The 57,671-nt window shown below is 54.9% G+C and carries 54 protein-coding genes, 4 tRNA genes and 1 pseudogene (1 of these 59 running past the window's edge); 11 read left to right on the top strand and 48 right to left on the bottom strand.

Annotation, left to right across the window (positions count from 1 at the left end):
- Positions 1-558, bottom strand: partial view of a hypothetical protein gene (locus FD19_RS00290; protein WP_056968847.1) — the beginning only. 693 nt of this gene lie to the left of the window's left edge; only the first 558 of its 1,251 coding nucleotides appear in the window; the start codon lies at positions 556-558; the stop codon falls past the left edge of the window.
- The gene (locus tag FD19_RS00285) at positions 558-1,742 is read right to left on the bottom strand and encodes a thiolase family protein (protein ID WP_056968846.1); all 1,185 of its coding nucleotides are present in this window, start codon (positions 1,740-1,742) and stop codon (positions 558-560) included. The genes FD19_RS00290 and FD19_RS00285 overlap by 1 nt, the downstream gene beginning before the upstream one ends.
- 128 nt (positions 1,743-1,870) lie before the next feature.
- Between FD19_RS00285 and FD19_RS00280 the strand changes: the two genes are divergently transcribed.
- Positions 1,871-2,170, top strand: a complete 300-nt coding sequence (locus FD19_RS00280; RefSeq protein WP_056968845.1) for a hypothetical protein — start codon at positions 1,871-1,873, stop codon at positions 2,168-2,170.
- Here FD19_RS00280 and FD19_RS00275 read toward each other — a convergent pair.
- The 3 genes from FD19_RS00275 to FD19_RS00265 form a co-directional block, all read right to left on the bottom strand.
- A complete protein-coding gene (locus FD19_RS00275) occupies positions 2,167-2,742 on the bottom strand; it encodes a restriction endonuclease (RefSeq protein ID WP_056968844.1) in 576 nt (191 codons plus the stop codon). The genes FD19_RS00280 and FD19_RS00275 overlap by 4 nt on opposite strands.
- 322 nt (positions 2,743-3,064) lie before the next feature.
- A complete protein-coding gene (galU, locus tag FD19_RS00270; protein ID WP_054749168.1) occupies positions 3,065-3,979 on the bottom strand; it encodes a UTP--glucose-1-phosphate uridylyltransferase GalU in 915 nt (304 codons plus the stop codon).
- A gap of 275 nt (positions 3,980-4,254) precedes the next feature.
- Positions 4,255-5,361, bottom strand: a complete 1,107-nt coding sequence (locus FD19_RS00265; protein WP_054749167.1) for a phosphomevalonate kinase — start codon at positions 5,359-5,361, stop codon at positions 4,255-4,257.
- 287 nt (positions 5,362-5,648) lie between these two features.
- Here FD19_RS00265 and FD19_RS00260 point away from each other — a divergent pair, with 287 nt between their 5' ends.
- Positions 5,649-5,912 (top strand): hypothetical protein, encoded by a 264-nt coding sequence (locus tag FD19_RS00260; RefSeq protein WP_054749166.1) that lies wholly within the window; start codon positions 5,649-5,651, stop codon positions 5,910-5,912.
- A 15-nt stretch (positions 5,913-5,927) separates the two neighbouring features.
- Entirely contained in the window at positions 5,928-6,158 is a 231-nt protein-coding gene (locus FD19_RS00255) for a DUF2922 domain-containing protein (RefSeq protein ID WP_054749165.1), read from the top strand.
- Between the two features lie 69 nt (positions 6,159-6,227).
- Here FD19_RS00255 and FD19_RS00250 read toward each other — a convergent pair whose 3' ends face one another.
- From FD19_RS00250 to FD19_RS00215, 8 genes are all read right to left on the bottom strand, one after another.
- Positions 6,228-6,932: a GntR family transcriptional regulator gene (locus FD19_RS00250; RefSeq protein WP_056968843.1), complete on the bottom strand. Its 705-nt coding sequence runs from the start codon at positions 6,930-6,932 to the stop codon at positions 6,228-6,230.
- Positions 6,933-6,943: 11 nt separating this feature from the next.
- A complete protein-coding gene (proC, locus tag FD19_RS00245) occupies positions 6,944-7,744 on the bottom strand; it encodes a pyrroline-5-carboxylate reductase (RefSeq protein WP_056968842.1) in 801 nt (266 codons plus the stop codon).
- Between the two features lie 197 nt (positions 7,745-7,941).
- On the bottom strand, positions 7,942-9,180 hold the full coding sequence (locus FD19_RS00240) for a C40 family peptidase (protein ID WP_056968841.1): 1,239 nt from the start codon (positions 9,178-9,180) through the stop codon (positions 7,942-7,944).
- Positions 9,181-9,442: 262 nt separating this feature from the next.
- Positions 9,443-9,523, bottom strand: a tRNA-Tyr gene (locus FD19_RS00235).
- Positions 9,524-9,651: 128 nt separating this feature from the next.
- Complete coding sequence (locus tag FD19_RS00230; RefSeq protein ID WP_056968840.1) at positions 9,652-10,479, bottom strand: metallophosphoesterase; 828 nt, start codon at positions 10,477-10,479, stop codon at positions 9,652-9,654.
- 291 nt (positions 10,480-10,770) lie between these two features.
- Positions 10,771-12,246 (bottom strand): peptide MFS transporter, encoded by a 1,476-nt coding sequence (locus FD19_RS00225; protein ID WP_054749160.1) that lies wholly within the window; start codon positions 12,244-12,246, stop codon positions 10,771-10,773.
- A gap of 699 nt (positions 12,247-12,945) precedes the next feature.
- Positions 12,946-13,018, bottom strand: a tRNA-Thr gene (locus tag FD19_RS00220).
- Positions 13,019-13,022: 4 nt separating this feature from the next.
- Positions 13,023-13,094, bottom strand: a tRNA-Glu gene (locus FD19_RS00215).
- Between the two features lie 100 nt (positions 13,095-13,194).
- Here FD19_RS00215 and FD19_RS00210 point away from each other — a divergent pair.
- The gene (locus FD19_RS00210; RefSeq protein ID WP_056968839.1) at positions 13,195-13,842 is read left to right on the top strand and encodes an NAD(P)H-binding protein; all 648 of its coding nucleotides are present in this window, start codon (positions 13,195-13,197) and stop codon (positions 13,840-13,842) included.
- Between the two features lie 88 nt (positions 13,843-13,930).
- On the top strand, positions 13,931-14,302 hold the full coding sequence (locus tag FD19_RS00205) for a CvfD/Ygs/GSP13 family RNA-binding post-transcriptional regulator (protein ID WP_056968838.1): 372 nt from the start codon (positions 13,931-13,933) through the stop codon (positions 14,300-14,302).
- A 69-nt stretch (positions 14,303-14,371) separates the two neighbouring features.
- On the opposite strand, the gene FD19_RS00200 is transcribed toward FD19_RS00205, so the two are convergent.
- Positions 14,372-14,965 (bottom strand): peptidylprolyl isomerase, encoded by a 594-nt coding sequence (locus tag FD19_RS00200; RefSeq protein ID WP_056968837.1) that lies wholly within the window; start codon positions 14,963-14,965, stop codon positions 14,372-14,374.
- Between the two features lie 228 nt (positions 14,966-15,193).
- Here FD19_RS00200 and FD19_RS00195 point away from each other — a divergent pair, with 228 nt between their 5' ends.
- Complete coding sequence (locus tag FD19_RS00195) at positions 15,194-16,249, top strand: NAD(P)/FAD-dependent oxidoreductase (protein ID WP_056968836.1); 1,056 nt, start codon at positions 15,194-15,196, stop codon at positions 16,247-16,249.
- A gap of 113 nt (positions 16,250-16,362) precedes the next feature.
- On the top strand, positions 16,363-17,010 hold the full coding sequence (locus FD19_RS00190; RefSeq protein WP_054749158.1) for a VTT domain-containing protein: 648 nt from the start codon (positions 16,363-16,365) through the stop codon (positions 17,008-17,010).
- Between the two features lie 66 nt (positions 17,011-17,076).
- Here FD19_RS00190 and FD19_RS00185 read toward each other — a convergent pair whose 3' ends face one another.
- From FD19_RS00185 to FD19_RS00125, 13 genes are all read right to left on the bottom strand, one after another.
- Entirely contained in the window at positions 17,077-17,343 is a 267-nt protein-coding gene (locus FD19_RS00185; RefSeq protein WP_054749157.1) for a hypothetical protein, read from the bottom strand.
- Between the two features lie 18 nt (positions 17,344-17,361).
- A complete protein-coding gene (locus FD19_RS00180) occupies positions 17,362-18,516 on the bottom strand; it encodes a DUF4097 family beta strand repeat-containing protein (RefSeq protein ID WP_054749156.1) in 1,155 nt (384 codons plus the stop codon).
- A 277-nt stretch (positions 18,517-18,793) separates the two neighbouring features.
- Positions 18,794-20,365, bottom strand: a complete 1,572-nt coding sequence (gene rny, locus FD19_RS00175; protein WP_056968835.1) for a ribonuclease Y — start codon at positions 20,363-20,365, stop codon at positions 18,794-18,796.
- Positions 20,366-20,672: 307 nt separating this feature from the next.
- The gene (recA, locus tag FD19_RS00170; protein WP_054749155.1) at positions 20,673-21,776 is read right to left on the bottom strand and encodes a recombinase RecA; all 1,104 of its coding nucleotides are present in this window, start codon (positions 21,774-21,776) and stop codon (positions 20,673-20,675) included.
- A gap of 101 nt (positions 21,777-21,877) precedes the next feature.
- A complete protein-coding gene (locus FD19_RS00165; protein ID WP_056968834.1) occupies positions 21,878-23,107 on the bottom strand; it encodes a competence/damage-inducible protein A in 1,230 nt (409 codons plus the stop codon).
- Between the two features lie 149 nt (positions 23,108-23,256).
- A complete protein-coding gene (pgsA, locus tag FD19_RS00160) occupies positions 23,257-23,835 on the bottom strand; it encodes a CDP-diacylglycerol--glycerol-3-phosphate 3-phosphatidyltransferase (RefSeq protein WP_056968833.1) in 579 nt (192 codons plus the stop codon).
- 111 nt (positions 23,836-23,946) lie between these two features.
- Positions 23,947-24,894: a helix-turn-helix domain-containing protein gene (locus tag FD19_RS00155; protein ID WP_054749154.1), complete on the bottom strand. Its 948-nt coding sequence runs from the start codon at positions 24,892-24,894 to the stop codon at positions 23,947-23,949.
- 96 nt (positions 24,895-24,990) lie between these two features.
- Positions 24,991-25,716: an elongation factor P 5-aminopentanone reductase gene (gene ymfI / locus FD19_RS00150; RefSeq protein WP_054749153.1), complete on the bottom strand. Its 726-nt coding sequence runs from the start codon at positions 25,714-25,716 to the stop codon at positions 24,991-24,993.
- Positions 25,713-27,020, bottom strand: coding sequence for an EF-P 5-aminopentanol modification-associated protein YfmH (gene yfmH / locus FD19_RS00145; RefSeq protein ID WP_056968831.1), 1,308 nt, complete (start codon positions 27,018-27,020; stop codon positions 25,713-25,715). Before yfmH ends, ymfI begins: the two co-directional genes overlap by 4 nt.
- Complete coding sequence (yfmF, locus tag FD19_RS00140; protein WP_054749152.1) at positions 27,020-28,273, bottom strand: EF-P 5-aminopentanol modification-associated protein YfmF; 1,254 nt, start codon at positions 28,271-28,273, stop codon at positions 27,020-27,022. The genes yfmH and yfmF overlap by 1 nt, the downstream gene beginning before the upstream one ends.
- A 23-nt stretch (positions 28,274-28,296) precedes the next feature.
- A complete protein-coding gene (locus FD19_RS00135) occupies positions 28,297-30,711 on the bottom strand; it encodes an FtsK/SpoIIIE family DNA translocase (protein WP_054749151.1) in 2,415 nt (804 codons plus the stop codon).
- A 243-nt stretch (positions 30,712-30,954) separates the two neighbouring features.
- Positions 30,955-31,464, bottom strand: a complete 510-nt coding sequence (locus FD19_RS00130) for a tRNA (cytidine(34)-2'-O)-methyltransferase (RefSeq protein WP_056968829.1) — start codon at positions 31,462-31,464, stop codon at positions 30,955-30,957.
- A gap of 53 nt (positions 31,465-31,517) precedes the next feature.
- On the bottom strand, positions 31,518-32,462 hold the full coding sequence (locus tag FD19_RS00125) for a magnesium transporter CorA family protein (RefSeq protein WP_056968827.1): 945 nt from the start codon (positions 32,460-32,462) through the stop codon (positions 31,518-31,520).
- A gap of 574 nt (positions 32,463-33,036) precedes the next feature.
- Between FD19_RS00125 and rpsN the strand changes: the two genes are divergently transcribed.
- Complete coding sequence (gene rpsN / locus FD19_RS00120; protein ID WP_054749150.1) at positions 33,037-33,306, top strand: 30S ribosomal protein S14; 270 nt, start codon at positions 33,037-33,039, stop codon at positions 33,304-33,306.
- Between the two features lie 72 nt (positions 33,307-33,378).
- Here rpsN and FD19_RS00115 read toward each other — a convergent pair whose 3' ends face one another.
- The 4 genes from FD19_RS00115 to FD19_RS00100 all read right to left on the bottom strand — a co-directional run bounded on the left by FD19_RS00115 (position 33,379) and on the right by FD19_RS00100 (position 37,607).
- A complete protein-coding gene (locus FD19_RS00115; RefSeq protein WP_056968825.1) occupies positions 33,379-34,692 on the bottom strand; it encodes an ammonium transporter in 1,314 nt (437 codons plus the stop codon).
- Positions 34,693-34,920: 228 nt separating this feature from the next.
- Positions 34,921-35,592 (bottom strand): copper homeostasis protein CutC, encoded by a 672-nt coding sequence (locus tag FD19_RS00110; protein ID WP_054749149.1) that lies wholly within the window; start codon positions 35,590-35,592, stop codon positions 34,921-34,923.
- Positions 35,593-35,698: 106 nt separating this feature from the next.
- Entirely contained in the window at positions 35,699-36,520 is an 822-nt protein-coding gene (locus FD19_RS00105; RefSeq protein ID WP_054749148.1) for an undecaprenyl-diphosphate phosphatase, read from the bottom strand.
- A gap of 67 nt (positions 36,521-36,587) precedes the next feature.
- Positions 36,588-37,607, bottom strand: a complete 1,020-nt coding sequence (locus FD19_RS00100; RefSeq protein ID WP_054749147.1) for a lactonase family protein — start codon at positions 37,605-37,607, stop codon at positions 36,588-36,590.
- Positions 37,608-37,728: 121 nt separating this feature from the next.
- On the opposite strand from FD19_RS00100, the gene FD19_RS00095 reads away from it, so the two are divergent.
- Complete coding sequence (locus tag FD19_RS00095) at positions 37,729-38,103, top strand: PTS glucitol/sorbitol transporter subunit IIA (RefSeq protein ID WP_054749146.1); 375 nt, start codon at positions 37,729-37,731, stop codon at positions 38,101-38,103.
- Between the two features lie 80 nt (positions 38,104-38,183).
- Here FD19_RS00095 and FD19_RS00090 read toward each other — a convergent pair whose 3' ends face one another.
- From FD19_RS00090 to FD19_RS00030, 14 genes are all read right to left on the bottom strand, one after another.
- Positions 38,184-39,083, bottom strand: a complete 900-nt coding sequence (locus FD19_RS00090) for an RluA family pseudouridine synthase (protein WP_054749650.1) — start codon at positions 39,081-39,083, stop codon at positions 38,184-38,186.
- Positions 39,083-39,880, bottom strand: a complete 798-nt coding sequence (locus tag FD19_RS00085) for an NAD kinase (protein WP_056968823.1) — start codon at positions 39,878-39,880, stop codon at positions 39,083-39,085. The genes FD19_RS00090 and FD19_RS00085 overlap by 1 nt, the downstream gene beginning before the upstream one ends.
- A 2-nt stretch (positions 39,881-39,882) precedes the next feature.
- Positions 39,883-40,563 carry a GTP diphosphokinase gene (yjbM, locus tag FD19_RS00080; RefSeq protein WP_054749145.1) on the bottom strand — a complete coding sequence of 227 codons (681 nt, stop codon included), beginning with the start codon at positions 40,561-40,563 and terminating at the stop codon, positions 39,883-39,885.
- Between the two features lie 93 nt (positions 40,564-40,656).
- Entirely contained in the window at positions 40,657-41,724 is a 1,068-nt protein-coding gene (locus tag FD19_RS00075; protein WP_156321776.1) for a competence protein CoiA, read from the bottom strand.
- A 117-nt stretch (positions 41,725-41,841) separates the two neighbouring features.
- The gene (locus tag FD19_RS00070) at positions 41,842-43,185 is read right to left on the bottom strand and encodes a PFL family protein (protein WP_056968821.1); all 1,344 of its coding nucleotides are present in this window, start codon (positions 43,183-43,185) and stop codon (positions 41,842-41,844) included.
- A 9-nt stretch (positions 43,186-43,194) separates the two neighbouring features.
- Positions 43,195-43,461: an ACT domain-containing protein gene (locus tag FD19_RS00065; RefSeq protein ID WP_054749143.1), complete on the bottom strand. Its 267-nt coding sequence runs from the start codon at positions 43,459-43,461 to the stop codon at positions 43,195-43,197.
- Between the two features lie 167 nt (positions 43,462-43,628).
- On the bottom strand, positions 43,629-44,102 hold the full coding sequence (locus FD19_RS00060; RefSeq protein WP_054749142.1) for a nucleoside 2-deoxyribosyltransferase: 474 nt from the start codon (positions 44,100-44,102) through the stop codon (positions 43,629-43,631).
- A 140-nt stretch (positions 44,103-44,242) separates the two neighbouring features.
- Entirely contained in the window at positions 44,243-45,388 is a 1,146-nt protein-coding gene (locus tag FD19_RS00055; protein ID WP_056968819.1) for an ArgE/DapE family deacylase, read from the bottom strand.
- A 338-nt stretch (positions 45,389-45,726) separates the two neighbouring features.
- A complete protein-coding gene (locus tag FD19_RS09915; RefSeq protein ID WP_263848826.1) occupies positions 45,727-45,849 on the bottom strand; it encodes a hypothetical protein in 123 nt (40 codons plus the stop codon).
- A 73-nt stretch (positions 45,850-45,922) separates the two neighbouring features.
- A complete protein-coding gene (locus FD19_RS00050) occupies positions 45,923-47,746 on the bottom strand; it encodes an ABC transporter ATP-binding protein (protein WP_156321840.1) in 1,824 nt (607 codons plus the stop codon).
- Positions 47,739-49,478: an ABC transporter ATP-binding protein gene (locus FD19_RS00045; protein WP_054749139.1), complete on the bottom strand. Its 1,740-nt coding sequence runs from the start codon at positions 49,476-49,478 to the stop codon at positions 47,739-47,741. Before FD19_RS00045 ends, FD19_RS00050 begins: the two co-directional genes overlap by 8 nt.
- A gap of 179 nt (positions 49,479-49,657) precedes the next feature.
- Positions 49,658-50,479 (bottom strand): sugar phosphate isomerase/epimerase family protein, encoded by an 822-nt coding sequence (locus FD19_RS00040; RefSeq protein WP_056968816.1) that lies wholly within the window; start codon positions 50,477-50,479, stop codon positions 49,658-49,660.
- 11 nt (positions 50,480-50,490) lie between these two features.
- The gene (locus tag FD19_RS00035; protein ID WP_054749138.1) at positions 50,491-51,693 is read right to left on the bottom strand and encodes a MalY/PatB family protein; all 1,203 of its coding nucleotides are present in this window, start codon (positions 51,691-51,693) and stop codon (positions 50,491-50,493) included.
- Between the two features lie 87 nt (positions 51,694-51,780).
- Entirely contained in the window at positions 51,781-52,404 is a 624-nt protein-coding gene (locus FD19_RS00030) for an endonuclease III domain-containing protein (protein WP_054749137.1), read from the bottom strand.
- Positions 52,405-52,651: 247 nt separating this feature from the next.
- Here FD19_RS00030 and FD19_RS00025 point away from each other — a divergent pair, with 247 nt between their 5' ends.
- Entirely contained in the window at positions 52,652-53,509 is an 858-nt protein-coding gene (locus FD19_RS00025; RefSeq protein ID WP_225353383.1) for a metallophosphoesterase family protein, read from the top strand.
- A 68-nt stretch (positions 53,510-53,577) separates the two neighbouring features.
- Here the strand turns inward: FD19_RS00025 and FD19_RS00020 are convergent, their stop codons facing one another.
- From FD19_RS00020 to FD19_RS00010, 3 genes are all read right to left on the bottom strand, one after another.
- Positions 53,578-54,777, bottom strand: coding sequence for an MFS transporter (locus FD19_RS00020; RefSeq protein ID WP_235804131.1), 1,200 nt, complete (start codon positions 54,775-54,777; stop codon positions 53,578-53,580).
- A gap of 278 nt (positions 54,778-55,055) precedes the next feature.
- Positions 55,056-55,128, bottom strand: a tRNA-Thr gene (locus FD19_RS00015).
- A gap of 160 nt (positions 55,129-55,288) precedes the next feature.
- Positions 55,289-56,113: a matrixin family metalloprotease gene (locus FD19_RS00010; protein WP_225353382.1), complete on the bottom strand. Its 825-nt coding sequence runs from the start codon at positions 56,111-56,113 to the stop codon at positions 55,289-55,291.
- Positions 56,114-56,319: 206 nt separating this feature from the next.
- On the opposite strand from FD19_RS00010, the pseudogene FD19_RS00005 reads away from it, so the two are divergent.
- A pseudogene (locus FD19_RS00005) lies at positions 56,320-57,607 on the top strand (replication-associated recombination protein A).
- Positions 57,608-57,671: the final 64 nt, after the last annotated feature.

Below are 57,671 nucleotides of genomic sequence, written 5' to 3'. Positions count from 1 at the left end.
GACCCGCTCTGCAATCGTATTAACAATGTTAGCGCCCATGGCTTGCTGAGGATCGACTACCAACGTTACCTTGACGAACTGTTGGCGCTGCTGTACGTGCACAGCCTGCAAGCCACCACCCCGCCGGACAATGGACGGATGGGCCGCAGCCGCTGCAGCCTTGATATCTGCGACCTGCGCCTCAATGAGCCGCACCGCCGCTTCAGGCTCGGCCAGATCCGCAAAGACCACCTCAGCCGCCACGCGGTGCGGTGGTACCTGCACCGTCACACCACCACCAGCCCGGGCCATGCGGGCCCCGTTGTTCGCGGCCGCCACAACGCTCGGCTCCTCGCCGACGAGGGCAACGTCGTGCGTCAACCCGTTGACGCGTAGCCCGCGCACTAACCCCATGGGCAGAGGAAACTGCCCAATCTGGTTTTCAGTCAGGTGTTCAGCCGTTGCCTGGGGTAACGGCGCATCCGCCAATAATAAGTGTGCGTCTGCGGTACTCAATAGTCCCGCGTCAACCAATGCCTGGACCCGTTCTGCACGGGTCAACTGATAGAACTTCCGCATTAGTCAACCTCACGGTGCAGGCGCAAGCCCAGGCCGAGGCCGCCGCCAATACAGAGCGCCGCAATACCCGTAGTCTTAGTAGCCTGCTGCAACGCGTAAATAAGGGTTGTGACGATGCGGGCTCCTGAGTCGCCCAGCGGGTGGCCGAGCGCCACCGCGCCACCATTCACGTTGACCCGATCAGCATCCACGCCCAAATCGCGCACCACAGCCACGCTCTGGGCCGCAAAGGCTTCGTTAATTTCGTAGCGGTCAATGTCGTTCACCGCCACACCTGCACGCTGCACCAGCTGTTCCACCACGTACTTTGGCGCGTAACCCATTAGTTGTGGGTCCACACCGACTTCGGCAAAGTCATCAATAATCGCCTGATAAGCAACACCTAGGCGTTGCGCCGTCGCTTTGCTCATCAACAACATGGCCGAGGCCCCGTCATTCAAGCCACTAGCATTACCCGCTGTTACGGTACCGCCCTGCTTGAATGCTGGACGCAGGTGGGCTAACTTCGCTAGACTGGTGTCAGGCCGTGGTGCCTGGTCCTGGGCCACCACCACGTCACCCTGCTTCTGGTGCACGGTCACGGGAATAATCTCAGCATCAAAGCGACCCGCGGCTTGTGCGGCCACCGCCTTTTGATGTGATTTGAGGGCGAACTCGTCCTGTTGCTCACGACTGACGTGGTACTGAGCGGCGACGTTCTCCGCGGTGATGCCCATATGCTGACCGGAAAAGGCGTCCAACAGGCCGTCTTTGAGTAACCCGTCCGTCAGTTGGCCATCACCCAACACATGACCCCAGCGCATTTGCGGCAGGTAAAACGGGACGTTACTCATGCTTTCGGTGCCACCAACTAATACAACGTCCGCCTCGCCCATCTGGATCGCCGCAAAGCCGAGATGAATTGCCTGCAGACCCGACCCACACACTTCGTTAACGGTCATGGCAGTACTCCGCTCGGGCAGCCCGCTGTTTAATGCAATCTGGCGAGCCACGTTTTGACCACCATTGGCCTGGTACACGTTACCGAAAATGGCCCGCTGGACCTGTTCCGGTTGCACGCCGGCCCGTTGCATCGCTGCCTGGGCCGCAATCACGCCTAACTCAACGGCGCTCTTGCTGGCCAGGGCCCCACCAATTTTACCAATGGGCGTACGCACCGCGCCCGCAATTACAACTTCTGTCATTGTCTCCCACCATTCACTCTTATTCGTTTTTACTTATAATATTGACGTGCATACCATTTTAGCAAACAATGAACCCTACAGGCTGCACCTTAGCAAAGCCTTAAGGTTCTACTCAGGAGGAAACCACCATGCGAGTCATCGACTTATTAGCCCTCATGGCCGACGTCGACAAAAATAGCCCCGTTTGGTTACGCACTGACGATCAGCCCCTGCGCGTGACCGGCGTCGCCCCAATTGACCCCGACCAACCGGACCGCATCGTCTTAACGACCGCGCCTGCACCTGCTCACGCACTCAAACGCTGGGAACTCATTATGTTAACCCACGACCCCGCAATGCGGCGCCGGATGGTGTACGCACAACAAGGGGACCAGACCGTACCAGTATTCGGCTTTGCCTTTGCCGACCACGCCATCGTCTTACACTAGCTGGGCAGGCGTTTCATCATTTTACGTAAACCTTCACGATCAATTAGGGTCACACCGAGCTGGGTCGCCAAGTCGTTGGCCGCGTCAGAGAACGTGCTGTTCGTTAGGACCACTGCCTGGTCCAACTGGTAGTACTCCTTGCCGCTCCAAACCTCCTGTACGGCGTGATTACCAACAAAGCCGTTGTACCGTTTGCACTGCACCCCAAACTTGATGCCCTTCTTGGTAGCAATGACGTCCACCCCCTGGTCACCACTGCTCTTGGTTTGCTGAATGCGACTGTAGCCGTTACGCTTCAATAGGTACGCACAAAAATTTTCGAATTCCAGGCCGTCCATGGCGTCAACCCGCGCCATGGTGATGTCCCGGAAGCGAAAATGGTGCCAGAAGATCCAGACCCCAACGCTGACCGTAAATAAACAGATCACCACAAACGCGACCGGGTCGCAAAATCCGTGCCAGGCTTTCGGCACCACGTCCCGAGCCCACAGGCTATACACCAGCGCCACAACCATGAGCACCCATAACAATTGGACTAAACGGCGGTAGAGCCGTTTGAAAAATCCTACCATCGTCCTTACCTCGTTTCCTGTATAAGGTTAGCAGAATGCGGGCCGCACGACCATGGACACACGTGAATTTAACGGTTTCACTAACCAAATCGGGGCCGCTGAGCACAGTTGCTGAGCCCTAACCGCAGGATGCCACCTTTCTTCGTCGCGCTGTACGCAACAAAAGTATCGCTGTCACCAATTGCTCTTACGCAGCCAAGCACAGCCTGCACTGCTGATATCCGTTACCCACCAATTTCTGAACGCCTGGGCATACAAAAAGCCGCACCGCCTTTCACCCAAAAGAGTGCAGGACGTTGCGGCTTTTAACTTATCATCAAACTTACTTCTTAGTACCCTTGTTGCCCTGGTCTTCAGCTACCAGCCGCTTGCCCAGCGCTTCCAGGTAAGGACGCAGTTTGTCCTTCACTTCGGGGTGGGTCAAACCGTACTCAATGGTCGTCTGGACGAAACCAAACTTGTTACCCACATCGTACCGGTCACCGGTAAATTCGTGGGCAAAGACCCGCTGTGTCTCGTTCAGCTTGTCGATGGCATCAGTCAGCTGAATTTCGCCACCCTTACCAGGCTTGAGGTTGTCCAGGATGCCAAAAATTTCTGGTGTCAGTAGGTAACGACCAATAATGGCCAAGTCACTCGGTGCATCCTCAACGGCCGGCTTCTCCACGAACCGGCTGACATTGAACAGCCCCGGCTTGACTTCATCACTCGGGTCGATCACACCATAGGCAGAAACCTCTTCGTGCGGCACCCGCTTAACGGCCAGAATGGAACTGTGGGTGGTTTCGTACTCGTTGATCAACTGCTTGGTCAACGGCACCTTGTCGTCCATCAGGTCATCACCGAGCATAACGACAAAGGGTTCATCCGCAACAAAGGACTTGGCCAAACGCACAGCGTCACCCAAGCCGTTCGGGTAAGGCTGACGGACAAAGAACAAGTTAACCCCAATGTCCGTGGTGGACTTCACCATCTCCAGCAGACGATCCTTGTGCTTAGCAGCCAAGTTCTGTTCCAGTTCTGGAGCGGAGTCGAAGTGGTCTTCAATGGACCGCTTCTGCTTGCCTTCAACAATCAGAATATCCTCAATACCAGAAGCCTTAGCCTCTTCGACGATAAACTGAATGGTTGGCTTGTCCACAATGGGCAGCATTTCCTTGGCTAATGCCTTGGTTGCCGGCAGAAACCGTGTGCCCAGACCCGCTGCCGGAATAATTGCTTTACGAACTTTTTGCATGTCTACTCTCCTTATGTACGCCATGATGAAAACGATTTGATAATTTAATCATACTCGATTGACCCAGATGAAAACAAGGTCCTTCAACAAATCATCACCACCACGACCTAGGTTTCATGGCTTTCATCCCACATGTAGGCCCCGCCATACAGCCAGCAACGCATAGATGGTGCGCCATCACGTCCATCGCCCCTCGCCTTGATTGACGTAGGAATTTATGGTGGATTCAGAAAAAAAGTCGCGCTCCTGATGAGCACGACTAACCAAATATCACCTTAACGCACACTGTGTTGCGCAACTTGGTGCGGATCTGATTCGTGGACCGACAACGGCAAGGGTTCAATGCCCACAGCCGTCCAGGCCGCTAACAGCGGCTTTACGTCCGCAGCGCGGTCAATTAACGCAATTCCGCAATCACCACCACCAGCACCGGAGGACTTTGCTGCCCCCCCGTACTGCTCAGCAATTTTGCGCAGCTGTAGTAACGCCGGCGTCTCAATTTCGACCCCAGAGAACTGGGTCAGGTAGTTCAACGCATCCTGATTATCACGGATACCCTGCTGAATTGCTTCCAAATCACCAGCACGAAAACCCGCAATAATCCGTTCCAGAATGGCATCACTTTGATGCAAGAAATTTTGGTAATCCGTTTCCTTATTGGTCGTGGTCTGCGAGTCCGCGATGCGGTCAACCAGGTGGGCCGTCGAGGCGGGCGAACCCGTCCAGCCAATCAACAGCTCCATGTTCGCTGGCGCCGTCAACAACTCAATATCCAGCTGCGGCCAATCCCGATTCAACAACTCCGTGATTGTGTGCTGCCTACGCGCGGCAGCCAGCCACTGCTTATCGAAAGAACGGTACGCAACCCAGCCACCATACACGGAGGCAGCGATGTCGCCTAGTGACCCGTTACCCTGCACATCCAGGTGCGCAATGGCTGAGAGCTTGTATAACTGATCTGCCGTCATATGCAAGCCGTAAAACTCGTTCAACGCCTTCACGGTTGCCACGGTCACGGCCGCAGAGCTACCCAAACCATACTTTTTGCCGTCCTCAGAATCAAGGTCCGAATCAACTTTCAGGTCGTACAGCGCCAACGGGTGCCCCATCTCGCGGGCGTATTTTTCCGTCAACCGAATGGCCGACAGGATGTAATGGAACGGGTTATCACGGTCATCGAAGACGATTTCGTCGCCAACCCGCTGCCAATAAATTGAATTTTCTTGGTACTGTTTCGATACGATACTCCCGTAACCCGTAGTCGCGCTAACTGACACGGTTACAAACTGGTTAATGGCTACGACGATGGCCGGATGACCCGTTTCCACCACTGCGTATTCCCCCGCAATGTACAGCTTACCCGGCGCCTTTGCTTCAATCACTACCAGTTACCCCCACAAATATCAGATATGTACTCACGGTCGCCAGTATAGACCACTCGTGGCACTTTGGAATTCACACTGCCTTGATTTATCAATTCCTTAAAGACAGACATACTGCACTATTCTAACATGGAGTACTTTTTTTGCAACGCGCACACTTCCGGCGGCCTCGACATTTATAGTGGCGTAAGGAGCTGGCCAGCGCTTACAAAAAAATCACGGGATTAGCAACCACCCCGAAATGGCAGTGGTTAGCCCCCGTTACTAACAACAAAGGAGTACCAAACATGCCACAAACTTTTAGTAATGCGAGCGTGACTTTCACGTTCACCAACCCCCAGGACGCTGAAGCCAAACCCATTAGCCATCGTATCGACTACCTGGCCGAGAACGCCGACACGGCTGCACTCAGCACGCTAGGCACCGCCTTTGCCACGCTGTACCCCGACCTGGATTTAACCGATATCAGCACCACCGTCGAATCCGCCATTACCGCGGACGCCCCTGCCACCCAAGGCGATGACCAAACCACCGACCAGCCCACCCAATAACAGGAGGAATAATGCATGCGTAGTCTATCGTTAACCTTTAAAACCGCGGCCAACAAGACCAAGACGTTGCGGTTGTCCGCTTACTCCGGTGACCTCACCCCGGACGTTGCCCAGAAGTTCATGACCGCCCTGATTGACGCCGATCAGTTTTACCGGGACGGGGTCAAGCAGTATGCCACCCCCGTCTCCGCCCGCATGATTGACACCACCAGTCAGGATATCTGGACTGCTGACGCTACTGCCTAACCGGTCACGCACCAAATAGAACAGGAACGCCCTGACCAACTGGTCAGGGCGTTTTTGGCGTTTGCTGTATTACTTACGGTCCAAAACGAACTCAAACCGACTGCCAACATACTGGGTCCGCACGTATTCAAACGGGCGCCCATCCGCCAGAAATGATACCTGGCGTAAACGCAGGATAGCATCCCCACGCTTAACGTCTAGATACTTAGCAATGCGCTCGCTAGCGACAACCGCGGACACTTTCTGTTGGGCCCCGCCCAACTTGTAGCCGCCTTTGGCTTCTAAGACGTGGTATAAAGACCGCGTAATTTCCGATTTGTTGAAGTTCTGCACCAGGTCGACCGGCACGGCCGCGACCTCAAAACAAATGGGGACCTCGTCGCCGTACCGTACCCGTTCCATACGGAGAACTTGCTGCCCATCCTGTAGGTGTAACTGTTCAACTTCCGACAGTGACGGGTTAGTGATGTGATAACTGACCGTCCGGCTGGAGGGACGCTTGCCCTGGGCCAACATAATGTCAGTAAATCCGGTGACACCGCTCATCCGCTCCTGCACCTTCTGACTGGCAACAAACGTGCCCGCCCCCACACGCCGCTCGAGGATACCCTCGTCGACTAGGGTCTGCACGGCCTGTCGCAAAGTCATCCGGGAAACCGAAAACGTGACGGCTAATTCCCGCTCGGCGGGAATCCGGTCGCCAACCTGCCAACGACCATTTTCAATGTCTTTTTTGATCCGGTTATGAATCTGAATATAAACTGGTGACTGCATTACCTAAACTCCTATTCGCCTTTGTCCATCGCAATCGTTGCATCCAAACCCGCCACAACGGCGTTCTGGAAGCCCGCTGCCTGCATGGCCAGCATGCCGCGAATAGTGGTGCCGCCAGGGCTGGCTACCGCGTCCGCCAAATCTGCTGGTGATGCATCACGATTCAAGACCAGCTGGGCACTACCAGCAACCGCCTGTGCGGCGATTTGGACCGCCACTTTTTTACTCAGGCCGTACTTTACGCCCACACTGGCCATCGCGTCAATAAACTGGTACACAAAGGCTGGTGATGATCCCGCCAGGCCCACGAAGGTCGCAAAATCGGCCTCTGGCAAAGCGACGGTGCCGCCAATCTGTGCGAGTAGCCCAATCACCGCCTTAGTCTGGTCATCCACGCTGGCAGCCGCATTAGGTGCGTACGCCGTCATGCCCGCAGCGATCGCTACGTTCAGGTTCGGCATGATCCGCAAAATTGGTTGACTAGCCGTGAGGTGCGCCCCTAGCGCGGCTAGGTCAAACCCTGAAACCATAGAAACTAAGTATGCCGGCCTGCTGGCAAACGTGCCACTGATTTCCGTCAAAACGTCAGGCGTGATCTGCGGTTTAACTGCGAGAAAAACCACGTCGCTGTCGGCCACTACGGTCGCGTTATCAGGCGCGATATGCGCGCCAATCTTGTCTGCGTACGCCTGATAATGTTCAAGGTGTCCGCTATGTACGTGTAGGTCGGTGCCTGCCACCGCCTTGGTAGCTAACAAACCATCAATAATTGCGCGGGCCATGTTACCCACGCCTATAAACCCAATCTGCATATTGCAATTCCTCCCACCCAGGCAACCATGCCTAGACCAATTATTCTTAGATTAGCGAAAACCCACCCCGCTGTCAACGCTCGGTGCACCGATTGCAATGATTCACACCACCACACTGATACGCATATGCCGACCATACCAAAAAGGGTACACTTTCGCGAAGAAAGCGTACCCTTTGCGTACGTAACGTACAGAAATTACATGTTAACGTGAACACCAAAGCTTGGCTGGAAGTAACTGCTGATCGTCTGAATCTTAACGACATCACCAGTTTGCGGCGCAGCAATGTACTGGTTGTTGCCAATGTAAATGGCATCATGGTAAGTAGCACCAGCGGCACCCCAGAAGACGATGTCCCCTGGCTGTAACTGACTAAGTGATACCCGCGTACCGGCACCTTCCTGGGCAACAGTGTAACTGCCGACGTTGATACCAGCACCATGTTCAAAGGCGTAGTAAACCAGGCCAGAGCAGTCAAAGCCTGCTGGTGACTTGCCACCCCAAACGTATGGTACACCCAATTCCTGCTCGGCCACGTTGATCACAGCCTGAACCTTAGCAGCACGACTAGAAGAACTGGTCGTAGTTGCTGTTGTGGTAGCCGTGGTCGTTGCCGCAGTCTGCTTTGCAGCCGTGCTGGTCGGTGCGGCAGAAGAAGCAGCGGAACTAGTAGCTACCTGGGTAGTAGCGGCGCTGCTAGTGGCAGCAGAAGATGGCGTCGTCGCAGCAGCCTGACTAGCTGCAGCTGATGAAGCGGCAGCGGAGCTGGCAGCAGCGACGGATGCGGCAGCAGAACCTGCCGCGGCGCTAGAAGCCGCTGCACTAGAAGCAGTGGCGGATGAAGCTACCACATCGTTAGTTGTAGCGCTACTTGGCGTGGCGCTGCTTGGTGCAGCACTACTGGTAACCGCAGAAGCCGCACTGCTTGGCGCAACACTAGTCGCACTAGAAGCAGCACTGCTGGTCGCGGAGCTAGCGGAACTAGCCGCCGTACTCGTAGCAGCCAGTTGCAATTGCTGACCCACCAAAATGAAGTTCGGATTGCTAATGTGGTTAGCTGCGACCAACTGCGCAACACTCACACCATTAGCCCGTGCAATGGCGGACAAAGTATCCCCGGCTTTAACCGTATATGTACCTTTAGCTGCCGTGTCCGTCACGGTTGTTGCGGCTGACGCCAACTGTAATGACTGTCCCGTAAGGATGAAGTTAGGGTTAGCAATCTTGTTCGCATCGGCCAACTTCTTCACCGTGGTGTGCTGACTAGCCGCAATTTGGCCCAGGGTGTCACCACTCTTGACCGTGTACGTTTTGTCAGTGGCAGCGGAAACGTGCTCGGTCTTACCAACGTTGGCGGCACCAAAGGCAGTGAGACCCAGTGCGCTAAGGGTGGCAACTGAGAGCAAGTTCTTCTTGACGCTGTGACTTTTTGTCATAAATTATGTCCTCCTAGATACTTGTACAACTTTTAAAAAACAATATTTACTCTTTAACGATTATGGCCATCATAACGCGGCCAGGTTACAGCAATGTTACAGACCCCCGGGCGAAAAATTACACTAACGTCACATGTTTCTAAACATTGTTGCAACTGTGATAGTTTCATGACGCCGTCACCTTCTTAACGACGCGGTCAAGCCGCGGCACAGGGGCCGAAAGCGCCGATACATGGTCGCGTACCGGCGCTCAACGTCGTCATGGGGGATCTAGGATTCGAACCTAGGAACCCGAAGGAACGGTTTTACAGACCGTCGCGTTTAGCCACTTCGCTAATCCCCCAAACATCTATGCAACTAACAAATTAACAACTTAACAAGGAACAAAAACATTCTAACGAATTCCTTAAGGCAGTGTCAACGCCAATACGCATTTTTGTGGCCGCACCAGGCAATCTTAACCTTTAGCCCCTACAAATCAATCACTGTGAGCGTATTACGCCACTCGGTCATAAAATATGGCGATGTCCATTCAGCACGACGCTGCGTTCCGTAGCCTACTGGGCAGTGATAAAAGGTAGTTGTCCCCACCGTGCGGGGTTGATCCCGGCGGTGCCAGTGCCCATAAGCGGCCGCGTCCACATGAAACTCTTGCAACAAGTCGCCCATACGCTGGCTCCCTAACATCGCGGCCAACTTGGCCCCGCGGGGATCCTGTAACATGGCCGGTGGTAACAGCTGCACTTCGGGCACAAAGTGACTCACAAACAGAATCTTTTGGCCGGTGTGGGCATGAGCCCGTAGGAAAATACGCATGTATTCCAACTCCCGCTGCATGCGCTCCTGGTCACTGCCGGGTTGGTCAATGGTGCTGTCGACCCAAAATGCCTTTTTCCAGTGCCAGTAGTAATCCGGGTTGTCCGTAGCGGTAGTCCCCACGAAGCTGTAGTCATACCAACCATTGTTCCCCACGATGACCGTTTCTGGAGACGCGGGCGGGACAAAGGACCGCTCGTGCAGGTAGAGTGGATCCTGCAGTCCCTGAATAGTGGCATAATTTGCCCCGCGCAGCATGTCATGGTTCCCCGCCAAAAAACGCACGTCAGTGCTGGGGCCCAAGACCTCCTGTAAAGCATGAAAATATTTTCGCGTTTTCCGAAAATCGTTGTATGTATCACCCGTATTCACGTATAAAGCTACGCCAAGCTCACGTAAATACCGCGCCTGGGGACCCAAGATGTCTTCAGCGTTGACGTGATTAATATCAAGATGGTTGTCAGAACTAATCGCGATACGCACGCGCCTCACCCTACCCTAATCAATAATTGCTCACGGAAGTAATTATACGCTTTCACAAACCCAATATTAAACGTTTGGTCAAAGCCGTGCCACCCTTATCCAACGCCACAATCACGTGAGCACAGCAGACCAATAGCGAATGCCCTCAACGTTATCGAACACCGCCAGCCAGTAGCTGTGTCCAATCATCTCCTGATATCCGTCGGCCAAAAAAATCGGGCATCCACGTGTGGATGCCCGACCAGACTAACTTTGCGTTAAGTTGACCAATTGATTACTAACCAGTTGTGCCTAGTTGACCCCGGCCATTAACCGCTCAACCCGCGGCGTGATGAACAACAAGAGAACCGCCAACACGATTGAGGCAATCCCGATACCGGCAAAGTACCAGAATTCGGTGTGCCCCGTGTACAGCTTTACGACTTGCGCGTTAATTGCCTGGGCGGCTGAATCGGCCAAGAACCACATACTCATCATCTGTGACTTGAAGGCTTTCGGCGCTAACTTAGTCGTCACGGACAAGCCAACCGGTGAAATCAGCATTTCGGCGATTTCGACGATGGCCCAAGACAGCACCAACCACAACGGTGATACCCGCACGTGGGTCCCGAACAAACCGACAGGCAGCATCATCGCAAAGTAGCTCAGGCCAGCAAAGACCAGCCCATACACGTACTTTTTCGGGCTGCTGGGCTGCTTTTTACCCATGTGCACCCACAACCAAGCAAAGAACGGCGTGTACAGCACGATGAACAGCGGGTTCAGGCTCTGGAACCAGCTAGCCGGAATATGAAAGCCACCCAGCGTCAGTTGGGTCTGGTTCTGGGCAAATAGTGCCAAGACCGTGGAACCCTGTTCCTCAATGGCCCAGAAGAAGACAGCCGCGATGAACAACGGAATGTACGAAACCACCCGGGAACGTTCAACCTTCGTCACCTTAGGGCTACGGATGATGGTGATAAAGTACCAAATAGGAATCAGGATGGCAATCAGCGTGATCAGGTTGACCACCCCGTTACCAGTCAGCGTCCCCGTCAGTCCCATGACGACAAGAATGACAACCAGCGCTACCACGATACCCACAATTTTCCACACTAGTGGCCGCATTTCTGCACGCGTGATCGGGTCGGGTGCTTGAAAGTCTTCTTTGTTAAGATACTTGTTACCATCAATAATGTAGATGATCAGGCCCAAGAACATCCCAAAGGCCGCAATGGAAAAGCCCAAGTGGTAATTAACTTCCTGTCCGAGCCAACCGACTATGATCGGTGAGAGGAAGCTCCCCAGGTTGATCCCCATGACCAGCAGGCTAAAACCACTATCACGGCGCATATCGTCCTTGCTATAGAGGCCACCGACCATTTCGGAAATGTTGGGTTTCAACATCCCCGTCCCGATCACGATCAGGATAATGGCGATGATCAGCGCCGGTACCCCCGCGGGCACCGCCAGGGCAATGTGCCCAAACATGATGAAAATACCACCAATGAACACGGTCCGATGGCCACCCCAAATGCGGTCAGCCACAAAGCCACCCAGTACACTACTCATGTACACCAGGGAGCCATAGATCGACACAATGGAAGCGGCCAGAACGGCGTTCATGGCTAAACCGCCGTGTTCCAAAGAAGCAATCATGTAGTACAGCAGGATGGCACGCATCCCGTAATAACTGAATCGTTCCCAGAATTCGGTAAATGTTAGCGTGGCCAAGCCACGCGGTTGACCAAAGAAAGCATGGTCAACATCTCGCTTGCTTTTGCTCAAGGTGTGATTCCTCCAATACTTAGTGCTCCGGCTGCAGCCGGCTTTAAATTCAGATAGCGAATGAAAACATTTTATACTCTTATAAAAATGCACACAAATAAATATTACATCTTACAGTGTTTTAGGAGAGCACCGTGAGTTAGTGATGAAATTGGGTTAAATTAACGTTAGCTAAGTGTTAATGGCTAGCGACATTTACATTGCGTAGTTATGTATATTCAATGTATAGAATAACTGGCACATGCCGGCACACGGGCGATACCTGGTCGTGCGTCTAGCATGGGCGAACAATTGCTAACGAGTGGTAAACACGTAATCCCAATGACAGTGGTCTCACTATATTAAGTACCCTCCGCTCCCTGCTCATAAACGCTCATTGGCTGCTCACCTGACGAGCTGTGCGGACCCGTCGTCACCATTTGCCCTGAAACTTGCTCCGGAGTTTGCTATTAACTATCCACTACCCGGCACTACGTCACGACCGATCAGTACCACTCGGAAAGGCACAATGAATCATGAACGCCGACTCAAACCGCACGCATCCAGTAAAGTTTCGCTCCACTTAGTCTTCATGCTTTTTTGGTATCAATTTGGTATCAGTTGCTTTGAATTGGGGGTAATTGAGGGTAAAACAAAAAGGGCAAAACGCTGTTAAATCAGCCTTTTGCCCTTCAATGTAACTGAGGAAAACTCCCAAAATGCCATCTACTGGAATCGAACCAGCGACCTTCTCTTTACGAGGGAGATGCTCTACCGACTGAGCTAAGATGGCATCATGACCCGTACGGGATTTGAACCCATGTTACCGCCGTGAAAGGGCGGTGTCTTAACCACTTGACCAACGGGCCATCTAAGCAACAAAATAGATTATACGGGGTCGTTGCGCAGTTGTCCAGCCCCCTAACCCACATTTTGGTCAAAAAGTTTCTCGAAGGGAGATTCATTACTATGCGTATTGCTATTATTGGTGCCACCGGTCACGCTGGTACCGCACTAGTCCACGAGGCCGAACGTCGCGGCCACGAGGTCACTGGGTTCGTCCGTCACCCGGAACGGGCCACCGTCCTGGGTGACAACACTAACGCCCGGATTGTCAAAGCTGACGCCTTTACCCTCATGGCACCGGTACTTACCCGTTTTGACGTGATTATCGACGCCTTTAGCACCAGCCCTGACCACGCCTATCTGCACGTCGACCTGGCTACACACTTAGTGGCGCAGCTACGGAACATCACCACCACGCGGGTCGCCTTTATTTTGGGTGCTGGTAGTCTGCAGCATCCTGACGGCGGGACCGTGCTCAACCGCATGGAACAAAATCCGGAGCTCGCGGGGATCATCAACACGCCACGCCAGCAAGCTGCCGAGTTGGACTTCTTGCGTCACGTCGACAATGTTGATTGGGTCGGAATTTCCCCCGCCATGACCTTTGAGCCAGGGCCGGCCACTAAGTACGTAGCGGGCAAGGATACTTTGCTCGTCGACACTCAGGGCCGGTCCCACCTGACTACTGGTAACTTAGCCCTAGCCCTCATGGATGAAATTGAACACCCGCAACACCAGCAGGCCCGGTTTACCGCCCGTGATGATGCTTAACCCAAAGATTTTATCAGGTGATGACTATGCTTTTACTACCGTTGTAGGTTATACTGATACGGAATAATCAGGAAATGAAGTGTAACCTATGGACTATCGAATTGGCGATATCGTCACGGGTAAGGTTACCGGTATTCAAGCGTACGGCGTATTTATTGCGCTCGACCCACACACACAGGGACTGATCCACATTTCCGAATGTCGCCACGGCTTCGTGAAGGGCCTGGATGACATGTTTCACATTGGTGAACAACTAGAAGTCATTATTCTAGACATCGATGAGTACAGCGGTAAGATCAGCCTGTCGCTGCGCGCATTACAAAATCCGGGCCCGCTCAGCGAGCACCGGCGCCGTAAACATTACTGGACTAGTCGGAAGGTGCACAACGGGTTTAAGCCCATTGACGACCGGCTGGATGGTTGGGTGCGTGAAGCGCTCCGCCACCTCGACCAGCAATAATTTCCGGGCACCAACCCGTACAAAAAGCCACCGCGTAATTGCGGTGGCTTTTCTCGTGTATGGCAACCATTAATCGGCCCTAATGATGTCCACGCGGTCCAAAGTGACATCTTCCAGTGGTTTATCCGCGTTGTTAGTCTTGACGGCAGCAATGCTGTCAATCACACCCATGCCGGTCATCACCTGACCAAAGACGGTGTGGTGGTGATCCAACCACGGCGTCCCACCTTCCTGAAGGTAGCGCTGTGCAATATCTTCCGGATAGCCAGCCGCCCGCATCTGGCTGGCAAACTGCTGGTCCAGGTGCTGGTTCTGGACGATAAAGAATTGGCTGCCGTTGGTGTTGGGCCCGGCATTAGCCATTGACAACGCCCCACGAATGTTGAAGAGTTCATTACTAAACTCATCTGCAAACGGTGCACCGTACACACTTTCACCGCCCATACCGGTACCGGTTGGGTCACCACCCTGCACCATAAAATCAGGAATCACCCAGTGAAAAATCAATCCGTTGTAGTAGCCCTGGTCGGCCAACTGCGTGAAGTTCGCCACCGTTTTAGGTGCTTGCTCAGGAAAAAGTGCAATGCGCACCACCCCGAAGTTAGTGGTCATTTCTGCAATGGGTCCCTGATAATTGTCTAAGTTTAATTGTGGTAGAGTCATTTAAAAATATCCCCCTGCTTTCCCGGTTGGCTGTGTGCCGCACCGTTGCCCGTTAATCATACCCGAAAACTGTGTTTCACACTAGTCCACAGTACCATGGGTCGTAAGTTGGGGTGGCTGGTGGACAAGCGTCACGCGTACAGCGCCACAATCACTGCATTGGGATAAACCGAAAGTTGGCATGAGGCAATGAGAGTGTGTAAACTGGTCAGGTATATAGAAAGGAAAATGCTCATGTTACATCAATACGAGATCACCATTGTGGGTGGCGGCCCCGCCGGTATGTTTGCAGCCTTCTACGCCGGCATGCGCGGCGCGGACGTCCTGCTGGTGGAAAGTACCGCCGCCTTGGGTGGCCAACCCGCAACCCAATACCCGCAAAAAATGATTTATGATATCGCTGGTATCGACGGGGTCAACGGCGTCGCCCTCACTCAGCGGCTGGCCCAACAAATGGACCACTTCCAGCCCGAGATTCGCCTGGATACCCGCGTCGACAGCATCAACCCAGCCACCGGGACCGACCTTGTCGTCGACTGGCTCCAAGTGGATGCCAATACTCCCGCGGCCAAAGCCAATCCGCATGGATACATTCTCCAGACTAACCAGGGATCAATTGCTACCCAGACCGTCCTCATCGCGACTGGTGGGGGGGCGTTTGCTCCTCGACGGCTGGCCGTTGACTACCCCACCGAGTGGGACGGCCAGCGCGTTATCTACACCGTCCGTGATGTGGCGGCACTCACCGGCCAAACCCTTGCCATTGCTGGCGGCGGTGACTCGGCCATTGACTGGGCCTTGACCCTCGTGGACCGGGCACAGGATGTCCACCTCATCCACCGGCGGCAACAATTTCGCGGTCTGGAAAGCAGCGTGGCACAACTTAAACAAAGTCGCGTCCACATCCACACACCGTTTGTCATTGATGGCCTGAGCCTGACCGCTAATGACCAACTGGCCGTTGATCTGCGTCCAGTACACGGAGACGAGCATGAACACCTTGTCGTCGACCGCCTACTGGTTAACTACGGCTTTGCCAGTGACAACAAGCAGCTGCGGCGGTGGGAGCTGGCCTTAGACCACAACCTGGTAACGGTGGACCGCCTTTACCAAACTTCTCGGCCCGGTATCTTTGCCATCGGTGACGTGGTCACGTACCCAGGCAAAGTGAAGCTGATTGCCAACGCCTTTGGGGAAGCTCCTATTGCTGTGGATGCCGCACTACGGACCATCCACCCAGATTTGCGCCAACCGCCGCACTCTGCTGCTGTCATTGGCAAGTAAGTACCACTTAGGCGCCGTTTACGGCCACCTGCCGCGCTCTTACCAAAACTTAACCACTTAGTCCCCATATTTCGTGTACAATCAGACGGTAGTACCAATTCTGGGAGGAAAAAATGTCAACCTTAATCGATTTCGTGCTCCACATTGATGCCCACTTGGTGAACATCGTCAACCAATTCGGTGGTTGGACGTACGGTATCCTGTTCGTCATCATCTTTATCGAAACGGGCGCCATCATCCTACCATTTCTACCGGGGGACTCGTTGCTCTTCGCCGCAAGCGCACTCGCCGCCAATTCGGTCTACCACCTGAATATTTGGTTGTTCGTGTTCCTGTTCCTCGCCGCTTGCCTGCTGGGTGATTCCGTCAACTTCCACGTTGCCAAGCGTCTGGGCCGGGCAGCCGTACACAGCAAGTTCTTCGGGCGGTTCATCAATGAGGAGAAATTGCACGAAGCCGAGGGGCTCTTCGACCGCATGGGTGGTTTCACCATTACCATTGCGCGGTTCATGCCGATTATTCGGACCTTCATCCCCTTTGTTGCGGGGAGCTCCACCATGGCCTACCGGCGTTTCCTGCCGTACAACTTCCTCGGCGGCGCTGCTTGGGTGGCCTTGTGTTGTGCCGCCGGCTTTTGGTTTGGCAACTACCCTATTGTTAAGGAACATTTCAGCTTGGTGGTTATCGGCATCATCGTGGTGTCACTCATACCCATGGTCATCTCGGCCATCAAGGGCGCTCGGCGTAAAGCCACCAACTAATTTATGCCGCAATAATAATGACCCTGAGTAATCCGCATAGTTGCAGATTGCTCAGGGTCATTTTAATTAGTGATCATCATCGTTGAGGTTGTGCACTTCACGGCGTGGAGCCTTGTCGTAGTAATCATCACGCCAATTACCACCACCGCGCGGACCACCTCCATGGCGGTGCCCACCACTGATGCTCGTGATCAGCCATACGATCAGCACGATCACTAGTAACGGTAGCCCAATAAACTCGACCAGGAACCAGGCAACACTGGCAAACAGGCTGAGAATAGCCGCCACCACGACAAAGATAATAATTGCTGCAAGACAGCCGATAATTGGCATGAACCTTTTTCCTCCACTTTAATTATCAAACAATAATATATCGCCCGCACCGGTTGTTAAAGTCAACCGACCCGACTTTTCCCCCGACCGATTTAACTCTACCTGATGGGCCTGCTGGGCGTCCGGCACCCCGTGGGCCTGCACGACCACGTGTCCAAACTTAGTCTGTAGGTTACCACTCAAGGCCGCAGTTCGGGGCAAGCTTACGGATACGTTACCGTTGACCGAAGCACCCACGATAGTTTCGGCAGCCGCGTGCAAGTCGGCCCGGGCCACCCCGTTGACCGTCTGGAAATGCAACGCGTTCACCGTACCCATGACGGTCAGATCACCATTGACAGTGCTTAACACCGCATCCTGCGCCCGTAATCCACGCAGGCTGACGTCCCCGTTCACGTTCTCCACTTCAAACATGCTGGCACTGAGCGTATGGGCCCGCAGATTACCGTTTGCTAACTTCACGTAAAAGTCCTGCCCGTGCACATCGTCAAAACCAACGTCACCGTTGAGTACCTGGGTGTCAAAGTGGTCAAAACTGCGCCTAGGGAGCTGTACATCAAGATCGACCGTCAGCCGCTTATCCTCCACACTGAACGTCAGCTGATCGGCATCCGCCCGGATTACACTGTGGTCAAGTAAGGCCCGCACCGGCTCGCTATCACTGCGCCCGTACACCCGTACGTTGGCCGTGATACGAAAACCCGCTTTATTCCAGGTCCGGTAACGCACCGAGCCACTGGCAACGGTTACTGCCACCACACTAGCCGCGCAGTCAGCAAAGTCGAACGTTTTGGTGCCCCGCCGGCTTTGCCCGCCTGGCAACCGCCGCGTCACGTCATGCCAATCCACATTATCAATCACGTTACGGACCGAACGCCGAAATAAGTACCGTAGGGGGCGTTTGCCTACCGTATCGGTATCGGCATCCGTGGAAGTAGTGGCGATATGGTAAGTTTGTTCCGCACGCAGGACCGTTTGCGCATCATGCTGGTGCACTCGCGCCACCTTAGTTTCCGTAGTCAGGCCACGCCGTTGCCAATCAACCATGATGGCACGCCCATTGCGTTCCTTGGGCCCACCCTGGTTAGCAATGTCCTCAAGGAGCGTTAACCCTTCGGCACTCGAAATGACGCCGCGCTTAATCAGGTCAATAATCCGTTCACGCTCGTTCATACGCCTACCCCCAAACTGTACTTGATGTTGGGTTCATTATGCCATGGCATCATGTTGGGCGCATGGGTCCTAAGGCCGAGATTACCGGGTGAGGGAGTGGGACGAATTATCTCATTGGGTCACCACAAAATGGAACAAAATCAGTTTGATGCGTGACCGTTCTAGGTTCGACACCTGACGCACATCGCACCATAACCTCCTTGCTCAGTTGCCACAAAGCCCACATAACGTAAAAAAGGGCGCAGCCGCAACTACGTCCTTCCCCAAACCATTGACCTTACTTAGCATACTCAACAGTTCGCTTTTCCCGAATAACCGTAACCTTAATGTGACCCGGATATTCAAGCTCATCTTCAATTTTCTTCCGTACATCACGCGCCAACACCACTGACTGTTCGTCATTGAGTTGGTCTGGTGACACGATGACCCGAATCTCACGGCCCGCTTGAATCGCGTAACTGTGGTCAACGCCCTTAAAGCCGTTGGCAATCTCCTCCAGTTTCTCCAACCGGTGAAGGTAGTGTTCAAGTGATTCGCTCCGGGCACCCGGACGGGCTGCCGAAATGGCATCCGCCGCGGCCACCAGCACCGCAATGATGCTAGTCGGCTCCGTGTCCCCGTGATGTGAAGCAATGGTGTTGATCACGACTTTCGGCTCATGGTACTTCTTAGCCACTTCGACGCCGATCTCAACGTGGGAACCGTCAACCTCGTGGTCTAACGCCTTCCCAATATCATGTAATAACCCCGCGCGTTTCGCTAAAGCTTCGTCCTGACCCAATTCAGCCGCCATGGCTCCCGCCAACTTGGCTACTTGAATTGAGTGATCCAGCACGTTTTGACCATAACTAGTCCGATAATGCATCCGACCGAGAATCTTAATCAAATCTGGATGCATCTTGTGAATGCCCAGATCAAAGATAGTTTGTTCACCAAATTCACGAATCTGGTCATCAATTTCCTTACGGGCCTTATCCACCATCTCTTCAATACGAGCTGGATGAATCCGACCATCCTTGATTAATTTCTCCAGTGCCAACCGGGCAACTTCCCGGCGAACCGGGTCAAAGCCGGACAGCACCACCGTTTCTGGCGTGTCATCAATAATGATGTCAATTCCCGTCAACGTTTCCAGAGTCCGGATGTTACGACCTTCACGGCCAATGATCCGGCCCTTCATGTCATCATTAGGCAGGTTGACCACCGTCACGGTGGCATCAGAAACCACGTCGGCAGCGCTCATCTGGATAGCATCAGCGATAATGGCATGGGCGGTCCGGTCAGCGGTCGCCTTGGCCTCGTCTTCACTGTCCTTAATCATGACTGCACGGTCGTGCGCCAATTCTTCCTTCGTGTGCGCAATAATTTCATCACGCGCTTCGTCGGCTGACAAACCAGCAATGCGTTCCAACTCCGCCCGCTGCTCCTCGTCACTATGATCGAGTTTAGCAGCACGAGCGTTCAGCTGTTGTTCGCGTTCCTTCAAATGGTTGTCACGGTCAGTTAAACTCTGTTCCTTCCGGTCCAAAGTATCGTCCCGTTTATCCAGGCTTTCTTCACGAGTTAATAGGCGGTTCTCGGATTTTTGGACCTCACTCCGCCGTTCCTTTAATTCGTCCTCAACCTGGGTCCGGTAACGGGTAGTTTCTTCCTTAGCCTCAAGCACTTTTTCCTTCTTGAGGGTAGCTGCTTCTTTCTTAGCAGCTGCGATAATCCCCGTCGCCGTACCGGTGGCTTGGTCTAATTTGGTTTCATACCAGTTCTTGCGTAATGCATAACCGGCAGCTAAACCGATAGCTAAAGCGATGATTGCGGCGAGGGCTATCGCGATCAGTGTTACTGAACTCACGTTTTCACCTCCGCATCATCATAATTGTGCAAATTTCAGATGCTAGTTTAAAATTTTTAAAGATTATTACAGCTATTAAGTTTAACCTTGTCTAATAATCGTGTCAACTTTCCAACCGCGCCACCACGGTAATTAAAGCGCTTTCGCCAAGCTGATTATCCGACTATTTGCGCATAACATCAGGCCCACACTTCACCCACCGACTAGCAAGAAAAAAATATTCTGCTAGCACAATGGCGTGTTATGCCACTAAAAAAGCGTTGCTCCACGAGCAACGCTTTTCATGTCTAAACAAATATTTTTCAAACTAGACCAGTGTTTCAGGATCAGCCGCCTTTTTCTTGGCCTTACTGGTACCGGCCAACTCTTCGGTCTCTTCCTCAACACTCTCACCGGTGCCGTCCATATCGTAGGCGGCACGTACCTTTTGGCGAATCTCATCCTTGACGTCAGGGTGCTCATCTAGGTAGTTTTTGGTCTTCTCCCGGCCCTGACCGATGCGGTCCTCGCCGTAACTATACCACGAACCACTCTTTTGCATGATGTCCTTATCGACCGCCATGTCGACAATTTCACCCGTCTGCGAGAAGCCGTGACCATACATGATGTCCACTTCAGCCACCCGGAATGGCGGCGCCACCTTGTTCTTCACGACCTTGATCTTGGTCCGGTTACCAATCACGACACCGTCTTCCTTGATCTGTTCAGCGCGCCGGACTTCCAAGCGCACCGTCGCGTAAAACTTCAGGGCCCGGCCACCTGGCGTGGTTTCCGGGTTACCAAACATCACGCCGACCTTCTCACGAATCTGGTTGATGAAGATGGCAATGGTCTTGGTCTTATTGATCTGTCCGGACAGCTTCCGCAACGCTTGCGACATCATCCGCGCTTGCAACCCAACATGGGCATCGCCCATTTCGCCGTCAATTTCGGCTTGTGGAACCAGGGCCGCCACGGAGTCAATGACCAGGATGTCAATGGCACCACTGGACACTAGGGCGTCCGCAATTTCTAGTCCCTGTTCACCGGTATCTGGCTGCGACAATAGCAGGTCATCGATGTTGACCCCCAAAGCCGTCGCGTACTTCGGATCCATTGCGTTTTCAGCGTCAATGTAAGCTGCCGTGCCCCCCTGCTTTTGCACTTCCGCAACGGCGTGCAGTGCCAGGGTCGTCTTACCAGAACTTTCTGGGCCATACACTTCAATAATCCGTCCACGAGGAAAGCCGCCCACACCCAGGGCGTTGTCGAGGGCTAGTGAGCCCGTGGATACGGTGGAAATCCGGGTATCAGACTTATCACCCATCCGCATAATCGAACCCTTACCAAAATTCTTTTCAATCTTTTTCAGCGCCGTCTGTAATGCTGCCTGACGGGCCGCCTGTTCCTTTGTTTCGCCTTTATCAGCCACAATACGGCCTCCTTCGTTTCGCTTTTATCACTACCACCATCATACCGGTCAGTTGCACCAATTACAAGCAAAAATCGAACGAATGTTCCCCTACCAACAAATTATTTTTGGAGCGCCTGCAGGACCATTAGCAGGGCCGTTTTCACGGCACGTCCACGCACATCGTTCCGGCTACCCTGAAAGTGAAATTCCGTTGCACTGACCTGTGTGCCCACGGCTAATCCGATCCACACAGTCCCAGCCGGATGACCTTCGAGTTGTTCGGGACCCGCGACGCCCGTAAGCCCGACACCCACATCAGCCCCGAGTGCGTGTTGGGCGCCCGTCGCCATCGCCTTAGCGGTGGCTGCACTAACGACGCCATGTTGATCGATCACGCTACCAGGTACGTTCACGAGCTGTTCCTTCGCTCCTGGGGCGTAGGTGACAAAGCCGCCGTTCAACACCTTTGAAGCCCCAGGCACGTCACCCAGAGCCGCCTGAAAGGCACCAGCGGTCAAACTCTCGGCCGCCGTAATGGTCGCGTGGGCTGCGGCTAGCGCTGCCACCACGTGCGCCGCCAGCGACTCATCACCGCTGCCGTAATAGTATTGCCCAATACGGCGCAAAATGTTGCTACGCATCGGTTTAATTAACGCTTGGGCCTGGTCAGCGTCCACCGCGCGTGCGGTCAATCGGAGCTCAACTTCATAATTGCCAATGTATGGGGCCACAGTGGGGTTGCCCTGTTCCGCAATAATGTCGCCAATTTCCGTCACCAGCGCGGATTCGCCCAGGCCAAAGAAGTGCATGGTCTCGCTGGCGAGGGTCTCGTGTTGCTGGCCAGCCAGTAATGGTACCAATTCCTTATCGACCATCATCTTGAACTCACGGGGTGGCCCAGGCAATAAGATGTAGTGGTGGTTGTTGGCTGCCATGAAGGCCCCGACCGCCAAACCGTTATGGTTCGTTAACGGCGTGGCCCCCGCCGGTAGCATGGCCTGCACCAAGTTGTTCGGGGTTAGCGGCTGCTGCTTACGCCGGGCCATTTCCACCAACTTCTCGTGGTGCGCCGCGTCGGTCACTAACTCCCGCCCTAAATGGGCTGCCAACGTTTGTTTGGTTAAGTCGTCAGGCGTCGGGCCCAGGCCACCCATCAAGATAATGGTGTCACTGCGCTGCTCAGCCACGCTGATGGCCCCGTCTAACCGTTCCTGGTTATCACCCACCACCTGCTGGTAGCGACTGCCAATGCCCAGGTGTGCCAACGTGCGGGCCAAGTATGCTGCGTTAGTATTCACAATTTGGCCTAATAACATTTCCGTACCAACAGCAATTAATTCTGCGTTCATGGTTACCTCCTCGGATAGTAATTCCGCAATTTTCTTTAGTTTAGCACACCGGACCGCAATTTTTGGTGCACCTACTCATGGGGACAAAGACGCCATCGTGACGGCACCAAGTAGCCGCCACGATGGCGTGGATTATGCATATTCAGTTATTAAAAGCTATCCGCAAAGACGCTCCGGTTCTTGTAGAAGTACTCGATACCAGAATACAGGGTGAAGAAGACCGCCACGTAGAAGAAGATTTGGGCCAACGGAATTCCTAGCGTCGCAAAGCCGACGTTGTTCAGCAACAACAGGATGATGGCGATCATCTGCGTGGTCGTCTTAATTTTGCCCGGCCAAGCAGCGGCTAAAACTTCACCCTCGTTGGACAGCAACAGACGCAGGCCGGTGACGGCCAATTCCCGCCACAAGATGATGGCTACAGCCCACGCCGGTACACTACCCTGGACGGCCAGGAAGATGAAGGCCGTGATGACCAGCAGCTTGTCAGCCAGCGGATCAGCGAACTTACCAAAGTTAGTCACGAGGTGATTGCGCCGCGCAATCTGCCCGTCCGCAAAGTCGGTCAACGACGCCACCACGAAGATGATCATGGCTACAATGGCACTCACGGTAATCTTCGTGCCCAGCCAAGTCACCGTACCCACTGGCCAGCCTAATGCCAAGATCAAAGTGAAGATGGGAATCAGGATGATCCGCATCAAGGTTAATTTATTTGGTAAGTTCACAAGTATTCCTCCCAGAACAAAATTTAGCTTTTGCCGTAAAACAGAACGTCACGTACCGACTCACTGCCGGTACGTGACCATTCGTGGCGTGGCGTCACACGCCATCACTCACTATTCTGCGCTACTGTTTTTCGGTGCAAAGGTCAATGTCTGCACAACGCTCGTGCTGGACTTAATAGCAGCCTTCTTACCGTTGATCTTCACCGTCGTGGCCGGCGCGTTCCCGGTGCTGACCGTGAAGCTCGTCGTCCCGCTAGCTAAGCGAACCGTGTGCGATTTGCCAGAGTCCAACGTCCCCTGCCAAGTCGTGGTACCAGCAACGCTAACGCTGACCCACGCAGACCCAGACGAAGCCTTCAGGACAACCTTGTTACCACTCTTAGGAAAGTGGCTCAACGTGAAGTTCTGCGTGCTACCAGAGATGCTAGGCTTAGAGATTTTGAACTTGCTGCCACTACTGGTTGCCCGTTGCTTACTGGAACCCTTAGCAACGGTTTTGCTGGAGCTACTACTGGTGGTCTGCTTGCTGCTGCTCTGCGCACTACGCTTGCGACTAGCCTGTTTCCGGCTACTCTTCTTGCTCGAAGCAATGCTGTCCGAGTCGTCCTTAGTACTAGACTTTGAAACCGGAATATCACTCGTAGAATCGTTCGACCGTTGTGAAATAATGGTTGAGCCGTAAACAACCGCAATGATGACCACCGCCACCAGGGCGATAATAATCTGCGGCAGGAACCGGCGTAACCGGGCCCCGCGACTTTGCGGCTTATTGGCCGTCCGCGTCGGACTATCTTCGGGGTTCGGCACCACGTTTTCGGGCTTAACCTCCGGAATGTCCTGCTGGTACTGCTCCATCAGCGCTTCCGCGTCGAGGCCAACTACCTGCGCGTACTGCTTGATGAAAGCACGCACATAAAAGTCCCCTGGCAGGGCATCAAAGTGACCCTCTTCAATCGCGATTAGGTAGCGTTTCTGAATCTTGGTAATCTGCTGCAGATCGTCAAGTGTGTAGCCCTTTTCCAGACGCGCTTCACGCAGCTTTTGGCCGATCTCGTCCATAATTTATATCCTCACCCGTTTACAAAGTTTCATCACTTGTAAGTCTACCATACCGCAACATCATCTTGAATTAAGAAATGGTTATATCATACGGTTTTAACGCAACCAACCGCCCGTCACGTTTAAAGTCTGGCCGGTTAAATAACCTGCCTTTTCAGAAAGTAAGGTGGCTACAAAGTAGGCAATGTCGGCTGGCTGGGCCAGCCGCTGCGCCGGAATATCAGCCGTGACCGCTGCTAAAGCTGACTGACCGAACCCCGCGTTCATCTTCGTGTCCACCGCCCCCGGGGCCACCACGTTCACGGTGATCCCGAGGCTAGCCACTTCCTGGGCGTACGCGTGGGCAAAGGCTGACTGTGCACCCTTGACCGTACTGTAACCCACTTCCATGGGCGAACCAGCTTCGCCGTAAACGGACCCGATAAACACGATGCGCCCGTGTCCGCTACGCGCTAGTTTATCCTGAAGCTGCCGAATCAATGCCATTGGGGTCAACAGGTGCACCCGTAGCAGGTTGGTCAAGTGCGCCACGGTGGTGTCCGCGAAAAGCTCGTAGTACGTCATGCCCGCAGCGACCACGACCGCATCCACGGCAAACAACTGCTGCACAATCTGGTCGGCGGCTTGTACGTCGGTCAGATCCGCTTGCAGGGTGAAAAAGTCTTGGCGGGGGTACGCCGTCACCAGTTCCCGCACTAACGCATCGATTTGAGCCTGATTATGGTGAAAATGGAGGTACAGGCTCCAACCCTGTGCTGCTAAGGTCCGGGCGGTGGCGGTGCCAATATCCCCCGAGGCACCCAAAATTAACGCCGTATTCATTTGCTGGCCTCCGTTTCCGGTAACAGGTGCAAAATAGCCACCCCATCGTCACGTACCAGGGCCTGGCCCGCTGCCAGTACGTCGGCCAACGTCAGTTCGGCCAGCACGTCAGGATAATCAAACATGTTCGTGTCACCAAAGGCGCGGCTAGCCAGCTGGTTAGCAATATTTTCCAGTGAGTTCAACGAGGCAAAGTACTTGCCCAGTGACGCCTTGATGATCCGCGCTAGGCGGTCAACGTTCACGTCAGGGTTAGCGCGATAGTTGCGCAACGCCGCCATAATGGCGTTGGTCATCCGGTTCGGGTCGGTAGCATCCCCACTAAAGACCGTAAAGTTGTAACCACGACCCACGTTGAATTCGTAGCCAAAGGTGTCATCAATCACACCCTGGTCGTACCAGTCGGTATAGGTGTGACCAGAGTCGCCAAAAATCAGCTCCAAGAATAGCCGCGTAGCTAATTCTTGACGTAACCCCGCACGGTCGGCCGTAATGGGCGCACTGCCCTTAATCCCGACGTAACCCTTAGGCCGCACGATGTCTAAGCGCTTGACGCTGTAAGGTTGCACCACACTCACATCGTAATCATCGTGCGTGATCCGTGCTTGCGGGGCCGGCGCAGTCACTTTGCCAGCCTGGTTGGCACTCACGACCCGAATCAGTTCGTCAGCGTCAAAATTACCGACTACGGTCAGCACCATGTTTTGCGGGTGGTAAAATGCCTGGTGCATCGTCCGTAAGATGGCTGGGGTGATGTGGCTAATGGAATCCACGGTACCAGCAATGTCCTGGCTCAACGGGTGGCCGGGGTACATGTCGGCCAACAGGCTCGTATACGCCTGCCAGTTCGGGTCATCATCATACATCTGAATTTCTTGGCCAATAATCCCCTGCTCTTTGGCCACGGTGGCATCCGTGAAGTACGGGTCCTGCACAAAGTCGAGTAGGATCTCGACGTTCTTCATCACGTTGCGGGTCGTCGAAAAGAGGTAATTGGTGTTCGTAGCACTTGTAAAAGCATTCGCGGATGCACCGCTGGCCCCAAACAAGTCAAACGCATCGTAATCCGCTTTGTCGAACAGTTTGTGTTCCAAAAAGTGGGCGGTCCCCGCGGGTACTACGACCGGTTGGGCATCCGCTTGCAACCGCACCTGGTCGTCGACCGCCCCAAAGTTCGTGGTAAACACCGCGTAGGTCTTGTGGTACTCCGGTTTGACCACAATTTGTAACCGCAGTCCGTTCGGTAAAGTGACGCGCCGCAAAGTTTCCCCCGCATCAGCGTATCGTTTGGTCGTATCGTCCATTACTGTTCCTCCCCATCAAGCAAGTACACGGCCTGCAGCTTAAACGTCGCCGCCGCAGCGGCCACATCCGCTTTGGTCACCGCCTGTACGCGCGCGGTAAACGTAGGTAAGTCCAACGCCGCCGCTGGTTGTAACGCGCTAGTCAGCGCCTGGTTCATCAAGAACCGCTGACTATCCAGCGCCGATTCGCGACCGTTCAAAATTTCGTCCTTCACGGTTTGGAGCAGATCGTCCGGGAAGTCACCCCGCACTACTTTGTCCAGTTGCTCGGCAATCAACGCCTCAGTTTGTGCACGGTTAGCTGCCTCAATCCCCGTTTGCACCATCATAAAGTGCCGCCGCTGGTTAAGACTAGAACTGGCAAAGTAAGCCAAGCTTGCCTGCTCGCGTACGTTCCGGAACAATAACGACAATGGCGATCCCCCAAAAAGCTGGTTGGCAACCATGGCCGCAAAGTACCGCGGGCCACAATCGTCACTTTCGACGTGGTAACCCAAGTTCAACTTGGCTTGCTGCACTGGGGCGTGCTCGTGGAACTGGCGCACGTCCGTGTGGACCGGCTGGTCGTAGCCCGGACTCAACGCCACCTGCCGTGGGGCAAAGCCCAACTGCTGGGCCAACGGTAACACGGTTTCCGTCGTGACTGGCCCGAGGACGATGATCTCGATGGCGTCGTGCGTCAGCGCGTCGTGGTACACATCAGTCAGCGTCTGGGCGTCGATGCCCTCAATGTCCGCGGATTCACCAAAACTCGGCGCCGCTTGCACGGGGTCATCGAAGTAGCCGTGTTGCAAGGCCAACGCGGCCTGGGTCCCCCGGTCCTCTTTAAGGGAAGCTAAATACAGCAACAGGTTGTCGCGTTCCCGTTGCACCGTGGCCGGATCGAGCACGCTGCCCTGCATTAACGGGCGCATCAATACCGAGCGTAAAAACGCAAAAGCTGCGGGCAATAACGGCGTGTCGGTGTATTGATCGTTCAGCACGCTAATGGCGGCGCCCATCCGGTGCACCGCCCCCTCGCGTGCGACGCCAAAGCCAAAGCTGGCGCCGTACATTTCCTCCAGGCGGGCCGCTAACTGGTCCTGCGTGGGGTACTCCGCACTGTTCGTTTCCAAAACGCTGGTCAACAACCCCCGCCGGCCACTTTGTTGTGCCCGTAATGGGGCCAAGAACTGGACGTTGATCCGCGTTGTTTTAAACTGGTTCGACGTAATGACATTCAGGTATACACCATCGGTAATCTTAGTTCGCAAGTTGTTCTCCTTCTCAACGACAATTATGCGCCCGACTGCTTGGGCCCGGACTGATCGTCGGCAGGCTTCGCAAAGACCTGCCGTGGCTTACTACCCTGGCTTGGACCGATATAACCCCGGTTTTCCAGGTCATCGATCAAGCGGGCTGCCCGGTTGTAACCGATGCGGAACCGGCGCTGTAACATGGACGTGCTGGCGGACTGTTTCTGCGCCACAAAGGCCAGCGCATCGTTAAACAATTCGTCCTCCTCAGCGCCGGGCTCGTCAGTTTGTTCATCCTCAGCGGTCGGAATCATGCTCTCGTCGTAGGCTGGCGCTACCTGGTTAGTGATGTACTGCACCACCGCCTCGACGTCCGCCGACGGAATGAAGGCACCCTGTACCCGCTGTGGTTTGTTCATATCAATTGGATCATAGAGCATATCACCACGGCCCAGCAGTTTCTCGGCTCCGTTCATGTCCAGAATGGTCCGGGAATCCACCCCGCTGGAAACGGCAAAGGCAATGCGGGACGGGATGTTGGCTTTGATCAACCCCGTAATGACGTCAACCGATGGCCGCTGCGTAGCAATAATCATGTGGATGCCAGCTGCTCGGGCCATCTGCCCGATGCGGATAATGGCGGTTTCCACCTCGGACCCCGCAACCATCATCAGGTCAGCCAATTCATCGATAATCACCACGATAAACGGCATTTTCTTCGCGTTACCCGTGGGGTCTTGTTGTACTTTCCGGTTGTACTCTTCCATGTTACGAACACCCGCCGCCGAAAAGGCTTCGTAACGCCGTTCCATTTCCTTGAGAATCTTATTTAGAGCGGCTGGGGCGCGCTTAGCTTCAGTAACAACTGGTGCGAGCAGGTGCGGGATACCATTATAGATCGATAGCTCAACCTTCTTTGGATCGATCAGCATCAGCCGCACTGCTGACGGCTTGGTGGTCATCAACAGACTGGTAATGATAACGTTGATCATCACGGACTTCCCGGATCCCGTCGCCCCCGCGATCAGCAGGTGCGGCATCTTGGCCAGGTCACTCGTCACGATGTCCCCCGTCACGGTTTTACCCAGTGGCACTACCAGGGGCTTGTTTGGGTGCTGCTTAACCGCGCCAAAGACTTCCTGAAAACCCACGGTGGCTACGTGTGCGTTCGGCACTTCGATCCCAATCAAACTCTTACCGGGGATCGGCGCCTCAATACGAATATCCTTCGCTGCCAGCGCCAACGCCAGGTCGTCAGTCAGGTTCACAATTTTCGACACCTTGACCCCGACGGCCGGTTCAATTTCATACTTAGTAATGGACGGCCCGAGGCTCGCCGACTTCACGGTCACGTCGACCCCAAAACTCTTGAAGGTCTGTTCCAATTTGGTCCGGTTCTTCTGAATCGCACTGAGCTCTTCGGACTGGTCAACCGGCTTTGGCTGGGATAACAAGTCCAATGACGGCAACTGGTAATCGTCCGTAGGCTCCCCCGTCTGGGCCAACGCGTCGTCATAAGACAGTTGCTCGGCGTGCTCCGGACTCGCCGAACTGCTGGATGCCGCAATATTCTGTGCCCCACTGGCCGCCGCACTGCTAGTCGGCGCCGCGGAAGACGGCACGTTAATGTGAAAATCATCTGCTGTCGTAGGTGTGTCCACTTGACCGACTAGTGGTTCGTCGTGATCATGCGGCGTCGGTAGATCCTTATCGTCCGCTTTGTGCGCCGTCTGCGCTGCCTTAGCCTCAGCCCGACGTTGTTTCCGGCTGGCAACCTGCGCGTCTTTTTGCGCGTCATCGGCCGCACGCTCGTCGTGCGCAGTACGCCAATTAGTGTAAGTGTCGCGGAGGCGCCGACCACCCTCAGCCAACCAAGCACCGAAACTCTGGAGTGCATCAAACAACTGGGCGGGTGTAACGCCCAAGAAGATCATGATCCCAGCCAGGATCGCCAAACCGGCAACAATGTATGAACCGAGTGACGAAACCAGCGCATAGGTCAACGTGTAAATGGCACTACTGATTTGCCCGCCACCAATTGGGTTGGCGGTAGTTAGTTGTTGAAAGTCAGCTTTGAGGATCGCCCACGAGGCGGACAGGAAGTGACTGTGAACGGCCAACTTGTTCATGGTCGTGGCTGTCATCCAGAGTAATACGCCCACGTAAAAGAGGGCGAAGCCCCACCATACACGGTGCTTAATGCGCGGCATCTTGCCGGTAAACAGCAACCATGCACCAAGTACGGCCAGTACCCACGCGGCGACGACAAAGCTATCCCCGACCACGATGCGCAACATGTTGGCAAAGGTCACACCAATGAGTCCCAATTGCGTGGCGGTCAAGACGCTCACGAGGAGTAGGATCGCGCCCACCCAGTTAAGTGTATAATCCCCGCTACTTCTGCGCCGGGCGGTTGTTTTACGTGCAGTTGTCGTTTTGCGGCGTCTCTTTGCCATTACGTAGTGCCCCCATTTCTCTTACCGATTATACAAGACTTCTGCCGTGGTGTCGCATGAGTATGACCCACCACGGTGCGTGGGACCGCCATAACGCCGTAGCTGGTGCGTAGCGAACCGCGCCTTGACGTGCACTGGGAAGCGGTTCACCCACCCCGAGCTGGTCAGCACGCTACCCCACATCTTTGGACCAAAAAAGCGTGCCCGCCAGTGACTGGACTGGGCGGAAACGCTCGCGGTGGGTTACTTCAACTTATCGTGTGGATATTCGTGCACCCGTTCCAGGCCGGCGAAGTTTTGCTGCCGCAGCGCTTCATAAATGACCAGTGCCGCGCAGTTTGACAGGTTCAGGGCCCGAATACCGTCCGTCATCGGAATACGCAGGCAACGGTCCGCGTATTCGCGCAGGAATGGCTCCGGCAAACCGGTCGTTTCCTTGCCAAACATGAAGTACTGGTCGCCCGTGGTCGCCGATAGGTCGCGATCCGAATACGTTTCGCTGGCAAACTTAGTGATCAAGTGGAGCCGCCCGCGATCATGCACCGTCGCCATAAAATCGTCCAGACTGTCATGGAACACCAGTTGCAACTTGTCCCAATAATCGAGTCCCGCACGTTTGACCGTGTGGTCGTTAATTTTGAATTTCATCGGTTTGATAATATCCAAAATGGCACCCGTGCCGACGCACGTCCGGGCGATGTTCCCCGTGTTTTGCGGAATTTCTGGCTGGTATAAAACAATGTGGTTGGTCAACGCACTTACTTCCTTTGCTTAATTAATTTGCTACTGCGGACTACTGCTACGTACTAAAAGTACCTGTGCCGCCAAAAGTCGACGCTGATGACAGCAGCAATGAGTACCGAAATCAAAATGGTGATGGCCCAACTGAGTGCCGAATGCGAGAACGGCAACGCGACGTTCATCCCGTAAAATGAGAACACCAGGGTGGGAATCGTCAAAATGATGGAATAACTGGTCAAAAACTTCATCACACCGTTCATGTTGTTACTAATGATCGACGAATATGTATCCGCAGTTTCCTTGATGATCGAATTACTAATTTGCGACATTTCGGTCGCTTGCTGCACTTCAATGCCGATATCTTCCAGCAGGTCCTGCTCGTCCTCGGCCAAGGTTAACTGGTGGCTGCGCCGCAAGTTATCCAGCACGTTCCGGTCCGTCCGTAAACTCATCATGAAGTACACCAAACTACGCTGAATGCTCATCAGGCCGTACAGGTCATCGTTCCGCAAGGACTTTTGTAACTTGGCCTCGGTCCGCTCGCGCTCCTTGTTCATGTCCCGCAGGTATGCGAGGTAACTCACGCTCACCTGGTACATCATCTGTAGCGCGGCCAGCATGCGCCGTTCGGGGTCAAACCCCGCGACTTTGCCCTCTACAAACATGCCCAGCAACGGTACCGGCTCCTCGTGAAGGGTCACGATACAATCTGGGGTGATGATCATCGCCAGCGGAATGGTTTTGTAGCTATACCGCTGGTGCTCATGGGCCACCACCGTGGGCATGTCGTAAATAATCAGCCCACTATGGTTATCCTCGTCAAACTCAAAGCGGGCCCCTTCGTCAGGGTCCAACCCGTAGAGGAGGAAGTCCTCGGGCACGTGGGCTTCCTGCAGCAGTCGCGCCCGCTCGTCCCTATCCGGTGCCACCACGTTGATCCAGGTGCCCGGAGCAATTGTTTTAACTGGGTAAAGTGATCCGGCCGCATTGCGTCGATAAACATCCAGCATGGTGCCGCCCTCCTCGTCCTGATTGAATAACCCCATTGTACGGCACTGGCTGGTAAAAGTCAGGTCACACTTGCCCCGTGTAATGCCTGAGTGGCGGGCGGTAGAACCGCGGTAGCATTGTCCCGGCCACAAAAAAAGCGGACCACCTCGGTGCTAAGCACGGCGAGATGATACGCTAGTGGACCTTAGTCGCAAACTTTTATCAAACCGGCAACCACGCACCTGATAAAAGTCGGAGATTAATCGGCCTTGCAGAAACTATATCACCGACACGTTGTAAATGCAACCCTTAACCGCCCGCGGAAAATAGCCTCGTATCGCCGTCACCCTAGGGTTCAGCGCCATTCATGGTCATAATGATTTGTGACAAGGCGGTTACAAAGCCAGCTGTCCGATCACAATCGCCAACGTGTCCGCCAATTCACTTTCTTTTTGTTAGTAACCAGTGTATAATGAATATTGTTGTTAAGCGTATTGACCGACCAGTCAAGGGATGCTACACCGAGTCAACAATCGGTAGCACCTACCAGTATAAAATCATTTGCGCACCCCGTGTGCGAGAAAGGAGTTCACTATGGCCAAGAAATCAAAGATCATGAAGGCCCGGCGTCAAGCAGCGACCGTGGCTAAGTACGCCGCCAAGCGAGCGGAGTACAAGCAGCAACACAATTATGCTGCCCTAGCGACGTTGCCCCGCGACGCCTCGCCAGTGCGGCTGCACCATCGCGACCGTATCGACGGACGTCCACATGCCTACATGCGTAAGTTTGGCATGTCTCGCCTCAACTTTCGGCGGCTAGCGCACCAAGGACAAATTCCTGGTGTGCGCAAGGCTAGCTGGTAAGCATGACACTTTAATTGCATGAATCATTCAACACCAATTAGTTGCTAATTGGTGTTTTTTTATGGCAGCAACTTAACGTCTCTTGTTGGGTAAGTGACCTAAACCACCCAGTTGTCCAGTAAATTCATCCGGATAGTTAAGGACATCCGGCGTCGAAGCCCGCAGCGCGGCCACCGTGTAATCGGCCGTCTCACCGTGTTCGCCCAAATCTAACCCGAGCCGCTCCTCCTGGGCCCCGACACGCATGGGCAAGCAGCGCCGCAACGTCACCGTAATCAGCGCCACCATGCCCGCAACGATGATGACCGTGACCAACGTACCCAGCAGTTGCACCAACAACAACCGCATACCACCACCATAGAGCACCCCCGCGTGTTTAATTTGTGGAGCCACGTCTTTGCTGGCGAACACACCCGTTAACAGGCTACCCACAATCCCGCTAACGCCATGGCAGCCAAAGGCATCCAGGGTATCATCCACACCGAGGTGAGGCTTCACCAACTGGATAAAACTGTAACTGGCAATCGTCGCCACTAGCCCAATCACCGCGGCCCCCGCACAGGTGACGTAACCAGCCGCCGGGGTGATACCCACCAGCCCACAAAGTGCTCCCGTGCAGACACCAACCAGCGTCGGTTTTCCCGTGCGATAGACGTCCAGGACCATCCAGGCTACCAGGGCGCTGGCGGCGGCAACACTGGTAGTGAGGGCTGCCGTGACCGCCGCCCGGTTGACACCCAATGCCGACCCAGCATTAAACCCATACCAACCGATCCACAAAATCGCCGTACCGAGTAATACCCACGGACGGTTATACGGTTGAAACCGGGACACCCGCCGCCGACCCAGGAACACCGAGAGGACGAGTGCCGTCACACCGGCATTGATGTGAATGACAGTGCCACCAGCAAAGTCGAGCATCCCCAAGCCTCCTAGGAGACCGCCTGGGCCCCACACCATGTGTACCAACGGGTAGTACACCAGGACGGACCAGCACACGATAAACCACGTCAGGTACTTAAAGTGCATGCGGCCAACCACCGCCCCAACGAACAGGGCCGGCGTAATAATGGCAAACATCATCTGGAACAGTACGTACGCCCCGACCGGTAGCCCCGTCCCCATCACGTGGGTCAAGTGCACGCCAGACAAGAACAACCCGTGAATCCGACCGATAATACCGAGGACGTTCCCGTTAAAGGCCAATTCGTAGCCACCACCAACCCAGAGCAAGATTGCGATCCCCGTAATGTAGAACACCGACAGCATCGTATTCACGACGTTACCCTTGGAAACCATGCCACCGTAAAAGAAGGCTAGTCCCGGCGTCATAAACCACACCAAGACACTCGCGAGTATCACAAATGCCGTATCAACTGTATTCATTGGTTGTTCCTCCCTCGATTGCACTATACCGGCATGGTAGCACCGGTTAACGCTTCCCCCCGACAATATTTTCACCAATTGGTATAGGCCTTGGGCAGCACGCCCAACATAAAAAGCGCCGTGACGGTCATCCGCCACGGCGCAGTTTTGTTCAATTCGCGTAAGCTTTCCTCACAAGGGTACTTGACAGTTTTGCACTTACAAGCAAAAATGTCAGTTTATCTGTCATTAAAGTGGCCGGGTGTGGACCGGAACGGCGGGTACCAGCTCGCCGAGCAAGTGGGTCCCGTGTGCTTGGTTAACCCCCATCGCGCTGGTTACCTGCTCCTTATTACCGTCGTTAACGCCACCACCGGGCATAACCTCAATTTTGCCCTGTGCCCAAGCAGCAGTTTCCTTGAGAACCGGGATGTTGTCTACGACGTTCGTGTCCAGCAAGCCCCCATGGGTCAAAATCCGCCGGAAACCATGGTCCGCCAGCCAATCCAAAGCGGCATGCTGATCAGCCCGCGGAATCCAATCAAACGCCAGGTTGCAAACCAGGTCCATGCCACCCGCAGCGGCAATCAGGTTTTCCATGGCGTCTGCGTCCAGGTGGTTGTCCCGGGTCAGCACCCCAAAGATGACGGCGTCGACCCCGAGTGCCTGCATTTCAAACATATCGGCTTCCATCATCTTCAACTCAATGTCATTGAAGTAGTAATCCCCACCACGGGGGCGGTCCATAGCCACGACCGTCATGTCGTGTTCGTGGCAATACTTCAGCGTTTCCGCCATCACCCCTTTACTGGGGGTCAAACCACCAGACGCGAGGTTACCGGTCAATTCGATGCGCTGGGCGCCCGCACGCATGGCGGCCGGCACTAAGGTAAAGTTCTCAACGGCAATTTCATTCAGCATGTTTTGTTCTCCTCATATAACTGGTAACTGGTGAGTGGTTAACGACCACCCGCCAGGAATTTTTGACAACATTTGCCGTACGGGCTCGACACTGCAGACCCGCGCGCTACAATACCATGACTAACACGACCACAATTCCTAAAGCAATGCGGTACCACCCAAAGCCCTGGAAGTCGTGCCCCTGAACAAACCGCAACAACCACTTAATGGTGAGCCAGGCAACGATCCACGAAACGATGAACCCTACCGCTAAGACGGCAAATTGTTCGCCGGTAAAAGCGTTACCCTGAGCAAAGAACTTTCCTAACTTCAAGATGGATACCCCAAACATGGTGGGAATCGCCAAGAAGAACGAAAATTCAGTGGCGACGTAACGGGATGTTCCGAGAATAATAGCCCCCAAAATGGTGGCACCGCTACGACTAGTCCCCGGCACAATGGACAGTGCCTGGAACAACCCGATGCACAGCGCCAACTGGAACGAAACATCAGCCAAGGTGTTGATTACCGGGGTCCGCTTGGCGTTCCAACGTTCGATCACGATGAACAAAATCCCGTAGAGAATCAACGTCGTCGCGATGACCGGCGGCGTCTGCAGGTGTTCATCCATCCAGTCATTCAGTGGGAAACCAATGATAACACTGGGAAGGACGGCCACAATGACCTTTGCCCATAATAACCACGTGGACCGCTTCTCGGAGTGGGACTTGCTGGGTGCCAGCGGGTTCAACTTGTTGAAGTACAAGATCACCACGGCCATGATGGCCCCCAACTGGATCACGTAGTTAAACATGTCCTTGAATTGCTGCGACTGGCCCATATGGATCAGTGATTGCACCAGGTCGATGTGGCCCGTGGAACTAATCGGCAGGAATTCAGTCAACCCTTCAACAATCCCAATAATAATGGCTTTAATGATATCAATCATGGTATTTTTGCGTCCTCCTATGTATACACAATGCTTCAAGTATACCAGAGGTCAGCAAAATAGAATATTAAGCAAAGGTGACGTTTACGGCTTCTGGCGCCACGATGTCTTGCTGCACAATGGTCAGCAAGCCCGTCTCGGCATCACGCCGGTACAGCGTTGCGTTATCCGAATTCTGGTTGACGGCCAACACAAACTGGCCACTCGGATCCAGATTGATGTCGCGCGGAAATTCGCCGGCGGTGGTAATGTGCTGGACGGGAGTCACATCACCACCAGCATCAATGGCCCAAACGGTGATGCTGTTATGCCCGCGGTTGCTGGTGTACAGAAAACGTCCATCAGCACTGATTCGTACGGCCGCCGCCCCATTTTGCCCGTGCCAATCCGGTGGCAACGTGGACAGCCGCTCACGGGCAGCAAAGGTCCCAGCCGCTGCGTCATAGTCCAATACCTGTAACTCACTGGCCAGCTCCCCTAGTAGGTAAGCCACCGGTAGCGTTGGGTGAAAGGTAATGTGGCGGGGGCCAAAACCAGGCGCCGTAGCAAAGGTGGCCACCGGCCGAATTTGACCCGCCGCATCAACGTCATAGGTCGTCACGGCATCCGCCCCTAAATCACAGACCACTAGGCGTCCATCCGGCGTTAAATTCGTGTAGTGCACGTGGGATGCTTCTTGTTCTGGCCGCGGCCCGGAGCCCGTGCACTGATTGCTGCTGGCTAACGCAATACCACCATCATCGCGGATCACAAAAACGTCAATCCGCCCCATGTGGTAGTTAGCCGCATAAACCAGCCGGCGTTGGGCGTCAACCGCCACGTAGGCTGGAGACGTACCCGGTAATAACACCGAGTTAATGACGTGGGGCGTACCCGCAAGGTCAATTGCTACCACACCCCCGGTACCGTCCCCCGCGGCCACGGCGTACATCTTGTCGCCATTCACCGCCAGATACGTTGGCCCGGACACCGTCGTGATCAACGGTGTCGGTGTGCTCAGCTGTTGCTTGGTCGTATCAAGTACGGCCCGGTAGATACCCTTGCCATTGCTCCGGGTATAGCCACCGAGATACACTGTTTCTTGCATGGTAATTTCCCCCTTTGTCACCAGTATACCCGAAAAAGAAAGCGTATTCCCCAAATTGTGAAATTATCATCGCGATAATGGTATGATGGAATTAATTTCAGTAAGTGAGGATGGTACAACTATGGAAATCACGGCAACGGTTACGGCAATTGGGCCACACGCAATCAGCCAGACGGACCCACTGGTCATTTTGTTCGGTCAGGAAGCCACGCCAGAACTGGCCGACGTCTCGGTGATCCAAACTTTTGACCAACCAGCACAACAGAAACAGCTAGTACTGCACCACGGAGACCACATCTACATTAACGACATCAAGTTTCGCATCTCGGCGGTGGGTAGCTTAACCAACGCCAACCTGCAGCAAATCGGCCACGCCACGCTCATGTTTCAACCGGTGCCCAACGAGGACCGGCTGGGTAACGCCGTCTACTTGGTACCGACCGCACGCCCAACCTTTACGGTGGGCACAACCATTCGCTACGTGATGAACGACTAATTCACGACTGATCCTAATACAAACAAACAATCCTTCCTGTCAATGGCAGGAAGGATTGTTTGTGTAGTGGTTCTTGATAATTAGGCCCCTGTCAACAGGTGATGGGCCTGCGCAAATTGCCGCATGTCGTCCGGCATGGGGGCCGTTAGGCGTAACGTTGCTCCGGTGTAAGGATGCCGCAACGTGAGCGCGGCGCAATGAAGCGCTTGTCGGCCCACGCCGGGAGCGCCTCCGTACAAATCATCCCCCACCAGGGGACGATTAATTGCGGCAAAGTGTACCCGAATCTGATGCGTCCGGCCCGTGTGCAGTAGCACGCGGCTCAAGGCCCAGCGGCCATGTTGAGCTAACGTCCAGTACTCCGTAGCCGACTTTTTGCCGTCCAGGGTCACCGCCCGGCGCATGTAAAACTCGCTGGACAATCCCAATCGCATCACCATCCAGCCGTGGGCCGCCAGTGGTTCATTACCGCCACTAATTGCGTAATACTCCTTACGCATCTGCGGGCTGTGCAACTGCCGGTCCAACAAGGAATGCGCCATACTGTGCTTGGCAAAGATCATCAACCCGCTGGTATCCCGGTCCAATCGGGTGACCACGTGCACCGCCGTACTTTCCGCGTGGGTCACCTGCAAGTAATGCTTCACGAAGTTCGCCATCGAGTCTGGCTGGTGGTTGGCTGCAGGAATGGACGCAGTCCCCGCCGGCTTGTTGACGATCAGCAGGTCCCGGTCTTCAAAGACGATGTCGATGGGCCCCGGGGTGGCGACCACGCTGTCCGCTGGCTGCTCGGGTGGCAGACGCAAAAATACCGCGTCTCCGCGGCGAATTTTGTACGTAGTATTACGCTGGCGATGGTTCACAAAGACCATACCCCCGTGGTACTTCATTTTTGTCAGCAGGGTCAAACTAAACCCTTGGTGACGCAAAAACTTTTGTAGGGATTGGCGGGGGCCCTGATAATTCCACGTAAAATCCATTATTTTTTCGCCCCAATAAATGCATCCTCGACGCGATCCCAGAAGTGCATGTGCCGGTACTTCGCAAAGTAAATACGCTCAGACGCGATGCGGTACGAAATAGCCTTTACTGGCCGGTCGGACATACTGAACTGGTCTACCGTCATCGTGTAGTTAATGCCTGGAACGGGTTTGAGCGTGACCCACTCATCCGGAGCAATGATAATTGGCGACGACAACGTCCGGTAGACCCGATTATTGATGGACGCAATCTCCGTCATTTGCAGTGCCTCCAGCCGTGGGTGTAATACAGCGCCCCCCGCCGATTTGGCGTAACCAGTAGAACCGGTTGGCGTCGAAATACATAAACCATCGCCACGGAAGCTTTCAAAGAAGTTGCCACTGATCATGACGTCCGTCTTCATGGTGCCCGTGACCCGCTTCAAGGTAGCCTCATTCAACGCAACGTAGTGTCCCGTTGAATCATCAGCGTACGTCACCTTCACATCGAGTAACGGGTACCCGATGCGCTGGCCATTATCGGCTTTAAGGGCCGTCACTAATTCATCCAGTTCGTAATCCCGCCAGTCCGTATAAAACCCGAGGTGCCCCGTGTGCACCCCCACAAACCGAATGGAATCCAGCGATGCATTATAACGGTGGAAGGCCGACAACAGCGTCCCGTCACCGCCCACGGTAATAACCACTTCCGGGCGGGCCGGGCTAACCTGAAACCCGGCGGCCTGGAGTTTTTTGGACAAGGCGTGCGCCGCATCCATACTCTTGGTACCCGAATTATGAAAAACCCAAACGCGCACTGCTATGCCCCCTTTGACGGCGTAGTGCCATCAGTATTGCCGTCAGCGCTTGGCGGTAATTCTTGGCCCTTGCCGTACGAAAATAATTGCTGTGCTTCCTGAATTTCTTCACGAATTTCCGACATTTCTTTGTCCAGTAAGAAACTAGCTTCGGCGGCCCGCTTCAACCGGTCCTTGATATCGTCGGGAAATTCCCCGCCGTACTTGTAGTTGAGGGAGTGCTCGATTGTCGCCCAGAAGTTCATCGACATGGTCCGAATCTGCACTTCGGCCAAGATCTTCTTCTCCCCGTTCACCATCTGTACTGGGTACTCGATGATGATGTGGTACGATCGGTAGCCAGACGGTTTGACGTTCGTGACGTAATCCCGTTCCTCCACGATCGTCATGTCCGTACGCTGATGCAACAGGTCCACAACCGTGTAAATATCCTCCACGAACTGGCACATAATGCGGAAACCCGCGATGTCCTGCATGTCCGTTTCGAGCACGTCGTCCTTAATATGCCGTCGTGCTTGCTTTTCGATGATGGAATCAACCGTTTTAACCCGCGCCGTGACGAATTCGATCGGTGAGTGGGCGTTATTTTGTTGAAATTGTTTACGCATGCCGCGCAGCTTGATTTTGAGCTCCGCCACTGCCTGTTCATAGGGCATCAAAAACTTATCCCAATCACGTGCCATACCGGTTGCCTCCTTACGCAATGAATACACCACATTGTAACATAGCCCCATCAAAGTGCGGCAGTCGGTCGGGCTGGTGTCACGGGTTATACTTCAACGCTCGTGAATAGCCGCTAGTTTGCGGTCACCATCAGCAAACCACGTCGGCCACTGGCACCAACGCAACTGCTGACCGTCAACCGTGACGTAGTCGCCCGCCACCAAGGCGGCTAACCACGCGTCCGCAGCCAGGGCGGCGACCTGGCGCCCACCCATGAGCGGCACCCGGGCACCCACAACGTAATCCATCCACCAATGCGTCATCCCGGCGACAGTCCACGTGGGTACGGCCCAAAAATCGAGCAACCAACGTACTCTTAACAGCCACTCCTTGGTTTGTAATCCCGGCACCCCACTCAACTGCTGGTGCACCACCACTGGACAACCCGCCAAATGCACACCACGTTGGTAGCACAAAGCCTGCACGGCCATGGTGTCCCGGTCCCGGTAGGCCAACGCCTGCAGTATCTGTCGGGCCGTAGAGACACCGGACGTACTTTGCGCGTGCCAGCGCGCAGGACGGGCGTTGGGGGCCAGTTGCTCCACGTTCCAACCTGCGTTGGTGAGCCCCCACCACGCCCACATGTGCCGCGTATGCGGGTCCACAAACCGCAGTTCCCGCCCCCGCGTAGCACTCCACGTTTCAAACTTGGCCGTTGCGGGTCCGGGCTGCTGACCCACGTAGCGTGGCCCCAACAGCCACTGTACCGGCAAGCCCAACTGTGCATACCCCGCCGTCCGCTCGGCTAATCTTTGTACGCTCAACGGCGCACACTGAAATTCCAGTGCCTGCACCGCATCGCCCCGGTGCAGCAACACATCGGCACGCTGCTTGACGGCTGGTAAGTATACCTCAAAGTCGGCCTGCCAACCAGCTGCCCGTGCCCACGTCGCCAGTAGGTGTTTACCCACCATGTGGTCCCGACTCTCTGGTTCGCCCACGACGCAATCAGATCCGGCCCGGTGGGCAAAGTGGGCCGGTAACACCTGTCCGTTGCGAATTATCAGCTCAGCATGACAAACCGGACACCGACAGACCGTCCCCGTCACTTGCAACGCCGTGGCCTGGTCGTGGGCATCCAGTTGGATGCGCTGCCCCGCATCATCAATCGCTACAAACATCCCATCACCCCCGTACAGGGTGATTTCGCGGCGCTCCGCCAGCTGGCACAGTCCACCCACCAAAAAAGTCCGTCACCGACGAGATGCGGTGACAGACTTTTTTGGTATAACGACCAGCTAATTTTTGAAGGAGTGGATCGGCGCCGGAATGTGGCCGCCCCGGTTCACGAACTGACTACTATCACCGTCGTTCACGGCCATAATTGGGGCGCGGCCAAAGATGCCGCCAAACTCCACCACGTCACCAACATCCTTGCCGGCAACAGGAATCACCCGCACCGCCGTGGTCTTGTTGTTGATCATCCCAATAGCAGCTTCATCCGCAATCATGCCGGCAATGGTCGTGGCCGGCGTCTTACCAGGAACGGCCACCATGTCGAGACCAACGGAACAAACCGCGGTCATAGCTTCCAGTTTTTCCAGACCAATGTGGCCCGCAGCCGCAGCGGCGATCATGTTAGCGTCCTCGCTGACCGGAATGAACGCCCCGGAAAGTCCCCCGACACGTTCTGCGGCCATGATGCCGCCCTTCTTGACCGCGTCATTCAACAGGGCGAGGGCCGCCGTGGTGCCGTAACTACCCACGTGGCTCAGCCCCATCGTCTCCAAAATTTCGGCCACGGAATCACCCTGGGCCGGGGTTGGGGCCAACGACAGGTCGACAATGTTAAACGGCACGTGTAGTCGCTCAGCCGCAACTTTGCCCACAAACTGGCCCATCCGTGATACCTTGAAGGCCGTCTGTTTGACGGTCTCACACAGTTGTTCAAACGGCGCATCGGGAATCGCCGCAATGGCGCGTTGGACGACGCCGGGGCCTGATACCCCGGTGTTAATGGCCACGTCACCCTCACTAACACCCCAGAAGGCCCCCGCCATGAACGGGTTATCTTCAACAGCGTTACAGAACACGACCAGCTTCATGGCGTCCTGCGGCTTGGGTGTAGCTACTTGCTGAACGATTTCGCCCATTAGCTTGACCGCATCCATGTTCATCCCCGACTTGGTGCTCCCAATGTTGACCGACGAGCACACGCGTTCAGTCTGCTGTAACGCGGCCGGAATACTGTCGATCAACGCCTCATCGGCAGGGGTCATGCCGTTTTGGACCAGCGCCGAATAGCCCCCGATCAAATCAATATCGAGGTCCTTAGCCGCCCGGTCCATGGCCTGGGCAATCTTAACAAAGTCGTAGCTGGTATCGCCGCCGGCTAATAACGCCACGGGGGTGACCGCCACGCGCTTGTTCACGATGGGGAGGCCGTATTCCTCCTCAATCTGGTCCGCCACTGGCACGAGGTGCTGCGCTTTAGCCACAATTTTGTCGTACACAGCCTGCGCGGTAGTGTCAAAGTCGCCACGAATGCAGTCTAATAATGAAATGCCCATGGTGATAGTCCGGATGTCGAGGTTTTCCTCGCGAATCATCGCAATAGTTTCGGATATTTGCTTACTGTCCATGGTGTCCCCCTAAAGTTCGTGCATTGCGTCAAAAATTTCGTGGCGCTGCATCTGGATGGTCATCCCTAACTGTTCCCCGGTCGCCTGTACGGCCTGCTTGACCGTGGCAAAATCAGCGTCTGCCGGTAAAGTTGCCCCCATCATCATGGTAAAGCTACCATGCAGAATGGTCTGGGTCATGTCCACGATGTTCACGTTGTGGTCAGCCAACGTCTGCGCCACCGCGGCCACAATACCGACCCGGTCTTGCCCCATCACTGTCACTACTACGTCCATTACGCGTTCCTCCTGTATGTGTCTGCTGCATCAATTATCGCCATTGTACCATATGGCACCCTGCCGCCAACGCGCAGCAATACTGGAATTGACCGGTCCCCAATCACACCCGTAAAAAATCCCGTAGCCACTTAGCTACGGGATCTACGGGATCAATCAAGCAAACTTTAGTAAGCTTTGCCCTGGTACACAACGTAATTAGGAAAGTTAAAGTTGTAATCCGTCAAATCGGCGACGTTAATCACCGCCGTGACACCAATTGCTGGCATTAGGTTGATTGGCATTTCGTTGCCATCTGGTAGCACGAGAATGACGGGCTTCCGGATTCCGTAGGCATACCCAATTTCCCATAGAACGCCCGGATCACTGTTCTCCAATTTGGGGTCATACAACGCAATCACCAAATCCGTGTTGTTGATGCCCTGAACATCACCATTAAAGGTCGCCATCTGCCACTCGGTGTCAGAGAGCAATTCTGGATGTTCCGTCGTGTCCAAACCCTTGTACTGGTGTGCCAACGGCAGGTAGCTGTTGTCCATATCAACAGTGGTGTTTTGCTTCAGTGCCGCAACACCCGCGTTCATCAGCGCAGTTTGTTCTGGATTGAACCAGCTTGATGCAATATATGCAGTTTTTGTCATTAGTAACCATCCTTCAAATAAGTTGATGTTAACAGCATATCATCATTTCACTGGTTACGGGGACACCCACCAACCGTAATGTTTCCCAACTAAACCGCTCCCATCAGGTCAATCAGCGGCGTACATTGTCGTGGAACAATTTACCACTGGGCCAGCAAGTGGCCATACACGGCTAAAGCCTGATTAAAGTCGGCTAATTCGACAAACTCATCAGTCTGATGTGAAGTGCCGTTGCCGGGACCGTAGATGGCTAAAGCCGTCCCCGGTAAACACATCAGCGCGGCATCAGTAATGCCGGTGTCCCCCGCAACGGGCGCCGGCGCCAACTGCTCAGCGGCCCGCGCCGCTTGCACAGCCTGGACCAACGGGTTATCGGCCGGAGTGCCAACCGGGTCCAACGTGGAATCAACGCTCAAGTCCAACGTCACACCCGGGACATTGACCGCCGCAACCGCTTGGTGCAAGGCCGCGACAAACTGCGCGTTGTTTGCTGTAGGAATGGTGCGAATGTTACCACGCAGATGGCCCGCTTCGGGGATGATGTTGACCTGAGCCCCGCCATTGATCAGGGTAATGGCGTGCGTTGGGTGCCCCAATAGCGGTGCGGTTTGGGCGAGTAGTGGTGCCACTGCCGTCTGCGCGGCCTGATGGAAGGCAACCAAACCGTCAATGGCGTTAGCCCCCAACTCCGGCTGCGAGGAGTGCGCCGCTTTGCCCCGTGCCGTCACCGTGTAATCGATAATGCCACGCTGGGCGGGCTTGATGACGCCCTCACTGGGCTCACCCACCAAGAGTGCCTCCAGGTGGTCGGCGTACCCCGCCGCGGCCAACTGGCGGGCCCCGTAGTTGTCCACTTCCTCACCCACGGTGGCGAACAACACCACTGGGTGCACCGGATGCGGGACCGCGGTCGCCTGCCGCTTCAGGGCAACTACCAACGCGGCCAGTCCGGCCTTCATGTCGGTAGCACCCCGACCGTAGATGCGGCCACCAACGACCGTAGCTGTGAAGGGCGCGTGTTGCCATTGCTGCTCGTCGCCAGCCGTGACCACGTCCATGTGGCCGTTCAACCCGAGCAGGTGGTCGGTGCCCTCACCATAACGGATTACCAGGTTGTCGCGACCTGGCGCAAAGTTGACGCGGGTACTCGCCAGCACCCCAGACGCAATCAATGGTTGCAGGTAATCCTCAATAATATCGGCCACCAAACTTTCGTCCTGACCCACCGTGGGTACGGCCATAATTTTTTGCAATAACGTGAGTGCTTCAGCTGGATAATTTGACATGAGAGCCTCCTGAATGACTTAATATGCAAGAAAGTGAATTTTTATGTTGTCTCAAGTATAGTCATTTGGCGGGGTTGGGGCAAGGCGGGAGTTAGTGCAACGAAGATAGAACGGGGGGGGCCGTGCGCGATCTGTCTGCCAATTGCTATCGGACCTCTGTCTCTCGGCTGGGCTGCGCGCAGCCTCCGAGTGGCGGCGAGTATGCGCTAAAGCGCTAACTCGCCGCGCAAAAAAAATCCTCCGCGAATGCACATAGCGCACATTCACGAAGGATGGTTGATAGACTGTAAATTATCATGTGATTGACGTTGAACCCCACAACTATTTGCCATCGCGGGTTACCGCTTCATGGCTGCTATAGCTTGTTCAACCGTTAGACCGCGCCCGACCTTGTGACTGTCGTGCTGATCAATCGCAATAAATTCTTGCGTCTTCATATCAAGTTGTAAACGATACTGCATAATATTACCTCCATTCATGTTTCGTGGTGCGAATGGTCTCGAGGTAGCGAATACTAGTATATTACACTCTTTCTTACTTTTTGTCAATGTCATGCTGGAACTGACTTTGGTATAGCTGGTAATAGAATCCATGTGCCGCTAATAATTCTGCGTGCGTCCCTTGTTCCACCACGCGCCCACCATTGATCACCACAATGGTCGTGGCCCGCTGAATCGTGGACAGACGGTGCGCAATCACAAAGCTGGTCTTACCCTGCATCAGGTCCGCCATCGCATGTTGCACATCCAACTCGGTATTACTGTCGATTGAACTCGTGGCTTCATCCAGCACCAGCACCGGCGCATTCGTCACAAAGGCGCGCGCAATACTCAATAACTGCCGCTGCCCTTGCGATAATCCCGCCGCGTCCTCCGTCAACACCGTCGCATACCCCTGCGGCAGCTGCCGAATAAACGTATCCGCGTGCGCACGTACCGCAGCGGCTTGAACCTCTTCATCCGTAGCGTCAAGACGTCCGTTGCGAATATTATCCGCTACGCTAGCCGTAAACATGTGCGATTCTTGTTGTACCACCGTCACCAACCGCCGTAGGTTTTGCCGTTTGATGGTGGTAACATCCCGACCGTCCAAGAAGACCGCCCCCGCTTGCAGGGGGTACAAGTTTGTCAGTAGGTTCATCATCGTCGTCTTTCCGGCCCCAGTTGGCCCCACGATGGCCACCGTATCCCCGGGGTGCGCCGTAATATTAATGTCGTGCAAAATTTCGTGTCCGGGCACGTAGGCAAAGCTGACGTGGTCAAAGCGCACCGCCCCCGTGGTGGTCGTGACTGCCACCGCGTCAGGTTGATCCTGCTCTGGCTGTTCATCGATGACCGCAAACACCCGCTCCGCGCTGGCCAATGATAGCTGCAGCGTGTTGATCAGGTTCAAGGTGTTGTTAATGGGCCCAGTAAAGTTGCGCAGGTAGATCAGGAAGGTAAAGATAACCCCCACCGTGATGCCACCGCGATCGCTCACAATGGAAATGGCCCCAGCCGCCGTAATCAGCAGGTAAGCGAGGTTGTTGGTCATGTTGTTAAACGGCCCCATGGCCCCACTAAACAGTTGTGCCCGGTAAGCAGCCGCGGTGTACTCCGCGTTGGTGCTAGCAAAGTGGCGTAACGTGGCCGCTTCGTGGTTAAACAACTGCACGGCCCGTTTACCCGAAACCGATTCCTCAATCTGACTGTTCAGGTCCCCCAGCGCTGCTTGTTGCACCGTAAAGGCTTTTTGGGTCACCCGTGCCGCCATGCGGGAAAATGAGTACGTCATGACCGTGCTCAATAGCACGATCACGGTCAGTAGCGGGCTGAGCACGATCATGGCCCCCAGCATGCCCACCACGCTAATGATCCCGGTAAACAGTTGCACAAACGTCTGCATCAACGCCGTGTTGATGTTATCCACATCGTTAGTGAGTGTACTCATCACGTCACCATTATCGTGGGTATCAAAGTAGCGCATGGGTAACCGTTGTAGGCGAGCAAAGATGTCGTGGCGAATCCGCGCACTCGTATCCTGAGCCACGTCGATCATGGTGGCATTCTGCCAATAGGTGAACGCACTGGAGACTACATACATCCCCGCCAACATCAGGCAAATGATGTACAGTCCCCGCAAGTTGTCTTTGGCAATGTACGTGTCCACAACGATGCCGTTGATCCGGTTGCCTACAATCGTCACGGCCGTAGTGACTACCGTCATCAAAAACACGCCGACTAGGCGCCACTTTTTGCTGACAAGGTACGACCAGATCCGGCGTACCGTCCCGCGCCAATCATTGATGGTTACTTCAACGTGCACTCCACGTGGTGTGCCGGGACGGCGCCCACCGCCCATGTTACCAACATTACGCATTTGCATTGGCTACCGTCTCCTCGCCAAATTGGGCTGCCACCAGCCGTCGGTAAAATGACGACGTCCGTATCAGTTCCGCGTGCGTGCCGCGACCGGTGATCCGACCACCCTCTAGCACAATAATCTGGTCACAATCCACCAGGTTACTAATCCGCTGGGAAATAATCATGGTAGTCCGACCGCGTCGACTAGTACGCAACCGCTGCTGAATCCGCGCGTTGGTTTCTTGATCCACCGCGCTGGTAATATCATCCAACACCAAAATGTCGGAATCAGCCGCCAGTGCCCGGGATAAGTTCAAGCGCTGCCGTTGACCACCAGAAAAATTCTTTCCGTGTTGCTCAACCGGTAGGTCCAACCCACCACCAGCCGCATCGATAAAGTCATCCGCTGCGGCATCGTGTATCGCCCGGGCTAAATTGGAGTCCGTGCCGTCGGGTTGCCCGTAACGCAGATCATCGCGCACACTCCCGGAAAACAGCACGCTGTCCTGCAGGGCCACCGCCACTTTGTGGTGCAATTCGGTGAGCGTCAGCGCCTGTACGTCCGTGCCACCGACCATGATGTGCCCCTGATAATCATCAAAGGCACGGGTCAGCAGGTTAACCAACGTGGTTTTACCACTCCCCGTTGTGCCAATTACCCCCAGCCAGGTACCATCGGCCACGTGGAAGTCAATATCGGCCAAAATGGGCCGCTTGCCGTAGCCAAAGCTGACGTGGTCAAAGTCGAACCCACTACCAGCTGGCAGTTGGGCGTGCCCCGGTTGCTGGTCCAGCGCGTCCGCCTGATTTTCCTCATCAAGCGCGGTCCGCACCCGAATAGCACTGGTACTGGCCCGTGAAAAGGCGGTGATGATGTTGACCGTCCCGATCATGGCGTTGGTAATTTGAATCATGTAATTGACAAAGGCAATAATTTGCCCGTCCAAAATGACGTGCTGCATGTCCAGCCGGCCACCGTAAGCCAAGGCAATCACCACCGCCAGGTTCAGGACCAGGAGGATGACCGGCGACAAGATGATTGTCGAGTGTTGTGCCACCTCACTATCACTTTGGAGCTGCTCGTTGGCCCCATTGAAGCGGTGGTATTGACTGTCTTCCAGTGCGTAAGACTTAATGGTCTTCATCCCGTTCAAGTTTTCCCGCATGATTTGGTTTACGTGGTCAATGCTTTGCTGCACACGCGTAAACAGCGGGACGCTCCGCCGCACTACTAGCACCATAAAAATCAGCAGTAACGGCATGACGATGAGCAACAACCAGGCCAATTGGGGACAAACGATGACGGACATAACGGCCCCGCCCATCATCAACAGCGGCGCACGCACCATCCCCCGTACCATGATCAGCACGAGGTTTTGCATTTGGATCACATCGTTAGTGATCCGCGTAATGATGGTAGCCGGCTGCAGTCCCCGGGGGTTACGACTAGTCAGTGCCACCTGTAGCATGTGTTGCCGCAAGGCTGCCCCCATTTGCAATGAGGCGTAACTCCCTAAAGCGTTACACGACACCCCCGCCACAAGGCCCACGACCGCAAAGAACGCCATTAACGCGGCGGTCCGCAATACGTAGTGCATGTCACCTTTGCCTAACCCGTTATCGAGAATGCGGGACATCAATGTTGGTTGCTGCAAGTCCGAAAAGACTTCCCCGAGCATCGTGAGGGGGGCTAAAATCAAGCAAACCAGTGCTTTCCCATGTGTATGTTTAAAAACGATGTTGAACAAATCCGTGCGGCCAGAACTATAGCCTGGTCACTACCCCCTTTTTATCGGCGTAAACCACCGTTATTTGGCTGGTGGTGCAATAACCTTTGCTGCCATAAAGCACAATCGGCGTGTAGCCCGTGCCCACAACTTTGCAGTTGTCAGTACGTGCTACACGCCGATTTATCGGTTCAGCACACCTATTGTTGAATCTTGCGGGCCACCCCTTCGAGGTATTGGTGACTCGCCAACATTTCCTGGCAGCGCCACTGGTCCGCTAAGTTAATTTCGTAAATCCGCGAGGCGGTCGGATTAAGTTCCGACAACACCCGCACCCAATCAATTTTACCAGTCCCTAACGTCAGACTGTCGTGCGTCTGCCCCATGGAGTCCACCAGGTGGTAGTGCCGCACTAGTGGGGCCAGGTGGTGTAAACTGGCAATCAACGCGTCATTATCACCATGTAGGACGATAAAGGCGTGACTAACATCATAGGCCAATGGTAACCCCAAAGCCAGCAGCTGATCCTCAAAGGCGGGTACCCCGTACTGGAACGTGGGCAACATACTGTTTTCAAACACCACGTGCCCCTGAGCCCGGCTCCGCAACTCACTGAGTCGTCCCAACACCACGGCCTGGGCAGTACGCAGGTTCGGCCAGTCACCAACGAGGTCAGGTTCCCCCGGCTTCTGGTTGTAGCCCCCATGAATCAAGGCAATCGTGCCGGTTGCCCGGGCAAAGTCGACCAAGCGCCGCGAGCTGTCCATCACGAACTGGTACAAATCGGGGTGGACGTCCGCATTGACACATAATTCACACCGCCAACCGTGCCATTTCATGGGGTGATGCAGCACAACCCGGGGCACCGTGGCTTGTACGTGCGCGACCACCTGGGTGAGGTGCACCCACCCAGTGTCGGTGAAGTCGTCCGCCGTCAGGTGAAACTCAAAGACATCCGGATGGTACTGGAGGCGGTCCGCAATTTGGTCTTCGTCAGTACTAGCCTTTAACCCTAATTGCATCCTGAGACCCCCTACTGTGCCCGTACCGCCCGCACGATCCGCTGGGCGGCTTCATCCACGATCTGCGGATCCGTTGCTAGGTTCAAGCGGATATACGTCGCCGTGATGGGTGCAAACCATTCACCGTAATCAACCGCCAGGTGGGCCTGCTGCTGCACAAAGTCGTGCAGGTGGGCCGCATCAACGTACGCGCCCAGGTCGACAAAGCTCAGGTAAGTGCCCTGCAAATCATCAACCCGCACGTCCGGCGCCCCCGCAGCGAGAACAGCCTGCAAGTGCGCGTAGTTAAAGCGAATGACCGCTAGCAGGTCATCAAACCAAGCCTCACCCTGACGGTACCCAGCCTCGGCCGCGACCTGGCCCAACATGGTGCCAGCGACGTTATCGACCCGCTGCGCGTACTGGTCATAGTCCGCCCGCAGTGTAGCGTCAGGAATCAACACGTGACCATTATTGAGTGCAGCCAAATTGAACGTCTTGGAAGCCGCGTTAAGGACAATCAAGTGTTGCAACTGGCTCGGTGTGGCTACCGCCAGCGCGGAGGTAAATTGCGGTCCAGTAACTTCAAAGTCCTGGTGGATCTCATCGGCAACCACGATGACGTGGTACTGCTCCGCCAGCGTTAAAACGCGGCGTAACTCGTCAGCCGTCCAGATCCGGCCCACCGGGTTGTGCGGGGAGCAGAGAATCAGTAACCGGGGATGCTGTTGCGCAAAGACCTGTTCTAGGCGGTCAAAGTCAATTTGCCATCCCGTAGCGGTCCGCTGCAGGTCGGCTGACACTACTTTGCGTCCCTGGTCCTCAATTGCGTGCATGAACGGGTAGTAGACCGGCTCCATCACCACGACCGGTGCCCCCGGTGCGGTTAACCAGTCCACCATCATGTAGAGTGCCTTAACGATGCCCGTCGTGAGGCGCACCCAGTCGCGCTGAATGGTCACACCGTGGCGTCGCTGCATCCAGTCAGCCAACGCAGCGTAATAACTGTCTGGCGTGAAGGAATAACCGTACACCCCGTTAGCAACCCGCGCCGTCAACGCGTCGCGCACGGCTTGGGGGGCTTTGAACTCCATGTCCGCAATCCATAATGGCAACAGGTCCGTGGCGCCAAATTCACCCTGCAAACCGTCCCACTTTTCTGAATTCGTACCGCGTCGATCCACCAAGTTGGCATCAACAAACGCTTTTACTGCTACTGGTAACTGCACTGCCATCACCGTACCCCACTTTCCACAATATCAATAGCTTTATGGTAGCAGAAACCCTACCAATGAACAAAAAAACAGGCCTACCGCGCGCCGTTAGGACAGCCACGACTCGTCCGCGTCGGCCTGGCGCCGCATCAACTTGCCGTGCTCATCGATCACCGCGTGCCAGTCCTGCGCCAGTGCCGCCGACACCCCCGTCATCAACGGTGCGGTCGCGCGCTTCATCGCGGTATACGTGGTGTAGTTTCCGGCACCAAGCCGGGCAAACAACTTGCGCGCGTAATTATCGGCGACAAAGACTGGCCGGTTAAACATGTACAGCAGCATGTCGTCCGCCGTCTCTTCGCCGACACCGCGGATACCCAACAATGACTTACGTAAAGCGGGCGTGGGGACGGCCGCCAACGCCGACAATTTGCCACCATGATCCTGGTACCACTGGAGCAACGCCCGAATCGCCTTGGTTTTCTGGTGGTAAAAGCCCGACGGCCGGATCAACTGTTCCAGCTGATCGGTCGGCATCGCCGTTAACTGCGCCACCGTCATGAACGGCATCATCCGTGCAATCACCTTTTCGGTGTTCCGCCCCGTGGTCTGTTGCACTAAAATCATCGCGATCCAGTCGGCTAGGCGATTATAGTTTGACCACCAGTGCTGTGGGCCATAGTGGGCCATTAGCCGGTCCAAAATCTGTCGTTGTCGCGTCTGTAGATTCATACTGTCACTCGCTCCTTACCACATTATCGTTGACTGCTATCCGTACCGCCCCGCACTTGCGCTTACAATCGACGGTCCCGGCACGAACGGCACCATCAGCCTTGCAGCCGGTCGAAAGACAGTTACTTAAAATAAGTAATGCCCGCTTTCGATTATAGCACAAGGCCTCACGCTTGCCGGCACGCACGTGCTTGTTTTACCGTGCCTGGGTGTCATAATGATAGTGATAACGGATGGAGGTAATTTAATGATGACAACTAAACAACACCGCGTCGCCATCCTCGGCGACGTCCACGGAAATTATAGTGCGTTGCGCGCCGCACTGGCAGACGCCGACGAGCAAGGCGCCACCGACTACATCGTCCTGGGCGACATTACTAATCGGGGGCCGGAGCCAGAACGGTGCCTGCGCGCCTTGCGTCCACTCCACCCGCTCGCGTGGGTCCTGGGTAACCACGAAGAAGTATACACGAGTCTGTTAGCGCACCGGTTCGTCGACTTTGCGGATAATGCCAAAGCCGTGATGGCCATCGTGACGTCTGCCTATGACCGCCGCCATCTGACTGGTGACGAGTTCCGGTGGCTAGCGAGCCGACCACTCCACCAGGACGTGACGGTTGGTGGAGTGCACCTGAGCATTTTCCACGCGACGCCGGAAAAGTGTCGTGGCCATTATACTGAACCCATGGCCCCCCAAGACCACTTTGACCAGGTGCTCGCCGATAGTCACGCTGACCTAGCCTTCTACGGGCACACGCACCAGCCCGTAACCCGGCGAACGAGCGACGGGCGGTACGTAATCAATCCGGGGAGCGTTGGGCAGTCCACCACCAAATGGATTCGCGGCGAAGTTGGCCGCGCTTGCTACGGCCTCCTGGATGTAGCCGATGGTGGGGTTCTCGGTTGGACGCAACGCTACGTACCTTACGACGCGGCGGCCGAAGCCGCATTAGCGGGAACCAAGGACGTGCCGTACGCCCAGCTATACCAGCGTTTAGTGACCACTGGTGAGTTCACTTACACCACCGAGAACGTCGCTGCAATCAACACGCGTGATCAACTAGGTACCGTCGCCGACAGCGCCATTACTGCTGATGAATGGTAATACACAAAAAAATGCGGTCTGCCCGAGCAATTTCGGGCAGACCGCCTTTTTACATGCTGACTAATAAGCTAATCGTCCCTTTCCCCAGCGCGTACGATCTTGACGGGTTCACGCCACACCAGGTGCCCAACCAAGCTCACCAGCAGAAAGACGGCCGCAACCACGCAAACGCCATTCCAGCCGAATCGTCCCCAGGCCCACGTGGCAAAGAACGTCCCCAGGGCACCGCCCATAAAGTAGCTGAACATGAAGACGGAATTGTTGCGGCTCCCAGATGTGCGACTCAGCGACTGGACGATGGCTTGGTTGGAGATTTGGCCAAACTGGGTACCCAAATCGAGTAGCACAATACCGATGACCAGTCCCAGTAGCCAATGGCCGAGTAGCCAAAAGGCGACGAACGCCAAGGTGGAAAACATAATGCCCATGCCGATGGTGCGTCGCGGCGAGACCCGGTCAACCAGCCGCCCAATATAAGGCGCGAACAGGACCCCGGTGATTCCCAACAGACCCATTAAGCCAGCCACGGTGCTGCCAAGCTTAAACTGATCAGCCAGGTAGAAGGCTAACGTTGACCACAAAACGTTTGAGACTCCAAACAGGGTAAAACCATTGATGGCCGAGCCCTGCAGGTGCTTCTGTTGCCGCAGTAACCGGGGCAACGACCGTAAAACCTGAGCATAGTTCAACTGCTGGTGGCCGCGCGGATCTTGTGGTAAGTACCAATGGAGTACCACTAAGAGGATCACCACGGCGATGGCCGCGACCAGGTACACACTTTGCCACGGCCAGAAGCCGGCCAACAAGCCACTCACTGACCGAGAAAGTAAAATCCCGGTGAGCAGACCACTCATGACGCTGCCCAGCACCCGACCGCCGTGTAACCCGTCCGCGAGGTAGGCGGAGAACGGGATAATCATTTGGGGGGCAACAGAGGTCACCCCGACAAGGAGCGAGGCTGCACCAAACCAAATAATGTTTGGTGCAGCGTATGCCGCTAGTAACGACACCACGGCCAGTACAAGCATGAACTGAATGAGATGATTGCGGTCAAAAATATCTCCCAGTGGCACTAGTAGCAGCAGGCCAAAAGCGTAGCCCAGTTGCGTCAGCATGGCCACCACGCCGACGGTACCACGGGTCACATTGTAGCTTTGCGCAATCAACGCCTCTAGCGGCTGAATGTAGTTGAGGTTGGCCACCACGATCCCGGTAGCAATCGCAAGCAACAACACTTGCCCCCGCGTTAGTCCCCTTTTTTCTGTCAATGTCTTTACCAATCCTTCCTGACTGACCGACAACATTGGTGTACTTTCAGCACAAATTTTCAATTTATGCCACGTACTGATAGCTTAAAGCACCTATCCCTGTTTTGCCAGGCAGCTATTTCAACATACCTTTCATCCTACCACAACATGTTGATCATACAGTGGGACTGGCCCAACTCATGGCCTTAGGGGTGACTGCGGATGCTGGTCCCGCACCGAAATTAGCATACAAAAAGACCGAATGTCAGGTGACATCCGGTCGACGTGTGGTACCTTGCTGCCGTTTACTGGACTCGGACCAGCGACCTACGCTTTACTAGAGCGTTGCTCTACCAACTGAGCTAAAACGGCAAAAACTGTTTGGTGCCCTTAAGCACAAGAAATATATTACCATACGATTCACGCCGTGTGTACCTCTTTTTGCAATTTTCTCGCATAAAAAACCTGTTTACACTAATCATTGAGAACATAATAGCACCCTAAACGGTTTCAATAACAGCACTAATTAATATTATTGTTGGTCGTAAATGACCTTCAATCCGGCCAAATCTGCTGGCGATAAATGGGTGAGCCCCTGATCGATTGGGTACATCACGGAATTGCGACTGGTACTATGGTCGAGGCCGAGGGCGTGCCCTAGCTCGTGAATCGCGACCGACAACTTAATCGCATCGGCATAATCAACGTTCAGCCGGGCCGTACTCCGGTTAACCACTGCCGTGACTTGACCTCTACTACTGATGCGCTGCACTATTTCTGGACCACCTTTGCCCAGCTCTAACGTTCCGCCCGCGTCTGCCCCCATGCGCTTATTGTAGACGCCCAAGGTGATGCGGTTTTGCAGGTTCGTCCCCTGACCGGCCCGTAGCGACACGATTCCAGTCGCGTTATAAACCGCCACCGCCTGCGTGAAGACCCGTTGAACGGCCGCTGGGGTATCCGCTTCAAAGTGGTAATAGTACGTATTGGCTAGCTGAACACCCTGCACAATACTTTCAATGGGGGTCTGTTCGGCGTTATCGCTATTACTGCTGGCTGTGGTCGTCGCATTTCTGGTCGTGGCGCTAGCGCTGCTGCTAGTAGTCTGCGACTGGGAGCTGGAACTACTACTATTTATGCTCACGTCACTAGTGGCATCCCGCCCGATACGGTTGGCCAAGTGTTCCAACGGCGGGAACTGCACCAACACGCTCCGCAGACCACCCAAATAGCCTTTGACCTTGGCGACCATCTCCGTCCGGGAAATGTTCACCCGCGGATCGAGCTTGATCCATACCCCCGTGGCCAAAACCGCGACCGGCACCAATACCAGGGCTAACCATGACTTGCTTTTCATGATGGACCTCCTTTCCCATCCCCGCATTGACCCTGACCAGCCACCTAGTTTAAGGTGGTGGGGACGATTGTATTACTTGTACAAAAGCTGCCCACAGGTTGTTGGGCAACACCGCACACCGTTTTAAGTAACCTAAATTGTACCATGCAGTGGGGCCTGACACCCCACGCGTAAGGCAAAAATAATTTTCAGAAAGGAAACCAACTATGCAACACCCATTAGCATACCGCATGCGTCCCCGCAACCTGGACGAGGTCGTGGGGCAACAACACCTCGTCGGCCCGCACCAGATCATCCGGCGTATGGTCCAGGCGCACCGATTAACCTCAATGATTTTGTACGGACCACCCGGCACCGGTAAGACCAGTATTGCCAGCGCCATTGCTGGGGCCACAAAGTATTTCCTCCGCATGCTCAACGCCGCTACGGACACCAAAAAGGACCTGCAGATTGTCGCCGAAGAAGCCAAAATCAGCGGCACCGTCATTCTCCTCCTGGACGAGATTCACCGGCTCGACAAGTCTAAGCAAGACTTTCTCCTCCCGCACCTCGAATCCGGCCGCATCATCCTGGTGGGCGCCACTACGGAGAATCCCTACATGAGCATTTTGCCCGCCATCCGCAGCCGGGCCCAGATTTTCCAGGTCTTCCCGCTCAGCCCCGACGACATTAGTACCGCCGTCGATCGGGCCCTACACGATGAGGAGCGGGGCCTGGGCAAATACCCCGTCAACTTAACGGCAAGCGGGCGGGACTACCTTATTGCGGCCACCAACGGCGATTTGCGTAGCGCGCTCAACGCCCTCGAACTCGCTACCTTGTCGACCCCAGAAAAAGACGGCCACATCACGCTCGATGAGCAGGTCATGCACCAATCGTTGCAACAGCACGCCCTCGACGGCGACGCCAACGGGGATGCCCATTACGATCTCATTTCAGCCTTCCAGAAATCAATCCGGGGTAGCGATGTGGACGCAGCCTTGCACTACCTCGCCCGTCTCATCGTCATTGGCGACCTACCCAGCATTTTGCGGCGACTACTGGTCATTGCGTATGAAGATGTTGGGCTGGCCAACCCGCAAACTGCTAGCCGCACGCTGACCGCCATCGAGGCCGCCGAGCGTCTGGGGTTACCGGAAGGCCGCATCCCCCCTCGCTAACGCCGTCATTGACCTCTGTTTGGCACCGAAAAGTAACACCGCCATCACCGCCATCACCGCCATCGACGCTGCCATTGCGGATGTGCGGGCGGGCAAAACCGGCGCGATTCCTGACGACCTCCGTGATGCGCATTACAAAGGCGCAAAGGCCCTCGGCCACGGTGTGCATTACCAGCTGCCGCATGATTTCCCAGGTGGTTGGGTCCGTCAACAGTACCTGCCCGATAACTTACGCGGTAAGCACTACTATGAGCCCAAACAAACGGGGAAGTATGAGCAAGCTTTGACCCAACGCCTGGCTCAACTCCGCAGCCTCCAACAAGGTCGCCAGTAACGCAAAAGCCCCACTACCAAAGTTGGTAGTGAGGCTTTTAATTGTTACCATCTGCCGCGAACAG

It is taken from the genome of Lacticaseibacillus thailandensis DSM 22698 = JCM 13996, assembly GCF_001436135.1.
Lineage (GTDB): Bacteria > Bacillota > Bacilli > Lactobacillales > Lactobacillaceae > Lacticaseibacillus > Lacticaseibacillus thailandensis.
The sequence above is the reverse complement of the archived record's forward strand: the minus strand, read 5'-3'. Positions and strand labels throughout refer to the sequence as shown.

Excerpts from the sequence above, each read along its gene's own strand:
- FD19_RS00285 (WP_056968846.1), bottom strand. The coding sequence starts at position 1,742 with ATGACAGAAGTTGTAATTGCGGGCGCGGTGCGTACGCCCATTGGTAAA.
- FD19_RS00280 (WP_056968845.1), top strand. The coding sequence starts at position 1,871 with ATGCGAGTCATCGACTTATTAGCCCTCATGGCCGACGTCGACAAAAAT.
- FD19_RS00275 (WP_056968844.1), bottom strand. The coding sequence starts at position 2,742 with ATGGTAGGATTTTTCAAACGGCTCTACCGCCGTTTAGTCCAATTGTTA.
- galU (WP_054749168.1), bottom strand. The coding sequence starts at position 3,979 with ATGCAAAAAGTTCGTAAAGCAATTATTCCGGCAGCGGGTCTGGGCACA.
- FD19_RS00260 (WP_054749166.1), top strand. The coding sequence starts at position 5,649 with ATGCCACAAACTTTTAGTAATGCGAGCGTGACTTTCACGTTCACCAAC.
- FD19_RS00255 (WP_054749165.1), top strand. The coding sequence starts at position 5,928 with ATGCGTAGTCTATCGTTAACCTTTAAAACCGCGGCCAACAAGACCAAG.
- FD19_RS00250 (WP_056968843.1), bottom strand. The coding sequence starts at position 6,932 with ATGCAGTCACCAGTTTATATTCAGATTCATAACCGGATCAAAAAAGAC.
- proC (WP_056968842.1), bottom strand. The coding sequence starts at position 7,744 with ATGCAGATTGGGTTTATAGGCGTGGGTAACATGGCCCGCGCAATTATT.
- FD19_RS00240 (WP_056968841.1), bottom strand. The coding sequence starts at position 9,180 with ATGACAAAAAGTCACAGCGTCAAGAAGAACTTGCTCTCAGTTGCCACC.
- FD19_RS00210 (WP_056968839.1), top strand. The coding sequence starts at position 13,195 with ATGCGTATTGCTATTATTGGTGCCACCGGTCACGCTGGTACCGCACTA.
- FD19_RS00205 (WP_056968838.1), top strand. The coding sequence starts at position 13,931 with ATGGACTATCGAATTGGCGATATCGTCACGGGTAAGGTTACCGGTATT.
- FD19_RS00200 (WP_056968837.1), bottom strand. The coding sequence starts at position 14,965 with ATGACTCTACCACAATTAAACTTAGACAATTATCAGGGACCCATTGCA.
- FD19_RS00195 (WP_056968836.1), top strand. The coding sequence starts at position 15,194 with ATGCTCATGTTACATCAATACGAGATCACCATTGTGGGTGGCGGCCCC.
- FD19_RS00190 (WP_054749158.1), top strand. The coding sequence starts at position 16,363 with ATGTCAACCTTAATCGATTTCGTGCTCCACATTGATGCCCACTTGGTG.
- FD19_RS00185 (WP_054749157.1), bottom strand. The coding sequence starts at position 17,343 with ATGCCAATTATCGGCTGTCTTGCAGCAATTATTATCTTTGTCGTGGTG.
- FD19_RS00180 (WP_054749156.1), bottom strand. The coding sequence starts at position 18,516 with ATGAACGAGCGTGAACGGATTATTGACCTGATTAAGCGCGGCGTCATT.
- FD19_RS00165 (WP_056968834.1), bottom strand. The coding sequence starts at position 23,107 with ATGAACGCAGAATTAATTGCTGTTGGTACGGAAATGTTATTAGGCCAA.
- FD19_RS00155 (WP_054749154.1), bottom strand. The coding sequence starts at position 24,894 with ATGGACGAGATCGGCCAAAAGCTGCGTGAAGCGCGTCTGGAAAAGGGC.
- ymfI (WP_054749153.1), bottom strand. The coding sequence starts at position 25,716 with ATGAATACGGCGTTAATTTTGGGTGCCTCGGGGGATATTGGCACCGCC.
- yfmH (WP_056968831.1), bottom strand. The coding sequence starts at position 27,020 with ATGGACGATACGACCAAACGATACGCTGATGCGGGGGAAACTTTGCGG.
- FD19_RS00135 (WP_054749151.1), bottom strand. The coding sequence starts at position 30,711 with ATGGCAAAGAGACGCCGCAAAACGACAACTGCACGTAAAACAACCGCC.
- FD19_RS00125 (WP_056968827.1), bottom strand. The coding sequence starts at position 32,462 with ATGCTGGATGTTTATCGACGCAATGCGGCCGGATCACTTTACCCAGTT.
- rpsN (WP_054749150.1), top strand. The coding sequence starts at position 33,037 with ATGGCCAAGAAATCAAAGATCATGAAGGCCCGGCGTCAAGCAGCGACC.
- FD19_RS00115 (WP_056968825.1), bottom strand. The coding sequence starts at position 34,692 with ATGAATACAGTTGATACGGCATTTGTGATACTCGCGAGTGTCTTGGTG.
- FD19_RS00110 (WP_054749149.1), bottom strand. The coding sequence starts at position 35,592 with ATGCTGAATGAAATTGCCGTTGAGAACTTTACCTTAGTGCCGGCCGCC.
- FD19_RS00105 (WP_054749148.1), bottom strand. The coding sequence starts at position 36,520 with ATGATTGATATCATTAAAGCCATTATTATTGGGATTGTTGAAGGGTTG.
- FD19_RS00100 (WP_054749147.1), bottom strand. The coding sequence starts at position 37,607 with ATGCAAGAAACAGTGTATCTCGGTGGCTATACCCGGAGCAATGGCAAG.
- FD19_RS00095 (WP_054749146.1), top strand. The coding sequence starts at position 37,729 with ATGGAAATCACGGCAACGGTTACGGCAATTGGGCCACACGCAATCAGC.
- FD19_RS00090 (WP_054749650.1), bottom strand. The coding sequence starts at position 39,083 with ATGGATTTTACGTGGAATTATCAGGGCCCCCGCCAATCCCTACAAAAG.
- yjbM (WP_054749145.1), bottom strand. The coding sequence starts at position 40,563 with ATGGCACGTGATTGGGATAAGTTTTTGATGCCCTATGAACAGGCAGTG.
- FD19_RS00075 (WP_156321776.1), bottom strand. The coding sequence starts at position 41,724 with ATGTTTGTAGCGATTGATGATGCGGGGCAGCGCATCCAACTGGATGCC.
- FD19_RS00070 (WP_056968821.1), bottom strand. The coding sequence starts at position 43,185 with ATGGACAGTAAGCAAATATCCGAAACTATTGCGATGATTCGCGAGGAA.
- FD19_RS00065 (WP_054749143.1), bottom strand. The coding sequence starts at position 43,461 with ATGGACGTAGTAGTGACAGTGATGGGGCAAGACCGGGTCGGTATTGTG.
- FD19_RS00060 (WP_054749142.1), bottom strand. The coding sequence starts at position 44,102 with ATGACAAAAACTGCATATATTGCATCAAGCTGGTTCAATCCAGAACAA.
- FD19_RS00055 (WP_056968819.1), bottom strand. The coding sequence starts at position 45,388 with ATGTCAAATTATCCAGCTGAAGCACTCACGTTATTGCAAAAAATTATG.
- FD19_RS09915 (WP_263848826.1), bottom strand. The coding sequence starts at position 45,849 with ATGCAGTATCGTTTACAACTTGATATGAAGACGCAAGAATTTATTGCG.
- FD19_RS00050 (WP_156321840.1), bottom strand. The coding sequence starts at position 47,746 with ATGCGTAATGTTGGTAACATGGGCGGTGGGCGCCGTCCCGGCACACCA.
- FD19_RS00040 (WP_056968816.1), bottom strand. The coding sequence starts at position 50,479 with ATGCAATTAGGGTTAAAGGCTAGTACTGACGAAGACCAAATTGCGGAC.
- FD19_RS00035 (WP_054749138.1), bottom strand. The coding sequence starts at position 51,693 with ATGGCAGTGCAGTTACCAGTAGCAGTAAAAGCGTTTGTTGATGCCAAC.
- FD19_RS00030 (WP_054749137.1), bottom strand. The coding sequence starts at position 52,404 with ATGAATCTACAGACGCGACAACGACAGATTTTGGACCGGCTAATGGCC.
- FD19_RS00025 (WP_225353383.1), top strand. The coding sequence starts at position 52,652 with ATGATGACAACTAAACAACACCGCGTCGCCATCCTCGGCGACGTCCAC.
- FD19_RS00010 (WP_225353382.1), bottom strand. The coding sequence starts at position 56,113 with ATGAAAAGCAAGTCATGGTTAGCCCTGGTATTGGTGCCGGTCGCGGTT.